The organism is Mucilaginibacter flavus (assembly GCF_030409315.1).
In the GTDB taxonomy this organism is placed as follows: Bacteria; Bacteroidota; Bacteroidia; order Sphingobacteriales; family Sphingobacteriaceae; genus Mucilaginibacter; species Mucilaginibacter flavus.
The window spans coordinates 1-57,671 of the sequence record NZ_JAUFPS010000093.1; the positions used below are offsets into that span (position 1 = coordinate 1).

Annotated in this window: 48 protein-coding genes; 30 read left to right on the forward strand and 18 right to left on the reverse strand. The window is 40.0% G+C overall.

Annotated features, from left to right (window positions below; translation table 11 throughout):
* Positions 1-95: 95 nt before the first annotated feature.
* Positions 96-563 carry a VOC family protein gene (locus tag QWZ17_RS26535; protein WP_290308365.1) on the reverse strand — a complete coding sequence of 156 codons (468 nt, stop codon included), beginning with the start codon at positions 561-563 and terminating at the stop codon, positions 96-98.
* 319 nt (positions 564-882) lie between these two features.
* On the opposite strand from QWZ17_RS26535, the gene QWZ17_RS26540 reads away from it, so the two are divergent.
* The 4 genes from QWZ17_RS26540 to QWZ17_RS26555 all read left to right on the forward strand — a co-directional run bounded on the left by QWZ17_RS26540 (position 883) and on the right by QWZ17_RS26555 (position 7,944).
* The gene (locus QWZ17_RS26540) at positions 883-4,230 is read left to right on the forward strand and encodes a SusC/RagA family TonB-linked outer membrane protein (protein ID WP_290308366.1); all 3,348 of its coding nucleotides are present in this window, start codon (positions 883-885) and stop codon (positions 4,228-4,230) included.
* 26 nt (positions 4,231-4,256) lie between these two features.
* Positions 4,257-5,891: a SusD/RagB family nutrient-binding outer membrane lipoprotein gene (locus QWZ17_RS26545; protein WP_290308367.1), complete on the forward strand. Its 1,635-nt coding sequence runs from the start codon at positions 4,257-4,259 to the stop codon at positions 5,889-5,891.
* Positions 5,892-5,962: 71 nt separating this feature from the next.
* Positions 5,963-6,781, forward strand: a complete 819-nt coding sequence (locus QWZ17_RS26550; RefSeq protein WP_290308368.1) for a tyrosine-protein phosphatase — start codon at positions 5,963-5,965, stop codon at positions 6,779-6,781.
* A 107-nt stretch (positions 6,782-6,888) separates the two neighbouring features.
* Positions 6,889-7,944, forward strand: coding sequence for a proline iminopeptidase-family hydrolase (locus QWZ17_RS26555; RefSeq protein WP_290308369.1), 1,056 nt, complete (start codon positions 6,889-6,891; stop codon positions 7,942-7,944).
* 73 nt (positions 7,945-8,017) lie between these two features.
* On the opposite strand, the gene QWZ17_RS26560 is transcribed toward QWZ17_RS26555, so the two are convergent.
* Positions 8,018-10,579 (reverse strand): hypothetical protein, encoded by a 2,562-nt coding sequence (locus tag QWZ17_RS26560; protein ID WP_290308370.1) that lies wholly within the window; start codon positions 10,577-10,579, stop codon positions 8,018-8,020.
* A 918-nt stretch (positions 10,580-11,497) separates the two neighbouring features.
* Between QWZ17_RS26560 and QWZ17_RS26565 the strand changes: the two genes are divergently transcribed.
* The 10 genes from QWZ17_RS26565 to QWZ17_RS29750 all read left to right on the forward strand — a co-directional run bounded on the left by QWZ17_RS26565 (position 11,498) and on the right by QWZ17_RS29750 (position 22,427).
* The gene (locus tag QWZ17_RS26565) at positions 11,498-13,891 is read left to right on the forward strand and encodes a GumC family protein (RefSeq protein WP_290308371.1); all 2,394 of its coding nucleotides are present in this window, start codon (positions 11,498-11,500) and stop codon (positions 13,889-13,891) included.
* Between the two features lie 10 nt (positions 13,892-13,901).
* Complete coding sequence (locus QWZ17_RS26570; RefSeq protein WP_290308372.1) at positions 13,902-15,263, forward strand: lipopolysaccharide biosynthesis protein; 1,362 nt, start codon at positions 13,902-13,904, stop codon at positions 15,261-15,263.
* Between the two features lie 25 nt (positions 15,264-15,288).
* A complete protein-coding gene (locus QWZ17_RS29745) occupies positions 15,289-15,984 on the forward strand; it encodes a CatB-related O-acetyltransferase (protein WP_435404589.1) in 696 nt (231 codons plus the stop codon).
* Between the two features lies 1 nt (position 15,985).
* Positions 15,986-16,627, forward strand: a complete 642-nt coding sequence (locus tag QWZ17_RS26580; protein ID WP_290308373.1) for an acyltransferase — start codon at positions 15,986-15,988, stop codon at positions 16,625-16,627.
* A 5-nt stretch (positions 16,628-16,632) separates the two neighbouring features.
* Positions 16,633-17,904, forward strand: coding sequence for an O-antigen ligase family protein (locus QWZ17_RS26585; protein ID WP_290308374.1), 1,272 nt, complete (start codon positions 16,633-16,635; stop codon positions 17,902-17,904).
* A gap of 9 nt (positions 17,905-17,913) precedes the next feature.
* Complete coding sequence (locus tag QWZ17_RS26590) at positions 17,914-18,681, forward strand: glycosyltransferase family 2 protein (protein WP_290308375.1); 768 nt, start codon at positions 17,914-17,916, stop codon at positions 18,679-18,681.
* Between the two features lie 5 nt (positions 18,682-18,686).
* A complete protein-coding gene (locus QWZ17_RS26595; RefSeq protein ID WP_290308376.1) occupies positions 18,687-19,991 on the forward strand; it encodes a glycosyltransferase family 4 protein in 1,305 nt (434 codons plus the stop codon).
* A 2-nt stretch (positions 19,992-19,993) separates the two neighbouring features.
* Positions 19,994-21,133 (forward strand): glycosyltransferase family 4 protein, encoded by a 1,140-nt coding sequence (locus QWZ17_RS26600; RefSeq protein WP_290308377.1) that lies wholly within the window; start codon positions 19,994-19,996, stop codon positions 21,131-21,133.
* Positions 21,117-21,866, forward strand: coding sequence for an acyltransferase (locus QWZ17_RS26605; RefSeq protein WP_290308378.1), 750 nt, complete (start codon positions 21,117-21,119; stop codon positions 21,864-21,866). The genes QWZ17_RS26600 and QWZ17_RS26605 overlap by 17 nt, the downstream gene beginning before the upstream one ends.
* A 288-nt stretch (positions 21,867-22,154) precedes the next feature.
* Positions 22,155-22,427: a DapH/DapD/GlmU-related protein gene (locus QWZ17_RS29750; RefSeq protein WP_435404590.1), complete on the forward strand. Its 273-nt coding sequence runs from the start codon at positions 22,155-22,157 to the stop codon at positions 22,425-22,427.
* Positions 22,428-22,459: 32 nt separating this feature from the next.
* Here QWZ17_RS29750 and QWZ17_RS26615 read toward each other — a convergent pair whose 3' ends face one another.
* Positions 22,460-23,035 carry an acyltransferase gene (locus QWZ17_RS26615; RefSeq protein WP_290308380.1) on the reverse strand — a complete coding sequence of 192 codons (576 nt, stop codon included), beginning with the start codon at positions 23,033-23,035 and terminating at the stop codon, positions 22,460-22,462.
* A 339-nt stretch (positions 23,036-23,374) separates the two neighbouring features.
* Here QWZ17_RS26615 and QWZ17_RS26620 point away from each other — a divergent pair, with 339 nt between their 5' ends.
* The 3 genes from QWZ17_RS26620 (at position 23,375) to QWZ17_RS26630 (ending at position 27,847) form a co-directional block, all read left to right on the forward strand.
* The gene (locus tag QWZ17_RS26620) at positions 23,375-24,532 is read left to right on the forward strand and encodes a DUF1972 domain-containing protein (RefSeq protein WP_290308382.1); all 1,158 of its coding nucleotides are present in this window, start codon (positions 23,375-23,377) and stop codon (positions 24,530-24,532) included.
* 1 nt (position 24,533) lies between these two features.
* Entirely contained in the window at positions 24,534-25,328 is a 795-nt protein-coding gene (locus QWZ17_RS26625) for a polysaccharide biosynthesis/export family protein (protein WP_290308383.1), read from the forward strand.
* Between the two features lie 242 nt (positions 25,329-25,570).
* On the forward strand, positions 25,571-27,847 hold the full coding sequence (locus QWZ17_RS26630; RefSeq protein ID WP_290308384.1) for a GH92 family glycosyl hydrolase: 2,277 nt from the start codon (positions 25,571-25,573) through the stop codon (positions 27,845-27,847).
* 65 nt (positions 27,848-27,912) lie between these two features.
* On the opposite strand, the gene QWZ17_RS26635 is transcribed toward QWZ17_RS26630, so the two are convergent.
* Positions 27,913-28,923, reverse strand: a complete 1,011-nt coding sequence (locus QWZ17_RS26635; RefSeq protein ID WP_290308385.1) for a fatty acid desaturase — start codon at positions 28,921-28,923, stop codon at positions 27,913-27,915.
* A gap of 320 nt (positions 28,924-29,243) precedes the next feature.
* Between QWZ17_RS26635 and QWZ17_RS26640 the strand changes: the two genes are divergently transcribed.
* The 8 genes from QWZ17_RS26640 (at position 29,244) to QWZ17_RS26675 (ending at position 39,497) form a co-directional block, all read left to right on the forward strand.
* A complete protein-coding gene (locus QWZ17_RS26640; RefSeq protein ID WP_290308386.1) occupies positions 29,244-29,774 on the forward strand; it encodes an OmpA family protein in 531 nt (176 codons plus the stop codon).
* Between the two features lie 249 nt (positions 29,775-30,023).
* A complete protein-coding gene (locus tag QWZ17_RS26645) occupies positions 30,024-31,700 on the forward strand; it encodes an ATP-binding cassette domain-containing protein (RefSeq protein WP_290308387.1) in 1,677 nt (558 codons plus the stop codon).
* Positions 31,693-32,748, forward strand: a complete 1,056-nt coding sequence (locus tag QWZ17_RS26650; protein ID WP_290308388.1) for a glycosyltransferase — start codon at positions 31,693-31,695, stop codon at positions 32,746-32,748. Before QWZ17_RS26645 ends, QWZ17_RS26650 begins: the two co-directional genes overlap by 8 nt.
* Positions 32,749-32,822: 74 nt before the next feature.
* Positions 32,823-34,574, forward strand: coding sequence for a sensor histidine kinase (locus tag QWZ17_RS26655; protein ID WP_290308389.1), 1,752 nt, complete (start codon positions 32,823-32,825; stop codon positions 34,572-34,574).
* 102 nt (positions 34,575-34,676) lie between these two features.
* Entirely contained in the window at positions 34,677-35,744 is a 1,068-nt protein-coding gene (locus tag QWZ17_RS26660) for a sensor histidine kinase (RefSeq protein ID WP_290308390.1), read from the forward strand.
* The gene (locus QWZ17_RS26665) at positions 35,741-36,439 is read left to right on the forward strand and encodes a LytR/AlgR family response regulator transcription factor (protein WP_290308391.1); all 699 of its coding nucleotides are present in this window, start codon (positions 35,741-35,743) and stop codon (positions 36,437-36,439) included. The genes QWZ17_RS26660 and QWZ17_RS26665 overlap by 4 nt, the downstream gene beginning before the upstream one ends.
* 28 nt (positions 36,440-36,467) lie before the next feature.
* Positions 36,468-38,195, forward strand: a complete 1,728-nt coding sequence (locus QWZ17_RS26670; RefSeq protein WP_290308392.1) for a CocE/NonD family hydrolase — start codon at positions 36,468-36,470, stop codon at positions 38,193-38,195.
* A gap of 258 nt (positions 38,196-38,453) precedes the next feature.
* Positions 38,454-39,497: a class I fructose-bisphosphate aldolase gene (locus QWZ17_RS26675; RefSeq protein WP_290308393.1), complete on the forward strand. Its 1,044-nt coding sequence runs from the start codon at positions 38,454-38,456 to the stop codon at positions 39,495-39,497.
* 51 nt (positions 39,498-39,548) lie between these two features.
* On the opposite strand, the gene QWZ17_RS26680 is transcribed toward QWZ17_RS26675, so the two are convergent.
* Positions 39,549-39,956, reverse strand: coding sequence for a DUF6855 family protein (locus QWZ17_RS26680; protein WP_290308394.1), 408 nt, complete (start codon positions 39,954-39,956; stop codon positions 39,549-39,551).
* Between the two features lie 350 nt (positions 39,957-40,306).
* Here QWZ17_RS26680 and QWZ17_RS26685 point away from each other — a divergent pair, with 350 nt between their 5' ends.
* A complete protein-coding gene (locus QWZ17_RS26685) occupies positions 40,307-41,209 on the forward strand; it encodes an AraC family transcriptional regulator (RefSeq protein ID WP_290308395.1) in 903 nt (300 codons plus the stop codon).
* Between the two features lie 62 nt (positions 41,210-41,271).
* A complete protein-coding gene (locus QWZ17_RS26690; RefSeq protein ID WP_290308396.1) occupies positions 41,272-41,781 on the forward strand; it encodes a GNAT family N-acetyltransferase in 510 nt (169 codons plus the stop codon).
* A gap of 18 nt (positions 41,782-41,799) precedes the next feature.
* Here QWZ17_RS26690 and QWZ17_RS26695 read toward each other — a convergent pair whose 3' ends face one another.
* The 13 genes from QWZ17_RS26695 to QWZ17_RS26755 all read right to left on the reverse strand — a co-directional run bounded on the left by QWZ17_RS26695 (position 41,800) and on the right by QWZ17_RS26755 (position 56,158).
* Positions 41,800-42,489 (reverse strand): HAD family hydrolase, encoded by a 690-nt coding sequence (locus tag QWZ17_RS26695; protein WP_290308397.1) that lies wholly within the window; start codon positions 42,487-42,489, stop codon positions 41,800-41,802.
* A 107-nt stretch (positions 42,490-42,596) separates the two neighbouring features.
* Positions 42,597-43,562, reverse strand: coding sequence for a hypothetical protein (locus QWZ17_RS26700; protein WP_290308398.1), 966 nt, complete (start codon positions 43,560-43,562; stop codon positions 42,597-42,599).
* 5 nt (positions 43,563-43,567) lie between these two features.
* Positions 43,568-44,884: an O-antigen ligase family protein gene (locus tag QWZ17_RS26705; protein ID WP_290308399.1), complete on the reverse strand. Its 1,317-nt coding sequence runs from the start codon at positions 44,882-44,884 to the stop codon at positions 43,568-43,570.
* Positions 44,856-45,989 (reverse strand): DUF1972 domain-containing protein, encoded by a 1,134-nt coding sequence (locus QWZ17_RS26710; protein ID WP_290308400.1) that lies wholly within the window; start codon positions 45,987-45,989, stop codon positions 44,856-44,858. The genes QWZ17_RS26705 and QWZ17_RS26710 overlap by 29 nt, the downstream gene beginning before the upstream one ends.
* Before the next feature lies 1 nt (position 45,990).
* Positions 45,991-47,064 (reverse strand): glycosyltransferase family 4 protein, encoded by a 1,074-nt coding sequence (locus QWZ17_RS26715; protein WP_290308401.1) that lies wholly within the window; start codon positions 47,062-47,064, stop codon positions 45,991-45,993.
* Positions 47,057-48,028: a glycosyltransferase family 2 protein gene (locus QWZ17_RS26720; RefSeq protein ID WP_290308402.1), complete on the reverse strand. Its 972-nt coding sequence runs from the start codon at positions 48,026-48,028 to the stop codon at positions 47,057-47,059. Before QWZ17_RS26720 ends, QWZ17_RS26715 begins: the two co-directional genes overlap by 8 nt.
* A complete protein-coding gene (locus tag QWZ17_RS26725; protein ID WP_290308403.1) occupies positions 48,018-49,475 on the reverse strand; it encodes a hypothetical protein in 1,458 nt (485 codons plus the stop codon). Before QWZ17_RS26725 ends, QWZ17_RS26720 begins: the two co-directional genes overlap by 11 nt.
* Positions 49,476-49,754: 279 nt before the next feature.
* The gene (locus tag QWZ17_RS26730; RefSeq protein WP_290308404.1) at positions 49,755-51,170 is read right to left on the reverse strand and encodes an oligosaccharide flippase family protein; all 1,416 of its coding nucleotides are present in this window, start codon (positions 51,168-51,170) and stop codon (positions 49,755-49,757) included.
* Positions 51,171-51,185: 15 nt separating this feature from the next.
* Positions 51,186-52,013, reverse strand: coding sequence for a glycosyltransferase family 2 protein (locus QWZ17_RS26735; protein WP_290308405.1), 828 nt, complete (start codon positions 52,011-52,013; stop codon positions 51,186-51,188).
* A gap of 169 nt (positions 52,014-52,182) precedes the next feature.
* The gene (locus tag QWZ17_RS26740; protein WP_290308406.1) at positions 52,183-53,523 is read right to left on the reverse strand and encodes a hypothetical protein; all 1,341 of its coding nucleotides are present in this window, start codon (positions 53,521-53,523) and stop codon (positions 52,183-52,185) included.
* A complete protein-coding gene (locus tag QWZ17_RS26745) occupies positions 53,520-54,152 on the reverse strand; it encodes an RNA polymerase sigma factor (RefSeq protein ID WP_290308407.1) in 633 nt (210 codons plus the stop codon). Before QWZ17_RS26745 ends, QWZ17_RS26740 begins: the two co-directional genes overlap by 4 nt.
* Before the next feature lie 165 nt (positions 54,153-54,317).
* Positions 54,318-54,764: a hypothetical protein gene (locus QWZ17_RS26750; protein WP_290308408.1), complete on the reverse strand. Its 447-nt coding sequence runs from the start codon at positions 54,762-54,764 to the stop codon at positions 54,318-54,320.
* A 155-nt stretch (positions 54,765-54,919) separates the two neighbouring features.
* Positions 54,920-56,158 (reverse strand): nucleoside recognition domain-containing protein, encoded by a 1,239-nt coding sequence (locus tag QWZ17_RS26755; protein ID WP_290308409.1) that lies wholly within the window; start codon positions 56,156-56,158, stop codon positions 54,920-54,922.
* An 82-nt stretch (positions 56,159-56,240) separates the two neighbouring features.
* Between QWZ17_RS26755 and QWZ17_RS26760 the strand changes: the two genes are divergently transcribed.
* From QWZ17_RS26760 to QWZ17_RS26770, 3 genes are all read left to right on the forward strand, one after another.
* Positions 56,241-56,678, forward strand: a complete 438-nt coding sequence (locus tag QWZ17_RS26760) for a DinB family protein (protein ID WP_290308410.1) — start codon at positions 56,241-56,243, stop codon at positions 56,676-56,678.
* 1 nt (position 56,679) lies between these two features.
* Entirely contained in the window at positions 56,680-57,096 is a 417-nt protein-coding gene (locus QWZ17_RS26765; RefSeq protein ID WP_290308411.1) for a DUF3052 domain-containing protein, read from the forward strand.
* Between the two features lie 96 nt (positions 57,097-57,192).
* Complete coding sequence (locus QWZ17_RS26770; protein WP_290308412.1) at positions 57,193-57,627, forward strand: OsmC family protein; 435 nt, start codon at positions 57,193-57,195, stop codon at positions 57,625-57,627.
* Positions 57,628-57,671 lie beyond the last annotated feature (44 nt).

Consider the following 57,671-nt stretch of genomic DNA (forward strand, 5'->3'; position numbering starts at 1 on the left):
TTTGGGATTAATCTATATTTGTAAACAACTAACAGGATTAAAGAAAAAAAACGTAAACTTTTTTCAGGACGAGACAATCAACCTAATCAACCTAATCAAACCCCATCATAGGCATCCTGTAAATCTTTAACAATGAGTTTATCCATTTTCATCATGGCTTGCATCGCTCTTGCCGAGCCGGCTTTATCGGAACCATATAACACTTTGCCCAGGGTTTGTGGTACAATTTGCCATGATAGGCCAAATTTATCTTTAAGCCATCCGCAGCGAGATTTTTCGCCTCCTTCTGATAGTTTTTCCCAATAGTAGTCAACCTCCGCCTGATCCTGGCAGTCAACAAACAGCGATATAGCTTCGGTAAATTTAAACATAGGGCCACCGTTTAAAGCCATAAACTCCTGGCCGGCCAGGGTAAAAGTGCCTGTCATTACCGGGCCGTTTTCTCCAATGCGGGATATATTACCAATAGTGGATTCTTTAAATACAGATGTGTAAAAGGTTATTGCTTCCTCTGCCTGGTTATCAAACCACAAAAAGGGGGTAATTTTTTGTTTAATTTTCATAATAGCGGTTTTATTGATTTAAACAAATATACCGGTAACCATAGTATTTAATGAGGGTGGGATGAGACATTTTAAGGGGCTGTTTGCGAACGAAATACATACGTTAACATGCTCAAAAAAGATTGCCCCGTTTTTTTGCAGGTATTTAATCGCTGCGATATTTTTTCTTTAGGGTTATGATTTTAACGCAATTTAACACAGGGAACATATTGGTGGTTTTTAAAGTTTGTTCTTAATAATTCCATAACCGTTTGGTGTTGATAGGCGCATAGTGTCTTAACAACGTGAGGGTAGTTTTGTAGGAAAAATTAACTTAACGATGGAAAAAAGATTACTCAAAGTTTCTCGATGGTTGCTTATTGTGATCACTTCGGTGTTTGCATTCAGTAACTTATACGCCCAGAATCTGACGATCAGGGGTATAGTTTTGGATGATGCTAACCAACCATTACCTGGTGTTAGTATCATGATCAAAGGCTCAACTGTTGGTACTGCAACAGGAGTAGCCGGCAGGTTCACTATCTCTGCCGAAAAAGGTCAAACCCTTACTTTCAGGGTTATTGGTTTTGCAACCCAGGAAGTGGTTGTTGGAACCGATGTTAACCTTTCTATCTCACTAAAACCGGATACCCGCGCGTTATCAGAAGTGGTTGTTACTGCGTTAGGTGTTAAAAAGGAATTTCAAAAATTAGGTTACTCTCAATCACAGATCAGGGGCGATGAGTTAACAACAGCACGTGATGCAAACCCGCTTAACTCGGTAGTTGGTAAAATTGCAGGTTTAAGTATTGGTGCCAGCTCTGAATTTGCCGGTGCACCAACTGTAGTTTTACGTGGTAGCAAAGATATTTTGTACGTTGTTGACGGCGAGCCGGTAGCATCTGATACTTATGACTTTAATGCCGATGACGTTGAAACTTACACCGTATTGAAAGGCCCCAACGCGGCTGCCCTTTACGGTTTCCGTGGTATTAATGGTGCTATTATCATCACTACTAAAAGAGGATCAAAAGATAAAAAAGGCTGGCAAATTGATTTCAATAGCACCACTGAGGCTGAGAAAGGCTTTATTGTAATGCCCGAAAGTCAAACAGAGTACGGTCGTGGTACAAACTTCGGCTATAGCTATGGTAACGTTTTGTATGATAACAAGCAACGTTTGCCAGAGTGGGGGCCACGTTTTGATGGCGTTTTTCAAACACAACAATATGATAGCCCTTATGATCCAACTACCGGTATCAGGCAAAAAACGCCGTGGTTGGCCCGTGGTGCAAATAACTTTAACAACTTTGTGCAAACCGGTATTACAACTACCAATAGTTTAGCGGTTGCAGCCAGCGGATCAAACTATGATATTCACATGTCATATGGTCATACTTACCAAAAAGGTGATTTCCCTAATACAGGGTTAAACATCGATAACTTTAAAATTGCCGCAGGTTATGATATTACATCTAAATTACGCATCGAAGGTGACTTAAACCTTAACGAGCAATATTCTCCAAACATCCCCGATGTTGATTATAGCCCGCAAAGCTATGTGTACATGTTTAAAGTATACGGTTCTGCCGATTATGATGTACGTGATTTGAAAAATGTATATCAAGGTCCTCAGGGTGTACCGGGTTTGCAGCAATATGCGCAGGAATACGGACGTTTAAATAACCCTTATTTTGTTGCCGATAAATGGCTTAAAGGTCGTACAAAACAAACAGTTTACGGTTCATTAAAGCTTAGCTATAAATTTAATAAGGATTTGAGCATTGCTTTACGTTCTGCATTAAATACCTACAATGAGCAGAATACCGAGAAAGTGCCTGCAGGTGCTAACCTTAACCAATACCTTTCATGGTATACTTTTGGCTGGTATGGCGATTACAGGCAAGACGATCGGAACCTGTTAGAAAACAATACTGATTTAACATTAACCTACAACCACAAATTTGGTGATTGGAATGTATCGGCATTAGCAGGTAGCAACGAAAGGTCATTTACCTATAACTCTGATTGGGGAACTACCCAGGTATTGGCTTTGCCAGGTGTTTACAACTTAAACAACTCTGCCGGTAAACCATACATCTACAATTTTGACTCTAAAATGCAGGTGTATAGCGGTTACTACTCTTTTGACTTAGGTTACAAAAATTACTTCAACGTAAACACAACCGGTCGTGTAGATAACCTGTCTACCTTACCTTCAGGTGCTAATACTTTCTTTTACCCATCGGTTGCTTTAAGCAGCGTGGTAACAGACTATGTTAAATTGCCTGAGTTTATTTCATTCTTAAAACTACGTGGTTCATTTGCCGATGTTAAAGGCGGTTTAACGGCTACTACAATTGGTTCATCTTATAACGCTTTACAGTCAACAGCATTAGGTACCGGTTGGAATTCAAAACCAGTTAGCGGTTTATTAGGTTATGGCTCTGAGTTATACACACCTTACAACGGTCCGGCTTATACCAACGCGTCGCCTATTGCAACAGGTACTTTTTACAATGGTACTCCTTCGGTAACTTTATCAAACACTATTGCCAACTCAAAAATCAAACCTTTCGACGTTCAGTCGTACGAGGCAGGTTTTGACGCCAAGTTTTTAGGTAACAGGTTAGGTTTAAACGGCACTTATTTTACTACCACCAACGGACCAAACATTTTCCAATTAGGTGTACCAACCTCAACCGGCGATGCCAATCAACTGGTTAACGGCGTAACTACCAGCAAACATGGTATTGAAATTGAGCTAATGGGTTCGATATTGAAAAACCCTAACGGTTTAAACTGGGATGTTAACGCTAACTACTCAACCTACAGGGAAACAATTAAATCAATTTACGCAGGTCAAAATACCTTACAGCAAAACAATCACAACTATGTAGTTGGCGATAGACCAGATGCAATATATGGTACTAAGTTTATACGCGATGGCAGTGGTAATATTGTAAATACTGCCGGTGGTTTACCATTAACTTCACCAGGTGGTTTGTCAAACCAGGGTTTGTTAGGTTATGCTAATCCCGATTTCTCTTTTGGTATCACCAATACATTCACCTATAAAGGTTTCACTTTAAGCTTCCAGTTTGATGGTCGTGTAGGTGGTAAAATTTACGACAGAACATACTACCAATCAATGAATGGTGGTACCAACCTTGAAACTGCTACAGGCGCTTTTGGAGCAGCCCGTTTAGCAGAATGGAACAGTACTAAAGAAGGTACAGTAGGCGCAACACCATCATACGTTGGGTCTGGTGTTCATATTGTGAGCGGTACACCAACTTATGTTGGCGGTCAGATCAGTAACTTAAGTCAGTTAACTTTTGCTCCTAACACAACTGCCGTAACAGTACAGAGTTATGTATCAAGCGGTATTGCCGGTAACTTTGATGAGTACTACATGATAAGCCGTACTTATGCTAAGTTACGTGAGGCAACTTTAAGCTATTCATTACCACAAAGCTTATTGAAAGGAACTTTCATCAGAAGAGCGTCATTTGGTATCGTTGGTCGTAACTTATTATACTTCGCTGCCCGTAAGGATATCGATATTGATCAGTTTGCTTCTGGTTACAATGCATCAGACCGTAGTTTGGTAGGTACCAACGGTGGCAGCGATCTGGAAAGCCCAACCGCGCGTCGTTATGGATTCAACATCCACTTAACATTCTAATTATCTAATTGATTTAAAGAAAATTTATGAAAATAAAATCATTAATTCCATACGCCTTGTTGTTAACAATGGGTGTGGCATCATTAACCGGTTGTCAGAAAGGGGATTTGATCAATAACCCTAACGTTGCCGGCGAAAACTCAATCGTTCCACTTTCTTTGTTACTTAACCACATCACTGCAACACAAATTCGCAGCGATGAGCAGCCATGGGGCTATTCGCAGGTGGCTAACCAATATGTTATTGCTAACTACTCTTATTACAGGGGTAATAATACTTATAACTTTGGCAACACATCTGATAGCTATGACATATTAAAATATACGCTTAAGCTTGAACAGCAGGCAACTGCCCAATTAGGCAATCAAACTAATAAATATTATGCCTTAGGTGAGTTTTTTAAAGCATATGCTGGCATTTGGCTTAGCCAAAGAGTAGGGGATATTCCATTTTCACAAGCCGGTAACCCATCGGTGCTTACCCCCAAATATGATACCCAGCATGATGTTTACAAAGCTGCGCTTACCGAGCTTGACAATGCTAACACACTTTTAGGCAATATCATTACTGCTAACCCTACATTGGGCAGCACTATATTAGATGCAAGTGGCGATATTTATGGCTTAACTTATACGCAATGGCAAAAAGTGATTAACACTTATCGTTTACGTGTATTGATCAGCCTAAGCAAACGTGCAACCGATAATGCCGACCTGCAAATTCCGCAAACCTTTGCAGCTATAGTTGGTAACCCTACTAAATACCCCGTTATGACCGGTAACGGCGATAATCTGGTATATAAATTCAACGCCGTAAACAGGTATCCAACATTTGCATTGGGTTTAAACCCTTATAATAACTTTGCCAATCCGGGTAGTACGTATGTGAATATTTCTGTAGCTACACAAGATCCACGTTTGTTCGTGACCTCAACTCCCGCACCTATACAGGTAAGCGGTGGTAAAGCTATCGGTGATTTTTCGGCTTACGTAGGGTCAGACATTAATCAATCACAGGCCGCTTTGTTAACTAACTCTAATAACGGTATGTATTCATTTAACAGCTTTACCCGTTATTATAATGACGCAACAGGTGCAACAGCAGAGCCATTTGTATTTATCGGTTATTCTGAAATGTGCTTTAATATAGCCGAAGCTATTAACAGAGGTTGGGTAAGTGGCGCAAGTGCTGCTACCTGGTATACCAATGGTATCAACGCTTCGTTAGCATTGTACGGAATCACCAATGGCCAAACATTAACAGTTACTTTCCCTATCTCGTCAACAGAAGCTTCTATTAATCCTAAGGGGCTTAAACAAGGTGACGCCTGGGGAACTGCAACTGCTAATACTACCCAGTTTTTGGCTAATGTTGCTTACGCTGGCGATAATGCTACCGGCTTATCACAAATTTTAACTCAAAAGTACATCTCATTGTTCAACAACTCTGGTTGGGAGGCATTTTATAACTTCCGCCGTACTGGTTTACCTGCCCTTGTGCAAGGCGGTAGTGGCATTGGTACGCCAACTAACTTAATTCCTCGTCGTTGGCAGTATCCGGCTTCAGAGTCGGCTTACAACACGGCCAACTACAACGCGGCATTAAGTTCACAATTTGGTGGTACAGATGATCTTACTAAGGATACCTGGCTTACTAAATAAACCAAACTTAAACTAATATTTACCAGAACAGGAACTTAGCAATAGGTTCCTGTTTTATAATTTAAACGGATATGAAATTTTTAAGTGTTTTATTGTTGACGGTTTGTGTTGCGGGTAGTACCCGGGCTCAGATTGCAGATAGTGCCAAACGTAAAGTTGATTTAAAAGGAGCTGTAAACTTTCGCGATTTGGGTGGTTATACAACTACCGATGGGCACCATGTAAAATGGGGAAAAGTTTACCGCAGCGCAGACATGAGCAAACTTACCGATGATGATCTGGCCGAATTACAAAAAAGGAACATAGCCTATGATGTAGATTTGCGCGGTACACAGGAAGCCAAGCAAGCACCCGATAGGATGAATGCGAATACAGATTACATCCTATGCCCGGCTGGCAGCGAAAATGTGGGCAATATGATGAGTGGCTTTAAAAATGTTAAAGGAAACGGCGATTCTATCCTCATTAATTATTACAGCAATATAACCCCGCTTGCAGATAGGTATAAGCCAATGTTTGGGAAGCTATTGAACTTACCGGCAGATAAAAGCCTGGTTTTTCATTGCACTGCCGGTAAAGACCGCACCGGTATTGGCGCAGCGTTATTGCTATACAGTTTGGGTGTGCCCTACGATACCATTATGAGCGATTACGAAGCAACAAACTATTACCGCGCTACCGAAAATGAAAAAACAGAAAAGCTTATGGTAAGGGCTATGAAGATAGATGAAACGGTAGCTAAAAATGTAATGGCTGCTAAAAAAGACTACCTTGATGCTACCTTTAATGAAATCATTAAAAAGTATGGCTCAATTGACAATTATCTTAAAATACAAATTGGTTTAAGCGATAAGGATATCAAAACACTAAAAAAGAAATACCTGGATTAATAATCAAATAGGAAATTCTGTAAAAGGTCGCCCAAAAGGTGGCCTTTTCTTTTTTTAGTGATGTTTTTAATTGTTAGTTTTAGTGAAGTTTAAACTAACCTCACATCATGAAGAATTTTTTAAAGCTGATTGCCCTGGTGGCTATCACTTGTTTTTACGCATGTAAACAACCAACTACGGTTCAACAAAGCAGTATTAGCCTGGGCGACTATTTTAAAGATACCACAGCCGGAGTAAAAGACGGTGGAGTGCAAATGATTACCATTAATACCCCCAAAGGTAAATTTCATGTATGGACGAAGAAATTAGGTAACAACCCTAAAATAAAGCTCCTGTTGCTAAATGGTGGTCCGGGTGCTACTCATGAGTACTTTGAGTGCATGGAAAGCTTTTTACCTGCCGAAGGGATAGAATTGGTGTACTACGATCAGTTAGGCTGTGGTAATTCTGATAATCCTAAAGATACCTCTATGTGGAGTTTGCCACGTTATGTTGAAGAGGTAGAGCAGGTACGTCAGGCTTTAAAGTTAGATAGCAGCAACTTTTACCTGTTAGGGCATTCATGGGGTGGTATATTGGCTATGGAGTATGCTCAAAAATATCAGAAAAACTTAAAGGGCTTAATTATATCAAACATGATGATGAGCGTGCCCGATTATGGTAAATACGCCAATGATGTTTTAGCTAAACAATTTGATCCTAAAGTATTAGCTAAGATCCGAGCTATTGAAGCAAAAGGCGATTTCAAGAACCCAGAATACATGCAGTTGCTGCTACCTAATTTTTATGCCAAACACATTTGCCGTATTCCGTTTGATCAATGGCCCGAGCCGTTAAACCGTTCACTTGGTAAATTGAACGAGTCATTATATGTAACAATGCAAGGCCCAAGTGAATTTGGAGTAGCTGGTAAATTAGTTAAATGGGATAGAATGGCTGATTTACCTAAAATTGCCGTGCCTACGTTAAGCATTGCCGGTCAGTACGATACAATGGACCCTAAGCATATGGAAAAGGTAGCACAGCTGGTTCAAAACGGCAGCTATTTGTATTGCCCCAATGGCAGCCATATGAGTATGTATGATGATCAGCAAACCTACATGGCGGGGCTAATTAAATTTATCAAAGGTGTAGATGCCGGAGAAAAGAAGATTAAGATGTAAAATCATCATTAAAAATAAAACGTCCGTTACTTCACCATAAATAACGGACGTTTTATTTTTAATGCCAGCCTGCTTAGTTTTTGACGGCCAGTACTTCCACTGGTTTTAAAAATGTTTCTTTAGATAAACCGGCCTGTCTTAATATCTTCGTATAATCGTAATAAACCTGTTTGTATAGGTGGGGCTCTATTGCTTCAAAGTTAGAGCTCTTTAATAGTGTTTCTGCTATGAAGGTAGCAGAAAGCTTATGCCCATACTCGTCACAAATTTGTATAACAAAACGCCAGTAGCTGCCTAATTTTGTATAGTCGTTGCTCAGCAACGCTTTTTTTATCTTTAAGCTGTAAACCAACGATTTCATATATGATGTAAATGTGTTTCCATCATTATCATACAAATCATTAATAGGCATATAAATACGGGTGAGTTCTTTTAAATTACCAAGTTTATGATATGCCTCTGCTTGTAGCGTATTTAAAAAGAAATTATATATCGGCGTATCTCTACCATCGTTGTGATTGACACGTTTGATAACGTTGATAAACCGCAGTATTTTTTCGGGATGTTGGCAAATTATTAAAGAATACCCTGCAATTAAATAAATGAGATCGTTTGCCGGATTCTTGGCAACGCTGGCTGCCTTTGGAGGATTAAAAATAAAATGCGTTAAATCGCTAAAAAACGATTTCTTAATAATTCCGTATTTGAAAAACTGGTAAATAGCATCAACACAATTTAATGGGTTTATGATAAACTGTTGCATTTCCTCGGTTGGGAAACTTTTTAATTTATGAATATATCCCTCAAGCTGGTTAAACTCAAACTGTTGAATGGCTATTATTGCCAGACCAGTGTAAGTGATTATCCTTTTTGTGGCCGACAATTCAAATTTAAGAAGTGTTTGCAAGGTTTTTTTATAGCTGATGTTGATAAATTCCAGGCCAAAGAAGTAATAAAACAATTCATCGGTACATGTTTGTTTAAAGAAACCCGACATGGATTCGCTATGCGTAACAGTGGCACTCATTTTTTCGAGCAAGCTTCCTAAAAAGATGACTACCTCTGATTTTTCGTGCGGTGTTAATTCTGTTAATGATAATAGCTCAAAACACTCTTTTTGATTGTTTTTGATAGCATGTATTATGCACCATTTTAATACGGCAATTTTACGTTCATTGTTTTTAAATAATTGGTTTATGGTAGTTGTTAACTTGTTATCAAAACATTGGTTACTATCATTTAAAAATTTGGTTGCAATAGTGAACTCTAAAAAATTGTTATTTCCAAATTGCACCCTGGTGTTAAATTGCGATTCAATGCTGGTATTAATTTCTTTTAAAAAGCCAATACTTAGCAACTCGTTATAAGCGTGACTATATTGCCTTAGCAGATCGTTAACTTTAAGCTTGTTAAGATCATACTCCCGGTTTTCAAAGTCCATATTTTCAACAAGCCCGTTTAAAAGGAGTATTTTTTCGGTTGCGTAATGGCCCAGGTAAACCTTATTTAATATAAAGGTTGATATAAGATCATAAATGCTAAAATGATCAATATGGTTAAGTGTAAAGTTTTCCTTATGTTGCTTGTAATAAAATTGGAAATATAACGGGTTAGTAAAATCGTTGGCAATATCTGTTGTTATATTGCTTTGATTGGCGGGGTTTATTTTATTGCTGAGTTCCTTTATCTCCTGGATACTTAAAAGAGGTACATTATCGCCAGATTGATCATCTGTCATAAAGCCATGATACCATTTATCCTGGTTATTGGCCAATGTGTGCTTGTTATTAGTCCAGTTTGATGAACGCATGGTAAGTACCAGCTTAAACCAGTTTTGTGCCTGGTAAAAAGAAAAGACGTCCATAAGCTGATAAAGCATTAATTCAAACTGATCGTTCTTGAACATATGTTCATCAAAGCCATCAATAACAAGATAAAAATTTCCCTCCTTACGGTTATTTACATCGAGTAATGACATAACATCTTCTTCTGGCGTGTAGCCAAGCAACGTTAATAGCCAGTCATTAAGGTCGCGGCCACTTAAAAAAATACTCATTAGTGCGCTGCTGCTAAAAAATAGCACAATATCGTTGGTTCGGGCGTTTATGTTATCTGCCAATTTCTCATCTATCCAATGGCATAAGGCTATTGTTTTACCATAGCCAGACGGGGCGGTGAATACTGTAGCCGCGTAATCTCCTCTCAAAAATTCGGCAAAATGATCGTCGATAAAACCTCTTTTTATAGTTTGATTGTATGGAATACCTGATTTGTTTTTTAAGGCCTGTAACGTAAAATTGGTAATTTTTAAGGCCTTGCTGTTTAATGTTTCCCAATTAACATTCGTAGCATTTGATTTCGCGGTTTTATTATCATGTTTTTCGCAAAAATCATCCCATCCGTTATATCCACAATATTTAGCCATTACATCAATGGTAAATATGGAGGGATTAAACTTACTGTATGCAAAACCATAGATACGTTTTAAGGTGGTTTCACTCACAATAAATTTGGTTTTGTTGAAAATAAGCGCCGAGATCACTTTGCAGTCGCTGGGGGTGACACTTTTAAGATTAGATACATTTAAGACACACGATTTTAACAATTCAAATGAATGAGAAGAGGTGGCTGTCATATATTTAGGATTTAAGTTATAGTCAAATATTGCTACGGAACGATTGCTTTTATTATTCCAGGTTGGTAAGGGGTTTCAACTTGAGGGGGAGAATAATAATTTATGAATGTAACGATTGTTAATAGCTAAAAGGTGCTACCAAAATACAAATGAATGGAATGAATGTGGTTTCATTTAATGAATAAGAGTTATACCGGTTTTAACAATAGAATTAATAGGGTTTGCTTAGTTATTACTTATATTATATTTTATTCATATATAAATATAGTTATTGTTTTGTAATAAATAAAAAAATCGCATCGGGATTCATCTTAATCAATAAAAAATCTAAAGCAATCAACAACACATTATATCAATATGTGGCTGCATATAAAATTATGCGATATAGTTAAAAAAGGAGCGTTATAAGCGGTATTTAGGTTAAGTTTTTTAACTGAGTATGGCATTTTATATCCATTAACCTGCCGGTAATGGCAAGTTGAGGGTAGCAAACAATAAATTTACAGCAACTTATGATTTAATCGATTGCATAAATATAACTATAAGGCATATGTATGTCAAGTTAATTACGGTATAAATCATGATTATAATCAGGTATACTACCGGGCTGGACGGCAATCATCGGTAATGGTTGTCAAAGTCTCCTGTTGCGTAGGGGCACGGCTTGTTTAAAATTGTTTTATAGATGGATAAGCCGAGCCATCATATTATCTTTTCCATTCACTGGTGTGAGTTCTATTCACTTTATTCAAAGCAACTGAAGCTCATTTATATTGCCTTTTCTGCCTTAACTTTCCACTTATTAAGCCCGTATTAAAAAAAGACGATTACATAATAATATCAGGATTGAAAATACAAACAATTGCAAATTATACATCTAACACCAAGTGCATTAAGCAAATCTTATAAACTAACACTATGAACAACACCGATATTTTGGCAGAAAAACTCGATTTTTCTTATAAGAAAGAAGTTAGACAAGGTGATTTGATGAGTTTAATAGCCATATGTATTAATTACTGGTATTTGTTTGTGATAAGCCTTATCGCCTGCTCCATTTTCGCATTCTGCTATATTAACTATTTACCCACTCAATGGAATGTGGCGGGTAAAATCATAGTTGAAGACGATAAAAACTCAACTTCAAAATCGCTAACAAACGGCGTGAACGCCGATCTGGCGTCGTTATTTGACATAAAAAGTAATGCCGATAATGAAGTGAAGGTTTTAAAATCAAAAGGCCTTTTAAAACAAGTGGTATCTAAACTCAATTTAAATCTGCATGTACTTGATAACAATGGATTACGCAAGTTTGAATTGTATGAGGATGCTCCATTTGTAGTAACAGCCATCTATAAACAGGATTTTTCAAAACTCTCTAAATTCGATATCCAGGTAATTGACGACTATCACTTTAAATTAAGTGATGATAAAGAAAACATTGCTTTAGCCGGAGAATTTGGTAAGCCTTTGGAACTCAATAAATACTCACTTATTTTAAATAAAACCTCAAATTTTAAACCCAAAGGCGATTATGTTGTAAAGGTGCAATCTGTAAAACAGGCAGAAGCAGAGCTTTCGGGAAATTTTAACGTGGGTTTGGATGATAAGCAAGCTACGGTGATTAATCTTCAACTCACTACCGGTAATCCTGTTAAGGGAGAGCGGATATTACAAACATTGATGAAGGTGTATATGCAAAATAACCTTTCAAATAAGATAAGGATTGCCGATAGCACCATGAAATTCATTGACACCCGCCTTGTTGTGGTTGGGGCAGAGTTGAACAAAGTGGAAAAAAGCCTGGAGCAATATAAGGTTCAAAATAAAATATCGGATATCAACGCGCAATCAAAGGCTTTGGTTGAAGGTGCAAATCAGTATCAGGATAAGCTAAACGAAAACGAGGTACAGCTGGCGGTAGCCAATGATCTGTATAAGTATGTAAGTAAAGAAAATAGCAACCAGGTTGTGCCCAGTTCATTGATTACCAAAGATATGGCATTTGGCACTGCTATTAACGCTTACAATGAGATGCTTTTAAAAAAGGAAGAGCTTAAACTTACCTTAACCGAAAACAGTTCCTATATCGAGAATCTCGATCAGCAAATATCACTGGCACGCAAGGCGCTTTTAACAAGTTTAGGTAATTATCGTAATAGTTTACAAGTTTCCCAATCAGCGTTTCGCAAACAAAATTCTACTATCGAAAACCAGATATCTACCGCCCCGGTAAAGGAAAGGATTTATTTGGACTACGCCCGGCAGCAGAGTTTAAAGCAAGACCTTTATTTGTTTTTGCTTCAAAAGCGCGAGGAAACAGCCATATCACAAACGGCAACCCTTTCAAGCTGCCGCATTTTGGATGATGCCGAAAGCGACGAGGCCCCATTTGCCCCCAAAAAGTCGCTGATATACACATTGAGCGTGTTCGCGGGTTTGTTTTTACCTGTAGCCGGACTCAGTATAAAGGAAATGTTGAATATCCGCATCAATTCAAAATCGGATATAGACAAACATACAAGTGTACCACTATTGGGTGAAATAAGCAGGAACCCTAACAAAAACCGGAATTTGATTTATAACGACGCGCGCTCTATTATATCCGAAGAGATAAGGGCCCTGCGTACCAACTTAAAGTATGTAACGGAAAAAGGCAAATCGAACGTAATTCTGTTTACATCAAGCATGAGCGGCGAAGGAAAATCGTTTATTTCCCTTAACCTGGGCAACTCTATAGCCATATCGGGCAAAAAGGTAGTTTTACTGGAGCTCGATTTGCGCAAGCCACGTTTGTTGAAAAATATGGGGGTCGATAATGATTATGGTTTTACAAATTATGTGATATCGGGCGGAGAAATCGGTGTTGATGAAATTATTAAACCATCAACCTTTAACGAAAACTTTTATTTTATTTCATCTGGTCCTGTACCTCCAAATCCGGCCGAGATTCTGATGAGCGATCATCTTAAAACCCTGATAGACGATTTAAAAACAAAATTTGACTACGTAATTATAGATAGCGCTCCTGTGGGCCTGGTATCAGATGCCCTGATTATAGAGGAGTTTGCAGATATGACCTGTTATGTAGTAAGACAAAATTATACTTACAAATCGCAATTAGGTATAGTGAATGATTTGTACAAAACAAAAAAAGCAAAGCGGTTATACCTCATTGTAAATGATATTGATCTGCATAAAAATAATATAACCGGCTACGGTCACGGCTATGGAAGTTACGGGTACGATGTTATAGAAGAGAGTACTCAAAACGGGGTATCAAACCTGATAAAAAAACTGCACATTTTTTAATAACCAACAGATGATTCAGGCAGTACAAGCTAATGTGTTTAAGTTAATTAACAGGGGGCATGAACGCTCTGTTAAGGCTAAAAAGAATATCCTTAAATCGGTGTTTCTTAAGGGCGGCAGCCTGGTTATTTCGTTTTTGTTAATGCCGCTTACCATTAGCTATGTAAACCCAACACAATATGGTATTTGGCTAACACTAAGCTCGTTTATTATATGGGCAGGTTTCTTTGATCTGGGTATGGGTAATGGTCTGAAAAATAAACTTGCTGAAGCCATTACCCTTGGCGATTTTTCAAAAGCACGCAGTTATGTAAGTACGGCCTACCTGATGTTGATTGTTATTGCCATTTTAATGTTTACAGCTTTCTGCATCGTAAACCCTTTTATTAATTGGCAGGGCGTATTTAATGTTAACTCATCCGTATATAACAACCTGGGGCAATTGGTATTTTTTACCATTTGTTTCTTTTGCATCCAATTTGTTGTACAGCTCATAAACACCATTTTAACAGCCAATCATGAGCCTGCTAAAAGCGCTGTAATAAATCTGGTAGGCCAGGTGCTAACCCTGGTATCAATAATTGTTTTAATGAAGCTTAAAGCAGGTACATTAACAGACCTGGTTATCATTATGGCCGGCTTGCCGGTACTGGCCCTCATTGCCGGCAGTATCTGGTTTTACAATGGCAGTTACAATTATATAGCGCCACGCGTGGGTTCATTGAATTTTAAATATGCCAAAAGTTTGCTGTTTACAGGCAGCGCGTTCTTTATTATTCAGATAGGGGCCTTGGTGCTGTATGAAACTGATAATATTGTTATAACCCAGCTGCTTGGCCCTGCAGAGGTAACAACTTTTAACGCCGCGTATAAACTATTCTCGGTGATACTCATGTTTTTCCTTATTGTGATTACCCCGTTTTGGAGTGCCTTTACAGAAGCCTACACCAAAGGCGATCATCAATGGATAAAAAGCACTTTAACAAGTATCAAAAAGGTATGGCTGGTATTGAGTTTATGCACTGTGCTGTTATTACTGGCATCGCCATGGCTTTACGCGTTGTGGCTGGGCAAAAGTGTTGCCGTTCCGTTTAGCCTTTCGGTAAGTATGTGCCTTTACACTATAGTTTCTATATGGCAAACTATACACGTTTATCTTTTAAATGGCACGGGTAAAATTAAACTTCAATTATACCTGGTTACGGCAAGCGCCGTAGTAAATATCCCATTGGCTATACTACTGGGCAGGTGGTTTGGCCTGGCGGGTGTAACAGCGGCCAACACCGTTTTATTTATAATAATGAGCGCTGTTTTTTATATACAAACCAATAAAATAATTAACAAAACGGCTACCGGAGTTTTTAACGAATGATTTAAAACATTAAACCTAAATACTTATGAAAGCCTATATAGATAGTTCATTTATAACAAACCCACTGGGCGAGTACTTAAAATGGCTAAAATGCAAAACCGTTTATCAGCTAAGATATTGGGGCAATCACTTGCGTATAGGGTATTTGAGTAAAGTGAGTAATTCCAATTTTGGAAGGTACAATACACTGGGGGCTCAATGTATTGTTAGCAACTGCACCCTTGGCGATTTTTCATACATCAACAGTTTCAGCTTTGTGTTAAATGCAAAAATCGGGCGGTATTGCTCAGTAGGCCCCAATGTAAAAATAGCTCCGGGTAAGCACCCTACCTCTGTTTTTGTTAGCACACACCCGGTAACTTTCAATAATCAGCCAAACCTGGTCAAAAACTATTGTACGGAACCTAAGTTCAAAAACCATCAGCCGGTTACCATTGGTAACGATGTTTGGATAGGGGCAAATGCAATTATTATTGATGGCATACATATTAGTAACGGCGCTATTATAGCGGCCAATTCATTGGTGATACGTGATGTTGGGCCATATGAAATAGTGGGCGGTAATCCTGCTAAATTCATCAAAAAACGTTTTGACGACGAGCAGATAAAATACTTGTTGGATACCGAGTGGTGGAACAGAAGCGAAGAATGGATTGAGGCTAATATTGCCAGGTTTTGGGATATAGAAAATTTTGTTGAACCAACTTTAGCAACAGTGTAGTATGATATATCTGATCAGAAAATTTTACAGGGCGTTGCGTGTTTTGTACTACAAAATGGCGCGGGGATATTCATGGATCATCAGTTGTTTTAAATTCTATTTAAATGGCGTGCAGTTTTCAGGTGATTTTATAGGGTTTGGGATTCCCATTCTTGATATAAACATGAGGGGGCGGTTTACCATTGGCAGGCGTTTTAGGTTTAACAGTGGTAAATACCATGCCATGGGCGGCCGGCAGCAGCAATGCTATTTTGTAGTGGCCGAGGGAGCCGAATTATCCATAGGTGAAAATGTTGGCGTTACATCTGTAGCTATTATTTGCCACGATAAGATAAGTATTGGTAATAATGTAAAAATTGGCATCAATACAGTCATTTACGACACCGATTTTCATTCGCTGGATGCGAGGTACAGGAACAGCTATCCCGAACGGCTGGATGGCGTAAAATCAAGGCCTGTGGTTATTAAGGACGGTGCATTTATTGGCGGGCACAGCACTATTTTAAAAGGTGTAACCATAGGTAAAAACTCAATTGTAGGGGCCGGCTCTGTAGTATTTCAGGATATTCCGGATGAACAAATCTGGATAGGTAATCCTGCCAAGTTTGTGAAAGAAAATCAATATGCGGGAGTTTTAATATAAGTAGCATGAATCAGCAAAAGTTAACATCGTTTTTATTGTTAATACTTATCCTGGCTTCATTTTTTCACATCCAGGCTATAGCGTTAGGAATTGCTTTGGTAATTATTCTGTTGCCAATGGATCAGCAAGCTACTGCTATAAAAATGGCCCGTTTATTTCTCTTTTTAATGTTACCTGTAGTATTGGGTTTGCTGGTTGGGTTTGAAAATGATACTTATCTCATTTTCAAAGACTTCTATTACTTCACCATTCCATTGTTGTTTATAACAGCCGGCATAGTTATGGCCTGCCGCCTTACTATTGATCAGTTTTTAAAAACATTGATTTACGCGGGTGTTATTACCTCTATCGTAGTAACCTGTATTTCTATCTCTTATATAGGGTTTGGGGCACTAACAGATCCATACTCGGCCCATTATGCCATGGGTATTGTTGGTACTCCCGGCCCGCCGGTGGCATTGGCTTGTTTGCTGCTTACCCGTAAGTTTAATATCCGGTTATTTAGGCCGCTTTGGTTTAACGTGTTTACCGCCATCAATGTAATGGGCATTTACATGTTTGCTTCGCGCACGTACCTTATTATTACACTTTGCTTTTTGCTGTTGCTTATAGCAGATCGGGTAAAACGGCTTTGGATTCCGCCGGTAATACTTTTATTGGTTATTGCGTTTACACTTATTCCGTTTGATGCCTTAAAAGTTAACTCCGATGGCACCTTTATGGGCAAAATATTGGGCTCATTCTCGGAAGTGAGTATAGGACAGTACACCAGCGAACAGGATATTAATATGCAGTATCGTGGCTACGAGTCGTTTATGGCGTTAAAGGGCTACACTGAAGGGGATACCAAAAACTGGATTTTCGGTGGCTTAGGTAAATTAATTGATCTTAAAACTTTTGTGCGGCTTGGCGAGGATACCGATTTTCAGTTTATACCGGTGCTGCACAATGGCTGGCTTTACATACTTGTAAAAACCGGCATTATTGGCATAATTGTTTATGCTGCTGTTTTTTTAAGTCTTATTATCATCAATTGGCGCAAATATGCCGATAGTAGCAGTCCCCCTATAATCAGGCTTTTCTCCGCTTTGGCCGTTGGATGCATTATTAGCCTGTTACTTACCAACTACATAGTAACCGCCTTTTTCAATGTGGAAATGAGCATTTTGATGATTACACTGGGATATAGCTATCTGAATTTTAATTCATTGGTATTTAAACAAAAAGAACGTGAAGAGGCCTTGCAAATAGAATTTGAAAGCCCATCATTTATTTAAATAAGCAATATGGAAAAGCAACTGTACTTATCGCCAAAAGTTACCATTATTACTATTGCCTATAATGCCGCCGCAACTATCGAACTTACTATATTGAGTGTACTGGGGCAAACTTATGAAAACCTGGAATATATTATTATCGACGGCGGATCAACCGATGGCACACAAAAAATTATTGAGAAGTATAAGGGAAAGATAGCCCAATACATCAGCGAGCCAGATAATGGTATTGCAGATGGCTTTAATAAAGGGATAGCCATGGCCACGGGCCGTTGGATAGGGATGATCAATGCTGATGACTGGTACACCCCCAACGCCGTAGAGGTGATGATGCACGGCATATCTAAACATGATGATGTATGCTGTGGCAATATTATGCTGGTTGGCTCCAATGATTTTGAACGTCAGAAAAAAAGTAAAGTAGGCTGGCTCAACTTCGGCATGTATATTATGCACCCTACGTGTTTTATAAAAAAAGAGGTTTATCGCGAAGTAGGCAGTTACGATACCGGCTTAAAAATAGCGATGGATTTTGATATGTTTTTGCGCATTAAGCGTAAAGGTTTTAAAATAAGGCATATTGATAAAGTGGTGGCCTACATGCGGCTTGATGGGGTGAGCAATGATACCGTGAAAATGCACCGCGAGGAGCTTAACGTTATGCGCAGACACTTAAACGGGGTAAGTTACTACTGCTCATACCTGTTTAATTATTTAAACAGGCTACGCTGGCGGTATTTTTATAAAGATCCTTTAAGAAACCTTGCCAATTCTTAAATAACATGAAAAAGCGAATCCTGATATCTGCCTACGCGATATCCCCGGTTAAGGGATCGGAATATGGCGCGGCCTGGAACACGGTGATAAACCTGGCAACTCAACATGAGTTATGGGTGCTATACGGCATGAGCGATAGTTACATGGGCGATACCCAAACCATGCGGGCGTTTGTTGACGCTACGCCTTTAAAATCTGTTCACTTTGTGGAGGTAAAACCTGGTTGGCTGGCTAAAGGCATTACGCTGCTTGATAAGGCAGGCCTGGGTTGGTTCTTTTACTTCGCATACTATTTATGGCAAAAAAATGCCTTGAAAGCAGCCCGGGAGATTTGCAAAACTGTTGATATAGATGTAGTGCACCAGTTAGGTCCGATAGGCTTTAGGGAGCCGGGATTTTTAGCTCAGCTTCAAAAGCCCTTAGTGTGGGGACCTATTGGTGGGATGAATAAAATTGACAAACGCCTGCTGATAAATAAGCCATGGCTAACCCGGTTTAAATTCATGCTAAAAAATTATATCAATCATTTGCAGCTGAACTATTCAGGTAGGATAGCACGGGCTTTTGAACAGGCCGACGTATGTATTGCGGCTACATCTTCCGGGCAGCAAACCATTTCGGAAAAATTTGGCGTCGAAAGTTATTACCTGTCAGAACAAGGGGTAATAACTGTCCCTTTTCTCGACGAATTAAAATTCAAATACATTAAGCAATGTGTACAGCTTGTTTGGTGTGGCAATCTCATCGAGCGTAAAAATTTGGATATGTGCCTGGATGTGCTATCAGGCCTGCAACAAGCAAACTGGAAACTTCACATATTGGGCAGTGGGCCAAATGAGCAAAAACTGAAGCAAAAAGCAGCTAATCTGAATTTGCAAGATAAAATAACATGGCATGGACACATTCCTCGCGCCGAGGCTATTGGCATCATATCGGCATCACATTTACACATTATTACCAGTATAGCCGAAGATAATCCCGCTGTAATATTTGAAGCGCTTACTTACGGCGTACCAACATTAACAATTGACCATTGCGGGATGGGCGATGTAATTTCTGATAAAAGTGGCATTAAAATAAAGAATGACGGCTATACGGTGATGGTTGATAAAATGAGGGCAGCATTAGTCGCCGTTTTAAATAACCCCTCTGTTTTAAATGGGTTAGCTCAAACAACCGTGCAAGAGGCAAGTAAACATAACTGGAATGCCCGGCTCACTACGCTTAATAGCATGTACAATAAAGCCATTGGCATTCATACGGCACGGACTACAGGTTTGCCGTTAATCTATTCGTCATTAACTTCTTGATTATGAAAAACCAGAGTAATAATAAGATGAAATTGGGAATAGATGCCAAATGGTATTTTAAAGGCCCGCCGAGTGGTAACATGGTGGTAAAAAACCTGGTTGACGAAATGGTGGCCGGTAGCCATCCGGATATAGAACTTTATTTATTTATAACAAAAGATTTTAAACAGCAGGCCATTGAGCAGTTCCCGGGTGCGCTTAAGCTTATTTTTTTACCTGCAATACCCAATTTACTGAATAATGTGTTGCTTATACCTATGTACGCCCAAAGGTATAAACTGGACGCTATGTTATTTCAGAATTTTAATAGCATATGGCCAAAGAAGTTGTTCAAAGTAGTTTATATACATGATGTTTTATTCCTCGATCATCCGCAATATTATTCAAAAACCGAGCTTTTCTATTTCAGGCAAATGAAAGGCCTTGCAGCGAAATCAGACCTGATTATCACTATTTCCAATACCGAAAGAGATCGGTTAATACAAAATAATGTGGCGCAGGGAAACAAGGTTTCGGTTATATACCATGGTGTTAATACCAATTTTAAGGTATTAGCCAATTATTCGGTATCGAGGATTAAATCGGTAGCTTTCAAATACCATTTGCCTCCCAAATACCTGCTTTATGTAGGGAGGGTTAACATCCGGAAAAATATATCCAGCCTGGTAAGCGCGATAAAGTTACTTGATGATAAAAGTATAAAATTGGTAATAGTAGGCGAACAAGGTAGCACAGCCGATGCTTTAAAAGAACAAATAAATACAGAAAGTTTAAACAACAGGGTAATTTTTACAGGACACGTGCCAGAAGAAGATCTGTATGTTATTTACGCCAACGCCACCGTGTTTTGCTTCCCCTCGTATGCAGAAGGCTTTGGTTTGCCGCCGTTGGAAGCTATGCAGTGCGGGGTTCCGGTCATCGTATCAAACAGAACCGCTATGCCCGAAATATGCGGCAGCGCAGCTACTTACATAAATCCCGACGATACCGGCGATATAGCACACAAGGTTAACGATTTATTGAATGACATTGACTTATATAAGCAGAAAGTAATAGCAGGAGTTAAACGCGCAAGTGAATTTACCTGGCTCAAATCAGCAAACGGAATACTTAAATTAATTAGCGATGCACATAGTAATTGAAAGCGTAATACGCAAGCTTAAAAATAAGCCCGATTATAAGTTTGAAAGCAATTATAATTTCAGAGAATTGTTTGCAATTCTGTTTAACAGAATAAAACAGGTTTTGAGAGGCGCAATAAGGCGGCTTTTTTTAAAAAAAACACACGGGCTTTTGTTTATTGGCACCCACGTGGTTATTGATCATGCCTATCAATTTACCGCTGGGTGTAACCTAATTATTGAAGACAATACCTATATAAACGCGCTATCGGTAAATGGCATTACGGTAAAAGACAATGTATCCATCGCCCGTAATTGTACTTTGATTTGTACTGGAGTGATATCGCAGAAAGGTGATGGAATTGTTATTGGTAATAATACAGGGATCAACGCGGGGACATATTTAGGCGGACAAGGGGGGATAGAAATTGGCGATAACGTTATAATAGGCCCGGGAGTTAAAGTGTTTTCTGAAAATCATAAGTTTTCGGATTTGAGTGTAAATATTAAAGATCAGGGTGTTGTTCGCAATGGCGTATGTATTAAAAACAATTGTTGGATAGGAGCTGGCGCAACCGTATTGGCAGGTGTAACCATTGGCGAAGGCAGTGTGATTGCAGCCGGCAGCATTGTTACAAAAACAGTAGCGCCAAACTCAATTGTGGCAGGTATACCGGGCAAGGTGATGAAAACGCGCAACGATTTTCCATTGCCAGAAGACCAGGCCTATAAAATAAACCTTAAAGTTGTTTAAATAAAGCAATTAGCTATGAGTCATAAAAGTATTGATAAATTTAAAGGATCGTGCCTGTTTATAGCTTGCGGAATTATTAGTTGGTTACCGTTTCACTCCTTAAGAATATTTTTATTACGGAGTTTAAAAGCAAAAATTAGTTATAAAACAGGGCTTTACCGCGGCTTTGAAGTAAGAAGCCCCTGGAAATTGAAAATAGGGCATGGTACCATCATTGGCCATAATGCTTTGCTGGATGCAAGGATGGGATTAATTATTGGCAGTAATGTAAATATTAGTAATGAAGTAATGATTTGGTCCCTGCATCATGATTACAATGCGGGTGATTTTGCGCAAACCGGGCAGGCAGTTATAATTGAAGATTATGTTTGGTTGTGCTCCCGCTCGGTTATTTTACCCGGGGTTACAGTTGGTAAAGGCGCGGTTGTTGCAGCCGGGGCTGTAGTAACCAGAAACGTATTGCCGTACACGGTTGTTGGAGGAGTGCCTGCTAAGCAAATAGCCAACAGAAACAAAAACCTTAATTATGATTTGAGCGGCGCGGTATTGCCTATAATATAGATGATCTCTCCTTGGATAATCTATTTACCGAATTAAAACCACCAGGTAATATTGCTTTTCAATATCCGGGTAGGGTTCCCCCCAAAAATGTTGTTTTCGCCAGATAGTTTTTTAGTTATTAAAGATCCAGACCCCACCACGCAACCATCTGGTATTAAAGAACCCTTTAAAATATTGCAACGGCAGCCAATCCAAACTTTATTGCCGATGATAATTTCCGTTGGTTCATTAATTACGACACCATTTTCATCTGCTATGTAGTGAAAATCGGTATCCATTATCTGAGTTTGCCAGGATATGCCTGTGCCGTTGCCAATTACAATCCGTTTTTCTGCTATAATTGTAACCTCGGCACTCGCGGAAAAATCGTCACCGAAAATTAGTTCTGCATTTTTACTGACAATAATTTTACTGCCGTGCATAATAAATGCGCGCCCTTTAAATACTATATCGCCATAAACTTCCAAAATACCCCTGGTACGTTCAAAGTCTGAAACCCCTATGCGTGCGTAACCAATTTGAATCATGCCTGTTTTTACAGGCGCGTCAATGGTAATCGCGCCCTTCATTTTATACAAGAAAAAGTTTCGCGATATCAATATCGGCATTTTAAGAGCCGTTTTAAAAGAGAGGTACCTGAAGTTGAAAATGATACTTCGCAAATTAACCCTCTTAATAAACTTTATTGCTTTACTCATTTTTCGGGGGTATTATTATCTGTTATAAAGTATAATTATAATGCATTTTAATCAAACTAATATACCTGTTTTTATTTATTCTGTTCATTCTGTTTTTTCCTATACGATATGTTCAAATAAGGCTAATTATGCCCAATATACTTTGTTTATGCATACTTTTAAATATGCGATATCGCCAATCCGAATACGTGTTTGGAAATGTTGTTAAATATTAATTTGTAAGTATTTAAAGTATTAAAACATAATAATATGAAAATAGCTATCATCGGAACCAGGGGAATTCCAAACCATTATGGCGGCTTTGAGCAATGTGCCGAGTATTTAGCAGTAGGTTTAGTTAAAAAAGGATATGAGGTTGTAGTATACAATTCACACAACCATCCCTACCAACAAAAATATTGGAACGGGGTAGAGATTTGTCATTGTTATGATCCCGAATTTAAAATGGGAACTGCAGGTCAGTTTTTATATGATCTTAATTGTATTCGTGATGTACGCAAGCGCAAAGTAGATGTAATTCTGCAATTGGGGTATACCAGTAGTTCGGTATGGGGGTGGTTGTTGCCCGGCACTGCTATTGTTACCACAAATATGGATGGTCTTGAATGGAAGAGAGCCAAATATAGTAAGCCTGTTCAGGCCTTTTTACGATATGCCGAAAAACTTGCTGTGAGATACAGCGATCATTTGGTTTCAGACTCGGTTGAAATACAACGATATCTTAAGGGAAAATACAATGAGGATTCTTGTTACATCCCCTATGGCGCGGTGGCTTTTAACAATCCGGATGTATCTGTTTTGGGAGACTATAACCTCGAAAATGAGCAATACGATATGCTTATTGCAAGAATGGAACCCGATAACAGCATTGAGGTTATTTTGGATGGCGTTATAAAAGCTGGTTTAGACAGAAAGTTTTTAGTTGTAGGTAGCACCGATAATGATTATGGCGAATATATACGCGCAAAATTTCAGTTTCACAAAAACATAATTTTTGCAGGAGCAATTTATGATATGGGTAAATTAAACAATTTAAGATGTCATTCAAATTTATATTTCCATGGTCATATGGTGGGCGGTACCAACCCGTCTTTGCTGGAAGCAATGGCTTCAAACAGTTTAATATGCGCAAATGACAACAGATTTAACAGGGCTATACTGGGCACCGATGCCTTTTACTTTAATACAGCCGCGGATGTTGCGCTGCAATTGGCGGTAACTGTAAAAAGCGCCACATGTTACAAACAATTATTAACAAATAACATGGATAAAATAAATACCATTTACACCTACGATAATATAATAAACTCGTATTCAAATCATTTTGAATCAATAGTTTACGAAAGAGTAAAAGCAACTCCTCAAAAGGTATTAACTCCACAAATCACTTTTTCATTAGATCATTAATATGAAAACTATCCCCCATTATAATTATACACTACTTGTTTGTTTGTTTTGTGGATTAATTGGCTTTAGCGGCTGTTCAAGTAAGCCCTATCAAACCATGTTTGAGGCGAAGACCAATACGGCCGACGGAGCTGCCAGGCCTTTTACTATAGCAGGTGTTTACAAAATAAAGCCCGAAGATGTTTTGCAGGTGCGCAATCTGCAAAACATTAAATTTATCATGGACGATGTAAATACATCATCGTCATCAAGCCCTACAACAGCAGGAAGTAATGCAACGGCGCAAACTTACCCCGTTGAACAGGATGGAACGGTTGCGTTGCCCGTAATTGGTAGTGTATCTGTAGCAGGTTTAACACGACAGGAGGCTGCCAAAGCTATCGCCGATATTTATCGCAAAAAGTTGATCAAAGACCCCATTATTGAAGTGAAAATCATCAATTTAAAAGTTTCTGTTTTTGGAGAGGTGAGGACACCCGGTAATTACGCCTTGGTAAAAGATAAAACCACGCTGGTAGATGTATTAGGCCAGGCAGGGGGCATTACCGATAAAGGAAATGAAAAGCGCGTGAAAATTATTCGCGGCGGTACAGAAAACCCCCAGGTTACCGAAATTAACTTGAGCGAGCTGGAATCACTTACCAACCCTGCGGTTATTATGCAAAATGATGATATTGTGTATGTAGGCCAAAACAAAAGGGCTGTACGTAATGATAAAATTCAAAATGTATCAACCATTGTACAACCAACCTTGTTGCTGTTAAATACGGTGCTATTGCTGTTTACGTTGAAATAGACTTGTACCTCTATAAATAGCTAAATTTTAGCGTTCTATATCTACAGAGATTGACATTAATTAGGGAAGGGTGAAACCGGACCGGTGTGCTTTGGCATGCTGGTTCCGGTTTTTTTGTTTTGCGCAAAATCTCAAAATCTTATTTTAAAAAAGAATGTTTGTGATGATTATGAAATAAAATTAGAGATTTGCTTTAACCAGACACGCCTAAACATTTTGTTAAAATAACATCTACCATCTGCATGAAATTGAAACTTAATATTCATTTTTTAATAATGCCGTTATTGTTTTGCGGAGCAGTAAACGCGCAGCAAGGCCCATCAAAAGTACACAAAGATGAGGTCGATTTTGTTAACCCGTTAATAGGAACAGCCATAACCGGCTTTGCCAAAGGGCTTGACGGTGGCGGTACCATGCCTTGCGTTAACGCGCCCTTTGCCATGACAAACTTTGTTGCCCAAACAGGCGAAAGCAAAATGGGGCGCATGTGTTATCAATATGAAGACAAAGCGGTTATTGGATTGTTGGCAACTCACCAGCCAACGGTTTGGATGGGCGACTATGGTTATGTATCCATTATGCCGCAAACAGGCAATTTGCGCGTTTTACCCAATGAACGGCGGTTAAGCTATGATCACAAAGATGAAATTGCTAAACCATACTATTACTCGGTAAAATTAAAAGCCGACGCAAAAACAAGTATCAAGGCCGAAATTGCCGGGGCGAATACCTGTGGTATGTTCCGGTTTACTTTTCCGGCCGCCGAAAAGGCCCACCTTATTATTCAGGGTATTAACCTGAACCCCGAACTTACCGATTGGGCTAACGATTACAAATCGAGGTTAAAAAAGCTAAAAGGGTATGTTCATATTGATACAGTCAATAATGAAATTACCGGCTATAACCCCGATAGGCAATCAGCACAGCTTGGTCCTGAGCTTAAAAATTTTAAGGGGTATTTTATCATTAAGTTTGATAAGCAGATTCGCAAGTACGGTACCTGGGATAATAAAACCATAAAAAAAGGCAGCAAGGAGCAGTTTGGTACCAGGATGGGCGCGTTCATCTCATTTAAAACGCTTGCAAATACCCAAATTAAGGCCGTGGTCGCTACCTCTTTTATTAGTATTGATCAGGCACGCAACAATCTGAAAAAAGAAATACCGGGATGGGATTTTGAAAAAATTGTTAAAGATACCCGAGATAACTGGCAGCAACAGCTTAAAGTGGCACAGGTTAACGGCATTACTAACGAGCAAAAAACAATTTTTTATACCGCGTTATTTCATACCCTGCTGTTTCCGCGGCAATTTTCTGAATATGGGAGATATTACAGCGCCTTTGACGATAAGGTTCACAATGGCGAATCGTACAACGATTATTCTTTATGGGATACTTTCAGAGCGTTACACCCGTTGCTGATACTAACCCAGCCAGAGCGAATTAATGGTATGGTGAAATCATTGCTGCAAATGTACCAGGAAGGTGGATGGATGCCGATGTGGCCAAATCCAACCTATACCAATATCATGATAAGTACCCATGCTGATGCCGTGGTAGCAGATGCTTATGTTAAAGGTTTCCGGGGTTATAGCACCAAACTGGCTTATGATGCGATGCACAAAGACGCTTTTGAGGCCCCGGATGGCGATATGCAAAAGAAATGGGGAGATAGGGACCTATGGACAAGCTATGAGGCCAGGGGAGGACTTACCTATTACCATAAACTGGGTTTTGTTCCGGTAGATAAGGTGAGGGAATCCGTTTCACGTACTATTGAGTATGGTATTGATGATTATTGTGTGGCGCAGGTAGCCAAAAGCCTGGGCAAAACAGAGGATTATAAAGAGCTGATGAACTGGAGCACTAATTATAAGAATGTCTATAATCCTGCAACGGGCTTTATGGCCCCTAAAAATGCTAACGGTCAATGGTCGGCTAAGCCGGATAGTGGTTTTACCGAGGGCACCAAGTGGACGTATACCTTTGGCGCCATGCAGGATATTCCCGGTATGATAAGCCTGATGGGCGGCGAAAAAGCGTTTGCTGATAAGCTGCTGCATAACTTTAATGACGGGCATTACCGCGCTGATAATGAGCCCGGTCATCATTATATTTACCTGTTTAATTATTGCGGCATGCCCTGGAAAACGCAGGAACTGGCTCGCCAGCACACTGGCTGGCAAAATTTCAGGAACGCGCCTATTGGTATAAATGGTAATGACGATTGCGGGCAAACTTCGGCCTGGTATATATTCAGTACCATGGGCTTTTATCCTCTAACTCCCGCATCCGGGCTGTATAGTATTGGCGCGCCACAGTTTCCTTATATTGCTTTGAATTTGCAAAACGGTAATAAACTGGTTATTAAAGCCACAGACTTATCGGCGCAAAATAAATACGTTAAAGAAGTAAGGTTTGATGGTCAGCTAATCAAAAATCATATCATCTCCCATGAGCAAATCAGTCACGGCGGCACTTTAGAGTTTAAAATGACCAGTGTACCGCAGAAGGATTAGCTGATAAACACCATTGCAGGTGTTGGATAATACAAAATCCAACACCTGCAATACTAAGATTTAGCTTAAACTAATTCTTTCTCCTTTTTCATAGCCTCGGCCATTTTGATCCCCTGTTTTCTTATCTGCTCGGTACGTACATAACGTTTATCTGCCCCAAGATTAGGTTTGGTTATAAAATCATAAAACATACGCGTCCACGAGTGGGTAGAATCAAGGTGTTGGTAAAACTCCTTGGTAATGCGGTAATATTTAGGTAAAAAACGACCGGGGATATTCATGATATCATGATGTTCGTTATGATAACCCACATTAAAGCAAACCCAGTTAAGCCATCCGTAATAGGAGTTAGTTTCCTGGCCCTCTTCAAAAATAAAATGTTCGTGGATAAAATGCCCTGCGGCAGGGTGCAAACTAAAGCCCCATAAAGTTGAAAGCAGCAGGTAAATGATGGCTATTTTCCCCAGGAAAATAAAGATTAATGCATCTGTAATGATCAGGGTGATGATATTGGCCCATTCCCATTTGGTTGGCCTTGTATCAAAACCACGTACCAGGAACAGGAAAAAGATGTAAAAAAATAACCATATAAACTTGCGAATGCCCGATTTACCTACCATTCTAACTTCCCAATGGCTGGGGAAATCGTTATCAACCTGTTCAATACCCAAATGGGAGTGGTGTTTCATATGATGCGTACGGAAAGCGATGGCACCCGGCACCAACACCGGGATATTGGCAAAAATGGCCAGCGCTTTATTTTGCGCCGGTGTTTTAAGCATCAGGTTATGGGCCATTTCATGCACCGCCATGGCCGACCAATGGTTCATGGTACCGCCAACCACGTATGATAGCAAAATAATTTGCCACCAATAAGCGCCAAAAGATGGGAACCAAACGCTTACGCCCCAGGCAAAGGTGATTTGCCCGGCTACTATGAAAAAGGTAAGCACAGCTGCCCAGGGATCATAGCCCATTAATTCTCTTACTTCGGGATGTTTTTTTAAAACGTCTATCCGGCGCAAAAAATGAATGTCGGGGGTTTGGATGGGTTCAAAAGGTGTCTCGGCTTTCATGGTGTGTTGTTTAGATAGTCTAAATAACACAAATAATTACAAAATATTCCCAGTAGTTGTACGTGTTTTTGCGCGTATAAACACCTAATTTGCAGTGTTGTATGGTGTTTTAATAAAGCTTTTGGAGTGTTTTGTGCTAAGCAACAATAAAGTAAGCTAATACTTAGGCTTGTAAATTGTCGTTTTAACTGGCGATGTTGGAGCGGAGCCGCAAAACTCAAACAAATTGTCATTTTATCCCTTTATTTATAATTAGGTTGTTTTGGTTGAGGCCTAAATAGCCAATATTTTTTATGTTTACCCAAAAAACAAACTCAGCAATGAAAATTCTAAAAACATCTTCTTTTGTATTATTAGTAGCATCTGCAGCATTAGCTTTACCTGCTTGTAAAGCCAAAAAATTAGCCGAAAAACCAGCGCCTGTTGAAACAGAGAAAATGTATGCGCCTACTCCAAAACCAACTCCGCCTCCCGCAGCCGCCCCAGCTCAAACGCCGCCGCCTGCGCCGGTAAAACCAAACTATAATTTCAGCAATATTCAGTTTGAATTTAATTCGGCTGTATTAAAAACCGGATCATACCAGGCTTTAGACGCGGCAGTTATCGAAATGAAAAAAGATGCTACCGTAAAATTTGTATTAAACGGAAACTCATCTGCCGAGGGTACCGACCAGCGCAATATGGAATTATCTGTTGAACGTGCCAACTCGGTGAAAACATACCTGGTTAACAGCGGTATCAGCGCTGCCAATTTAAGTATTAAAGGCTACGGCGAAAGCAAGCCAATTGCTGATAACGCGACCGAAGAAGGACGTGTTTTGAACCGCAGGGTGGAAATAAAACTTAATTGATTTTAGATGATAGTTCATGGTTGATGGTTCATAGATCATAGCCGGAGAATTTATTTATAAGGCAGATGGTTCGAAAGCCGGGGTCCGCAACGGGCTGGCGGTTTTCGAACCATTTTTTTTGAACACAATTAACCTAACTATAATCTATGAACCATCAACCATGATCCATGAACTATTATAGATATCAAGCAACCATTTTACCATTCAGGGCGTAATGTTTAAAGTAATAAATACACTTTAACAGGCGCTTTGAAGCACATTATTAAAGGGATTTTAACCCTGCTTAATATTAACGAAAAACGAAGGTTGTACAGGCTCATCCTGTCCGATCTGTTGATTAGCGTGCTTGATATCGCCTTTTTAGGATTGCTGCTCCTCATCATCGGTATTTATACCAATAACGCCTCCGTAAGCCATCATACTTTACTTCCAATAGCCTGGATTAATAACACTACGCTTTTACCTATTGGTATTTTCCTGGTATTGTTTTGCCTCAAAAATTTACTTGGTTACATGATTACGCGTTTTCAGCATCATTTTTTTTATGATGTCGCAGCGCGCTTATCCAATAGGAATATAATTCATTATTTAAGAGGTGATTATGGTGATTTTGTTAATGTGGATTCTTCCATCCATATCAGGCAAATCAGCCAGCAACCTATCGAGTTCAGTCACTATATCCTCAATAATGTACAGCAAATAATTTCGCAGGGAATTTTAATCGCTTTTACCATAGGGGCAATCTTGATTTACCAACCCTTATTGTTTTTGCTGCTGTTAGTGTTGTTGGTTCCCCCGGTTATTGTACTGGCTTACTTTATCCGGAAAAGATCAAAACAGATCCGTGAGCAAACCAAAGTAACCAGCGAAAAAAGCATTCAACATTTGCAGGAGTCATTAGCGGGTTTTGTTGAAAGCAATATTTATGATAAAACCAGTTTCCTGGCCAGCAGGTACAGCGGTTATCAGCAGCAATTGAATAATAATATAGCCGGTCAGCAAACCTTATTGAGCTTGCCCTCACGTTTGGTTGAGGTGTTCGCTATTTTAGGTTTTTTTATTTTGGTGCTGATTAACCGGTGGTCGGCACACGGACCAGTTGTTGACCTGTTTACCATTGGGGTTTTTATGGCGGCGGCGTATAAGATCATCCCCGGAATAATCAAAATATTGAACAGCAGCGGGCAGATAAAAACCTATGAATTTACTTTGGATGATCTGCTCAAAATTAAGGAAGATGATTGTCTGCAAAAAAACGAGCTAATCAATATTTCTCAACCAATTAGTTCTATCAGGTTTCATAACGTACGGTTTAGTTATAAAGATAGGGAGTTGCTCAATGGGGTAACGTTTGAAGTTAACCCCGGCGATTTTGTGGGCCTCTCTTCGGCATCTGGCAAAGGAAAAACCACGCTCATTAATTTACTGTTAGGCTTTTTAAATCCCGATGCAGGCTATATCTACATTAATGATCGAATTGCTGATATCGAAAAGAGAAAACAGCAATGGAAAAATATCGCCTACATAAAACAGCAAACCTACCTTATTCATGATACTATCCTCAAAAATATCACCCTGAGCGATGACGGGTATAATCCTGATAAACTGGACGAAGCTGTAGCTTTTTCCGGCCTCGATCAACTGTTAACTAATTACCCCGAAGGGTTAAGTACCATCATTCGCGAAAACGGCAAAAATATCAGCGGCGGCCAGCGGCAACGCGTTATGATGGCAAGGGCGCTTTATCATGATTTTGACCTGCTGATACTGGATGAGGCCTTCGGCGAATTAGATCAGCAATCAGAGGAAACCATCCTGATTCAATTAAAGGAGCTGGCCTTATCCCAGGGTAAAATGATCATTTTTATTACACACAATGTAGCAAGCCTGGCTTACTGCAACAAAATAATACCGCTTAATGATTAAGCCCAAAGCGTTGGTTATATTAAGTCCGGGTTTCCCCGCCGATGGCGATGATACCGCCTGCCTGCCTTTGCAACAGATTTTTGTACGTACACTTCAACAGGATAATCCCGAACTGAAAATTATCGTTATCAGTTTTCAATACCCGTTCAAGGCGTCCCGCTACTTTTGGTACGGTGCCGAGATAATAGCCCTGGCAGGTAAGGGGCGGGGGAGAATGTATCGCCTGCTTACCTGGCAGCGCGCGCTTAATGCGTTAAAAAAGATTCGGCGGCAGTATGATATAGCCGGCCTGCTAAGTTTTTGGATGGGCGAATGCGCGCTGGTAGCTAATAAGTTTGCCAAAAGAAACAACCTGCTGCATTATTGCTGGCTCCTTGGTCAGGATGCCAAAGCAGGAAATCACTATGTAGACCAGGTGCAGCCAATGCCGGGGGCGCTTATTGCCCTATCAGATTTTTTGGCGAAAGAGTTTTACCTCAATTACAACATTAAACCCAGGTACGTAATTCCCGTAGGCATTGATACTGCTATTTTTGATGGAAATACAGGCTTACGGAATATTGATGTATTGGGAGTAGGCTCACTGATCCCTCTCAAACAATACAGTCTCTTCATCAATGTTATTAAAAGTTTAACAGCCGATTTTCCGGATATCAAAGCCGTTATTTGCGGCAAAGGTCCCGAAATGCAAAACCTGCAAAATCAAATAAACCGGCTGGGCCTTGAAAATAACATTCAACTAAAAGGCGAGCTGCCACACGGGCAGGTATTATCATTAATGCAACAGGCTAAAGTGTTTTTACATACCTCCAGTTATGAAGGTTATGGTTCGGTATTGAGCGAAGCGCTGTATGCCGGCGCGCACGTGGTGAGCCTGGTAAAACCTATGGACGTAAGGCCGGCCCAACATCATATCCCCGATAATGCCGAAGATTTACCAACTATGATAGCCGCTTTGCTTCATGATAAAAATCTTAAACATCAGCCTGTATTAATTAACTCTATACAGGATATTGCCCGGCAAATTGCTTCATTATTTGTCAATTAGCCCATAAATTAAACAAAATTTAAACCCTTTAGGAATAAATCCGTATAAAGGGCAGAAAAACCGCTGCCTTCATTATGCACTTACCCGATAATATTTTTGCTTTAACGCTGCTTATCACAGGGCTTATAAGCTTTGGTGTAGGTGTAGCCGTTTTTCAAAAACTGGGCGGTACGGTTCGCTGGTTTGGCAGCATCATTCTGGCTACCGCTGTTTGGGCTATTACCTATGCCTTTGAACTAAGCAGCAATGATTTGCAAACCATGGTACTGTTTACGCATTTAGAATACATTGGCGTAGCCACGCTGCCAAGCTTATGGATAGTTTTTGTAATGCGTTTTACCGGCCGGGAGGCATGGTTAAATAAATGGGGAATAGCGCTCATTTTTCTGGAACCCCTGCTAACACTCATTTTTAAATGGACCGGTGCCTGGGGTTTGCAGTACCAGGCTGTTAAGGTAGCCAATAGCGGGCCGTTCCCTTTGCTTGATATTACGCCTGGCTGGTGGTATCGTGTACATACTATTTTCTTTTATGCCATGCTGGCCTGGGGCATATGGATGATTGTAGCTAAGTTTAAAAAAGCCGAGGGCATCCTAAGGCGGCAAAACCGTATTATACTATTTGGCGCTATGTTTCCCTGGGTAGTAAATCTCATTTACCTGTTGCACATTCGCCCGTTTCGTCATATCGATCTTACACCTTTTGCTTTCATCGCAACATCGTTGGTTATAGGCATTGGGTTATTGCGGTTCCGTTTGTTTGATATTGTGCCCATTGCCCGCGAAAAAATTATCGAAGCTTTACAGGAAGGCATACTGGTGACCGACTTAAATGGCATCATCATTGATTTGAACCCAAGGATGAAAAAAACGCTGCAAGAGCAGCGGGCATCTTACATAGGCAGCCATATAGATGAACTTTTTAGCGGGATGGACCTATTTAAACAAGCAGAAAACTGGCCCAAAGATCACCAACTGGAAATAAACAGGAAGGAGCAGGAGCAAACCCGTTTTTACGCCGTAACAGTTACGCCCTTGTTTGAAAAACGAACAGTGTATAGCGGCAACGTATTTTTATTCAGAGATATCACCCAGCTTAAACATAACGAGCAAAAACTGGAAGAACTCAATCAGCTAAAAGACAGGTTATTTTCCATTATAGCGCATGATTTACGTACCCCGATGATTAACCTGGGCGATATGATTCAACTGATAGAAAGCGGCGACTTAAATCAGTCCGAATTTGTATCGATGCTGCCCGAATTATCACGTAACATCACTTATACATCCGGGTTGGTAGATAACCTGCTATTTTGGGCAAAAAGCCAGTTAAGTGGTGCTACTGTAAACCCGGTAAACTTTGATCTTTTCCTGGCTGCCGAGCATTTACTTGGGTTGTTTCAGCGTAGTGCCGATGATAAGGGAATTATTATCAATAACCAGGTTGCCGAACAAACATTTGTTTATGCCGATGCTGATATGATCCAGGCTGTATTGCGTAACCTGGTTAACAACGCCATTAAATTTTGCCGTACCGGCGATCGAGTTTATATCGACGCCGAGGTAATAAAAGATGAGCTGATGATTAGCGTAAAAGATACCGGTGTAGGGATTAGCGAGGAAAACCTGTCGCGCATATTTGCCTTGGGTAATTTTACCACCCGTGGCACAGTAAATGAGCAAGGTACCGGCCTTGGCCTGATGCTTTGTCAGGAGTTTGTAGAAAAAAACAAAGGCCATATAGGTGTGGAAAGTGCCCCAGGTAAAGGGAGTCGTTTTTATTTTACGTTACCCATCGGCATAACCGCAAGCCCTATTTTGGCATAAAAACCGGCGTTTATCCCCCAATTGCCGCGCTGCTGTATTTTCTCTTTTTAATACCGATTAGATTTTGTTGGTTTGTTTTGTTAAGCAGGTAAATCGATCAAATTGAAACCCAAAAACAACATATCGTATTATTGGAAGTGTCAGCTGATTGGTTGGTCGGGAGCGGCAACGTATTGGGCGTTTTTGGCCTGGGTGCAGGGGCCACAGCATTTTAATATTTTACTGGCAGCGATTCACTTTTTGCTGGATATCGCTATCGGCATTGGTGTTACACATGCCTACCACGCTTTTGCTTACAGGTTTGGTTGGATAAACCTTCGGATTCAAAATATGCCGGCCCGTTTAATTCCCGCGGTTATTATTATGGGTTTGCTTTACATGATGCTGGTTATTCTGAAGTTATACGCTGTACGGCTTTATTTTGGTTACTCGTTCGATGAAACGCTCACCTGGTTTTTTATAGAGAATTATCCAATTATTTCGGCTACGGGAATCAGGCTTATGGCCATCTGGCTGTTGGCTTTTCACTTGTATCATTACGCCGTTATGGAAATTGGTACCGCTAAAGATAACGCGCGTTTGCAGGCCATAGCTCATGAAGCGCAGTTGCAACAGTTGTCAACACAGTTGAACCCTCATTTCTTTTTCAATTCGCTCAACAGTGTCAAGGCACTGGTTAGTATCAACCCTTTAAAAGCGCGCAGAGCAATTGATTTACTATCCGATCTGTTAAGAAATTCATTATATGGCAACAACACTGGCCTTGTGCCGTTGGCTGACGAAATAAGCCTGGTGAACTATTATCTTGAACTTGAAAAAATCCGTTATGAAGACCGCCTGCAGATATCCATAACATTAGATGAACATCTTAACGATTTAAAGATCCCCGCTTTAAGCATCCAAACCCTGGTTGAAAATGCCATTAAGCACGGCATCGCGCAGCAAAAAGATGGCGGCTGTGTAAGTATTACCGTAGCGGCAGACCATGAATATTTTGTTATAAGGGTTGAAAATCCAGGTCGGCTGATCTACGCCAATGCTACTAATGGCTTAGGCCTAAAAAACCTGAAAGAGCGATTGAATTTGCAATATCAAGGTAAGGCAAAGTTTACCATGATTGAATTACCAGGCGAAAAGGTTTTATCAACCATTAAAATACCTTTACTATGAAAAAGTTGCGCGTATTGATTGTGGATGACGAACGCCTGGCGCGGGATGAGATGAAGCGCGCCTTAGCTAATTTCCCCGATTTTGAAATTGTGGGCGAGGCGGCTAATGCCGATGAAGCCCGGCGATTGATAGGCCTGAACAGGCCCGACCTGCTTTTGTTAGATGTGCAGATGCCCCGCGAATCCGGCTTCGATTTATTGGAGACGATTGCGCATGTACCCGAAGTAATTTTCATTACCGCGTATGATCAATACGCGGTAAAAGCTTTTGAAGCAAATGCGCTTGATTACCTGGTAAAACCCGTTCGCGAAGAGCGCTTTGCCAAGACGATTGCCAAGGTGAGGTACAAGTTAAACATTGGCGCAGCCGATAAGCAGCTTTTTGTAAAAGATGGCGATAAGTGCCAATTTATAAAGCTGAGCGAACTGTACCTCATCGAATCGATGGATAACTACGCCCGGTTGTATTTTAATAACCAAAAAACTTACCTGAAACGCTCCCTAAATCAACTGGAAGAAAAGCTGGACGCGGCTATGTTTTTCAGGATAAACAGGGCGCAGATCATCAACACCAATTTTATTAAACAAATTAGTCCATTGCCTGGCGGTAAACTAAGCATCAGCCTTAAAACAGGAGAGTTGCTGGAGGTATCTGAAAGGCAATCGGTAAAATTTAAAACCCTGAACGGACTTTAAAACGCCGTTTTAAACAAAACCAATCATCATGAAAAAAATATTGCTTTTACTGGCTATGATAAGCCGGTGCGTAACGCTTTGTGCCCAAAATTTGCCTCAGCCGGATAAGGAGACTTACATTATTAATGATAGCGTATTTATTAAAACGCCACAGGGCCATACGCTATCAGCGGTAGTGGTACGCAGGCGGGATATGACCGGCCCGCAGCCAACTGCCCTGTTCGTGTTTATTTACTCCGATACAAAGCGGAGTTTGGCCGAGGCGAAATACTCTGCAGATCATGGCTATGTAGGCGTAGTTGCCGATGTGCGCGGCAAACGGCTTAGTCCGGATGAGGTTGCGCCTTATGAAAATGATGCAACAGATATTTATGAAGTTATAGATTGGATAAGCAAACAAGCCTGGAGCAACGGTAAAGTGGGGATGTATGGCGGCAGCTACTCGGGCTTTGCGCAATGGGCAGCACTTAAATACAAAGTTCATCCGGCGCTTAAAACTATTGTTCCCTACGTTTCGGCCATACCGGGTATGGGTTTACCTATGGAAAACAATGTGTTCCTGAATGCCAATTACGGCTGGGCGTTTTACGTAACCAACAATAAATATCTGGATACCGTTACCTACAATAACCGGCAACGCTGGCAAAACCTGCAAGACAACTGGTATCAGAGTGGCGCGGCCTATAACAAAATTGACAGCGTTGACCATACGCCAAATCCCTGGCTGCAGCGTTGGTTAAAACATCCCGGCTTTGATAGCTACTGGCAGTCCACAATTCCATATGGCAGGGAGTATGCTAAAATCAATATCCCCGTACTGGCATTTGATGGCTATTATGATGATGGGCAAACATCTGGCTTATATTACATACGCCAGTTAGCCAAATACAATCCCAAAGCAGATTATTACCTGGTATTGGGACCATATGATCATTTTGGGGCGCAAAAAGGCGGCGTTGCCAACTTGCGCGATTACATGGTTGACTCGGTGGCACTCATCAATACCAAAAAGATCACTTTTGAATGGTTTGATTATATCATGAAAAACGGTAAAAAGCCCTCTATTTTGAAGGACAGGGTCAATTACGAAGTGATGGGTGCCAATCGTTGGGATCATGCACCATCCTTAGATAAAATGCACCAAAGCATGCTTAAACTTTACCTCAGTAATGTTAAAGGAGATAGTCAGTTTAAGTTGTCGTCAAAAAAGCCTGCCAAACTTGCCTGCCTGGAACAAGAGGTTGATTTTGCCGATCGTAAAACCATGAATACGTTTGCCTATCCGTTTCCCATTATTCAAAAAGACATTAGCAGTAACGGGTTTACTTTTGTAAGTGATAGTTTAAAAGAACCGGTGATTGTAAACGGAGCTTTTATAGGCAAGCTAACCGCGGCTATCAACAAAAGGGATTTTGACTATAACGTAGTGCTATATGAAATGATGCCCAATGGCGAATACTTTGAACTTACTTACTTTGTTGGGCGGGCAAGCTATTCATGGGATATCGCTCATCGCAAACTATTACCGCCGGGCAAAATAATCGGGTTGCCGTTTAGCAATACTAAAATAGTAAGCAGGCAATTGCAAAAGGGAAGCAGGTTGGTGGTGGTGATCAATGTAAACAAAAATCGCTTTTGTCAAATTAACTACGGTACCGGTAAAGATGTAAGTACCGAAAGCATTGCAGATGCTAAAACACCCCTTAGCGTAAAGTGGTATAATAGCAGTTTTATTGAGGTGCCGGTTTCATTTTAATTATCCACGCTGTTTCGTTTTTTGTTTCGCTTTTGTAGCGATTTGCAAAGTATGACAATTCGTAAATTATTGATATTTAATTGAATGTGGTTTTTTATTTGTTTCTCCTGTTGCGAACGCAACACTTTTTATGAAAATTTAAAAAGTATAAATAATGTTTATAAGTCCATTTTTGTCAACCCCGGGCCATGAATTTATAACGCGTAAAACAAGTGGCAATTAGCAGCGTTGTTGCTGTAAGTTTTAACCATTGTATTTATGAGCACCACCACTACATTAAAGGAAATTGCGGCACAGCTAATGCGCGATAACAAAGGCTTGCTGGCCATGGACGAAAGTACAAACACCTGTAACAAACGTTTTGAAGAGGTGGGCATTCCTCAAACGGAGGAATACCGCCGCAAGTACCGCGATCTGATTGTAAACACGCCTGGCTTGGGCAGGTACATAAGCGGGGCCATCCTTTTTGATGAAACCATTAAACAAAACGCGGATGATGGTACGCCATTTGTAAATATTTTACAGCGAAACGGCATTATCCCCGGTATAAAGGTTGATGAAGGCGCCATACCGATGGTTGGTTTCCCGGGCGAAAAAATAACGGAAGGTTTGGATGGTTTGGGCGAACGGCTTAAAGGATATTACAACATGGGCGCCCGCTTTGCCAAGTGGAGGGCGGTAATCACCATCGGTGCCGAAATTCCTTCGGCAACATGCATCAAGGCAAACGCTTACACACTGGCCCGTTACGCCATGTTTTGCCAGGAAGCCGGTTTGGTACCCATTGTTGAGCCCGAAGTTGTAATGGATGGTAGTCACTCGCTTGAAAAGTGTACCGAAGTAACAACCGAAGTGCTGCATGCGGTATTCAATGCCTTATACCAGCACCGTGTTGATCTGGAAGGCATGATCCTGAAACCGAATATGGTATTACCCGGCGAGGATAGCGCTGAAAAACCTTCGGCAAGCCAGGTTGCGGAGGCTACTATAAAATGCTTTTTAAGAACGGTGCCTGCAACCGTGCCGGGAATCGCTTTTCTATCGGGCGGTCAGCCGGCCGAATTAGCTTCGGAAAGGTTAAACCAGATGCACGTGCAATTTGGTGATGTAATGCCATGGGCGCTTACTTTTTCGTACTCAAGAGCCGTGCAGCAACCCGCTTTAGAAATATGGAAAGGTAAAGACGAAAACATTGTTGAGGCTCAGCAGGCCTTGCTACACAGAGCAGCATGTAATAGCGCCGCTAAATTAGGCAAATACACGGCCGAAATGGAAAGTGCCGGTTACAAATTCCAGGACTAATTTATACTTAATGCCGAAACTGGGATGCAGTTTCGGCATTAAGTTCAATAGCTAAATTGCCCTCATTTTATTTCCTTTTGGCTCGTGGGTAACCTCTGCCAATCCCAATGCTTCCATCAAAGGGGGAATATACATGCCAAAGCGCCCGCGCAAGCCTTTCTTAAGACCATACCAACCGCCAACCGGATTGGTTTCTGCCCGTCCCCAGGCTTCAACGGTGCCGTCCTTTGCCGGCTTTTGTTCATCAGCACTACCAAGGTCCATCCAGCCGCCATGGGTTTTTAACATGGCATGCAAATCTGCAAGGCAGCGGTAATCATAATGCAGTACCGTTTTGCCAACTGTACAAACTAAAATTTCTTTACCATCCTTCACATCGGCATGCATGGTATAGTCTGATGATAGGGGTGGTGTTTTTAACGCCAAGGGGCTCTCTTTTGTGCCAATCTGTGCTTTCATTTGATGGTTAGGTACTGTTATGCTGAAAATAAATAATTGGTTTTAATTAGTGATAATTAAATATACGCGCTTTTCAATTACGCCATCATTAATTGTTGTTTTTTAGGGCTTCAATTGAGTTGTTTTAAATAGGGTAATTAAATACCATAATAGGTTAATATTTGCAAATGATGGATTATACTGCTGTACTTTATTTTAAAGATATGTGATTTTGGCATAATGATATGTACCATGTGCAATAGCCCGTAATTAATTGTTTTTAAGCCTTTCTTTATCTAACATAGCATTACATATATGAGGCAAAATGTTTGTTTTGTGTTTATGCACTTGTAAAACCAATTATAATTTTCATGAGTAACAGCTTTAAAAAACGAGATGGCTTTATTGGCGAAAAATTAATAACCGTTCCGCTAAAAGTGCTGGAGGATGTAAAAAAGAATGAGCCGGCATTGTTTTCTGTTTACATCACCCAGATAGGATATTTTCCAAAAGCGGGTTTTCACTACCGCGAACGCCGCAAGGGGTGTTCGGATAATATCCTTATTTATTGTTTACAGGGCAAGGGACATTATATATTGGATGATAAACGTTACGAGGTGAACAGCAACCAATATATCATTATACCAGCTACAGATAAGTATATGCGTTATTGGGCCGATAAGGATGATCCGTGGACTATTTATTGGGTTCATTACACAGGTAGTGGTATTAGTGGCTTTAACCAGGCGCTTAACCTGGGCATTACCAACGGCCCGGTGCTTATTCCCTTTAATGAAAAAGCATTGGAGATATGGCAGTTTATTTACCAAACACTTGAAAAGGGCTACAGTATAGAAAACATGTGCAATGCCAGTTTTTGCCTGTATCATTTAATTGCTACGTTTTTGTTTCCGCAAAAAAATATTCAAAGCGGTCGGGCAGATGATGGCGATATTATAGCTAAAACCATCAATAATATGCGCGATAACATCAATAAAAAACTAACTGTTGAAGCAATGGCTTCAAGTCATAATCTATCGGTGTCACATTTCTCAACCTTGTTTCGCAAGGCTACTGGCATGCCACCTATTGATTATTTCATCCATATAAAAATGCAAAAGGCCTGCCAGCTATTATACGGCAATATCAGTAAAATAAGGGATGTAGCCACCGATTTGGGTTATGATGACCCTTATTATTTTTCGCGCATTTTTAAAAAGTATATCGGTTCATCGCCAGAGCAATACAGGTTAAATATTAAAGCATCTGCTTAGTATAATCTTTTTATTTTAACGTGCTAAAACATTAAGTTTGCCCTCCCAAAAACTTAATGTATATGCCAATAACTAAAGCTACCCTTGCCGATGTACCCGAGCTTAATATTTTAATTAACAGCGCTTACCGCGGCGAAGGTTCAAAAAAAGGCTGGACAACAGAAAGCGACCTGATAGACGGCATTCGCATTGATGAGCCTATGCTTATGGAGTATCTGAATAACGATGCCATAACCATACTGAAATATGTTAATGATGAAGGGAAAATAATTGGCACAGTTTACCTGGAAGTGAAGGGAGATCGCTTATACCTTGGCATGTTTAGCGTTTCGCCAACGTTACAAAACGGGGGAGTAGGCCGGGCGTTAATTGAGGAGGCCGAAGTGGTGGCCAAACAATTGGGGCTACACATCATCAGCATGACGGTTATTCGTAGCCGTACAGAATTAATAAGTTGGTATGAACGTCGCGGATATACTTTCACCGGCGAGATTCAGCCATTTCATGACCATGGCCGGTTTGGTGAGCCTAAAGCGTTAATAGAGCTTATTGTTATGGAGAAATCAATTTAAATCGGGTCTGAATTTTTTTCATTCCAAAATGGATGGTAAAATATCAGTGAGCTTGTCGGCCTGTTTAAAATTTTGATGAGTAAGACTGGTTTCTACATGCTCATGTGCCCATGTAGTATGAAATGGTACGTGAATAGCATGACCGCCAATATTTAAAACCGGCATCACATCCGATTTAAGGGAATTACCCACCATCATAAACTCTTCGGGCTTAATATCAAGGTGTTTGATCAGTTTAATATAATCATCTTCCTTTTTATCGCTCATAATTTCGATGTGATGGAAATAATGCGACAGGCCCGATTTTTTTAGCTTGCGTTCCTGGTCAAGCAAATCACCCTTAGTGGCAACCACCAATCTGAAATTGTTTTTAAGGGTTGACAGTACATGTTCAACCCCATCCAAAAGCTCAATGGGTTCATTCAGCATTTCCCGGCCATATTGTAGTATGATATCAATGGTATCAATGCCAATCTTTTTATCAGAGATGGTGATAGCGGCCTCTATCATGCTCAGGATATAACCCTTTATGCCATAGCCATAAAGCGCCAGGTTATCAACTTCTACTTTAAAAAGCTCTTTGGAAATATCATGCTTGGGCAAAAAATCTTCCAGCAGGCTACAAAATTTTTTTTCGGTATTCTGAAAATAGGGCTCATTTACCCAAAGGGTATCATCGGCATCAAAAGCGATAACTTTTAAATTCATGGTTTATAATAGCGTATTGCAATAATAACAAATACCCCTTTAAATATCCCATTTAAAAAGCCGAAGCTGTTTTTAAGTGTTGCAAAAGATTACTGATATTACAGCGTTCAGTTAGCCACACTGTGTTCGTTTTCTTCTAAAAGCTGGGCAACCTTATGCTCAAACCTGTTGATAAGGTTAAGTTGAAAGTTTTTGGGATCGGGCTTGGCGTGGTGCTTGGCGGCAGTAAGTGCTAATACAAAACCGTGGTCATTCAACTTTTTTGATCTTGTTTTTTCATCCCACCTGGCCGCCGTTATTTTCATAAACATATTATCCAAATAATTACCCAATCTATTATTTAGCAAATATTCCATCGCGTTTTTGAAAAGCCCATTTTGTAACGATTTAGCAGACGATACCCGCATAACATGGTTGGGCAAAAAGCTACGGGTCCAGGCATTGGCAGTAAAAAAATCTGTAAAGGTGGTATCGCCTTGTATGGGTATCAGTGTTACCACCTCGGTAGCGGTGTAAATATTTTTTTCGGCAATTTCAAGCTGCTGTTCGTCGATGTAGTAATTCATGCAAAAGCAGTGTTGCTTGTTGAGCAGAAAGGTTAGCTTCTTTAGGCCGTGCATAAACGTACGCGCTATCCAGAGGCGATCTGCGGCCGTAATAATAAACAGGTCGATATCTGAGTTATCATCCGCATAATGTTTTGACAGGGAGCCAGAAATGGCTATACCACGTACATAAGGGAACTTAATAAGCAAATTACCAACCTTGCGCGCCGTTTTGATCATTTCAAACGCTTTTTGGTTGCCCTTGACACGGCGTTGTACCAGATATTGGTCGTTTTTTAAGCTGTAAAACTTATCAAAACGAAATATTAGTCTGTCGCGTGTTAAGCAGGCCATCGCTTCATCAAAACAAAGGCGGTCGTATTTTGCGGTTAAAAACAGGCAAACCTCTTCGCGGGTTAATGGGTAATTAAACGCATCAAAATAGGCCAGGGTAGCTAATATATTTTTTTTAATTTCTGCCACTTTATTGATGGTTAAATGTTGAATAAAAACAGACCTGATCTGCATGTTTATTAGTATGACGTAACTACTAAACTGTTGGTTGCCACCTTACTTAAATATTCGGATTCTTTGTTTGCTTCTATTGGTTTCTTTATTTCGGTATTATTTGTTAGCAGAAAAAAAGAAAAGAACAGGCTGTAAAACATAACACCTTTGTCGGCATCGAGCATGTTTTCTGATAGAGATACTATCACTACCAACATCATAAAACTAATAAATACAAGGTCCTTTGTTTTGAGCGATATCTTTAATCCATAGCCAAGCGTTAGCAGATAGATAAGTAATCCCCATATGCCGGATTTAACTAAAAAACTGAGGTACTGATTGTGTGAGTTTAAGCCCACAAGAAAAGAATGGTACATATGGGCATTATAAAACCCATCCTGTAAGAGCGGGATTTCGGAACCGGAGCCATGACCAACCAACGGTTTTTGCTTTATTAAATCGGCAACAACATGCCAGCGCGCCCAGCGCGAGTCTGTGCTTTCGCCCGGGGTAGCTTTAGATAGATCGTCTTTTAAACTTGTTAAATAGCGTTCTTTAAAAGACGAAACATTTAATATCACTGTAAACGCGATGCATGATAAAAGTAACGCCACTAAAGCGAACCTTATTTTGTTTTTGCCAAGCAATAAACAATATGGAACAACAATGTTAACCAGCAGAAACAATACAATCAATATAGATTTAGAACTCAGTTGAACAAGCCCTAAAAGTAATATGCAGATACAAAAACTATAAAAAGCTTTTGTGGCGTATGTTAAAGGCTTAAACAAAAGCGTAAGTAAATATGATAGCGCGATTACCAGTTGAAGCGAAAAGAACGTGGCATGCATATCAATCGGCGCCGAGAAATTATGATTAGTAAACGCCGGCGAAAAAAGCGTTTTGAACGGCAGATGATAATATCGGATAGCAATTGCAGCGTTTGCATACAAGTAAACGATAGTAGCTGTACATACAAATGAAAAAGTTAGTAACAGTTTTGGCCTGTACTTTTTTAAATCGAGATCATTAAATAAAAACACCAAAGGAAACAACAATACCGGCACCCGCAAACCCAGCTCGCCAAACGCACCCGGCCGGTATGTTGTATATAAAGTGGCTATTACCGAAACAAAAAACACGCTCTGTATAACAAGCGTTTTGATATTAAACATCAGCCTGAGTTTTTCCTTCCTGATATTGATGAGCGTATGCAGAATAAAGCTAATCAGTATGATATGACTATAAAACCTATCAAAAGGCATGCTTGCCATAAGCAGCATGATGTGGAAATAACTAATCTTATTGATGTTATTATCGTTGATCTGCAATAATTGTTTCATAATTTTTATGCTTGTAGCTTTCAACAATAAACTCCTCATACTGATCAATTACCCGCTCCCAGTTAAACTGGTATTGTATTTTATGAAGGTTGTTTAATACCATGTTTTTTTCGGGGTCTTTCCTTTGCACGTTTTCAACCAATTGCGTTACCTCCGCGGCATTTGAAAAATAAAAAGCGTCGGTATTTAACACCGATTTATTGAAAGGATTATTATGAGCGGCAATGAGTGCTTCGCTGGCCATAGCCTCTAACAATGATGGATTGGTACCGCCCACACTATGACCATGAAAATATAGGTAAGAGTTATTTTGCAGTGAGCGAACTTTAGGCGTATCAAAAATAGCCCCCTTAAACTGGATGCGTCCATCGTTGGCAAATTTATTGGTGATAAACTTGCCGAATCGGTTGCTGGTATCACCCAAAACTTTGAAATTTTTGTTTGAATTACTTTGGTTAAATCCTTCTAAAATAGCCTCGATGTTATTCTCGGGTTCCATGCGCGCCATCAGCAAAAAATAATCTTCTTTGAGGGCTTGCTCCGGATCAAATTGTTCGCGTTCTAAGTCGGTAAAGATATCTGCTCCATAAGGAATATACGCGCTGTTTATCTTATACTTATCCTTCAGATAGGTTTTAATCACCTTTGAGTCGGATACGTAATAATGGCTGTATTGAACCGCGAGTTTTTCGGCATATTTTAAAAATTTCTGTACCGGCCTGGAGTATTTGGATCTTTTCCACTCCATACCATCCATATTGGTTATTATGGTGCTGTTTTTAGGGTAAAGCTGGCCCCAAACCGAACTGCTGGTATAACCCATAATTAAAACCACGTCATAATTGCGTTTACGGGCGTCTAAAAGGCAATTCATATCATAAACAAACTGACCTGCAGTGCCTATCATGTATTCGGGATCATAACAATGCCTTATTTCTACACCGTTCCAGCTATCCTGTTGGTAGGGATGATTGTGCGAGTTATAAACGGTTACCGAATGTCCGCGTTTTACCAGGCCGGCAGATACATATTCGGATATATGCTCAAACCCTCCGTAGTAGTTGGGAATACCCCTTATTCCTAATATCGCTATGCGTAATTTCATATTATAGTACGGATTGATATGCTTTTAAGGTTTCTGTAGCAGCCTGTTTCCAGGTATACTTTTGTAAAATCCGGCTTTGTAATTGCTCGTTAACAGGTGCCCGGCTCGCTTTTTCAATTGCGGAAAAAATACTTTGTGCCGATGAAGGGTGGCAGTAAAAAGCATCATCGCCAAAATATTCGCGCACATCGCCTTTATCGCTTATCACAATGTTGCAACCCATCAGGGCAGCTTCTATTGAGCTAAGGCCGGTGGTTTCAAACCAACTTGGCAATACATGAACTTTTGCGCGGGCATAGTATTTTACCAATTCTTGCTGGGGCATTTGATCAATAAAAATGATATTACTTGCAGCTATCCGTCGGCATTCCTGGTAGTAAGCAAGTTGATTAGGAGCGTATGTACCAATCAACAATAATCGGTAGCCAGTGTTATTTAAAGCCCGTATTAAGTTGAGCTGATTTTTTATCCCTTCTATTCGTGCCGCGCAAATCACCAGTTTATCGTCCTTGATAACCTGCTTATCATAAACAAAAAGATGCTGATCTGTGCCATTAGGTACAACCATGTGCTTTACCTCGCCAGGATAGTTATTAAGCACCCGTTGGTATTCTGATTGTGAATTTGGCAGGATCATAGCCGCACGACTTAAAATATCAAGGATACTTTTGCGCTGCCCGGTCCATGTATAGGCTAAACTGGCCAGGCTGTCGCGCCCAAGCAGGTATCTGGCCATTGTTTTAACATATTCAACGCCGTCGTTTGGTAAATACTTCAATAGCCTGCCTAAACCCTGGCGGTGTTGTTGGTCGTACTCACTGTAATTACACAGAATGGTTGATACAACAAAAGGTTTGTCGGCTTTATAGCTATGGTACAAGATATCAGCAGGACGGCTCAGGTTAAAAAAATGGAGCAGATCGTAGTTTTTATAGTTGATATTTTCGTTAGCCAGTTTTATTTCAACCCTGATACCCATAAAAGTAAGATGGCGGGCTGTTTGCACAGCCTGTACAGTATCGCCGCCTGGAACGGTGTATAAGGTAGACCGGGTAATGAATGCTACATTAATCATGGCCTGATCCTCCCGATATTGTTTTATGTAACCAATTGATAAACCGTTGAGGGAAAAAACTTACGGTATAAAGCAAATAATTATCAAGCCTAAAAGGGGAGATGCCAATGGCTTTAGATACGTGCATTCGTGCTTTTTGCGGCTGAAAGTTGTTAAGCAACAGTTTTTTACCGCACAATGCATAATAGGAGCCTTTTTTAATTTTATCAGAATATTGTTTTTCACCAATTTCTACCAAAAGATCGCTCTCTGTTTGACTGATAGTTTTGCTTTTAAGTGTGGCATACTTAATATCCCTAAACTTGCGTGGTCGCCATTTTTCATCAATGGTAATTGACTCAGGGTTAAGCCTGACCTTTATAAGGGGGAGCGATAAGTTGCAGGCCTTTTGGTCCTTCAGGATATTAACCCACAAAAAGTGATCTTCGTAGGTATAGGCATGTTCATTGTAACCTCCTCTATCAATAATTACGTTTCGTTTATAAAACACCGATGAATGTATAAACGGGCAAACGGTGTACTTAAGTAACTGAATCTCGTTATTGGTAAAAGCTGGTGGTTTATGGGTAAATAAAAAATGCCCGTTCATATCAACGTAATCTGCCGCCGAACCAATAATGCTATACTCCGGATTAGCAAGCATAAATTCATACTGCAATTCAAGTCGCTCGGCGTGGCAAATATCGTCGGCATCAAAACGAGCTATGTAGCGTGCCCGTGCGTATAGTAAGCCCTTATTAAGTGTTGCTGCTACCCCTTTATTAGTTTGGTATAGCAGTACAATCCGAGGGTCGTTGAAGGATCTGATTACGTCAACGGTATCATCCATAGATCCATCATTTACAATCAGTAACTCAAAATCTGTAAATGTTTGGTTTAATACCGACCTGATCGCGTCGCCTATATATTTACCCGCGTTATAAGCGGGCATCAAAACCGTTATTTGTGGAATTTTAAAATTCATTTGACAACGGTTTTAATGTTTGGTGTTCTTTGATATCAAGCAGCAGCAGCAATTCAAAAAATATCATTACCGATAATTGCTCAAACCAGTATTCTATAAAAAAAGCGGCCAGCATCAACAGCAAAATTGGAAGCCCATAGGTTAATACTTTATGGTGCCGGGTAAAAAAGCCCAGGTAATAAATTGCAAATACCAATAGACCAATAATCCCATATTCGGCAAGGAGCTGATCATAAACAGAAAACGGGCTATTGGTAAGGGAGTGAAAACCGGATCTTTTGCTGAAAAAATTGAGGTACAGGTCAAGATGGTTCACTAAAAAAGAATGATTTATATAAACCAGTTTGTGCGGATAGCCGCCTGCGAATCCAAGCCCAGTGGCACGAAAGGCCAATTTGGACGAAAAGTTACCCATGCCTGCGCCCGTTGCCAGTTTACCTAAGTGCTGTTTTAAAAAAGTAGCTGTTTGCATAAAGCCCATAAGTTTACCCGGTATTTCTGGTACATCATTAGATGTACCAGAAATTGGTAGCTCCTGTTTATGAAGGCTGATAAAACTTATCAGCGGCTTTTGTTCAGCAGGTGTTTCTGTGCTGCTTTGGAACGGCGCGGAGTTAATATCATCGCCTTTTATCTCTATATGTCCCGACTCTGTTTTATAAATATCAGTAGCCTTGTTTATGATCAGGTTTTTAGGATGATTAACTACGTAAATGCTATCAATAAAAATCTGCGCTTTCTTTTGTCTACGTTCCTCGGGGTTTAGAATGCTATCTGGTCGGTAAGTTAAGGGCAGAAGATTTGTTGCCGGGAGTGGTTTATTAGGGTAAAGCTCTTTATGAAACAGGTGAGCTATAGTCTCGCTTGTATACTTATTGTTTTGTGGAGATATTTTAGCCATAAAAACGGCAAGGAAAACAAGGCAAATTACAACCAGGCTTTTTTGATATTTGTTGGTTTTAAAAGCAAACAGCAACAGTAATATAGATACCACTACAAGGTTTAAGAAATTGCTACCGGTGAGCAGGAGCGTTGCCATACACACAAACAGCATCGGTGCATTTTTGCGGGTAAGAAAATAGATAACCCCAAAACCATTTAGCAGGGCATTAGTTGTCGATATATCAAAGGTGATACCTCGTACATAATCGCCCGTGCCGATGAAGTATTTCTGTAACTGTCCCTGGTACGTATATGGGTTTATAGCATGTGTTTCTAAAAAAATCAGGAACAGATTACCGAATGAGAAAACGGCATTTATAACAAAAAAAGCAAGGATTGTTTGGTGTATAACCGCAGGTTCATTTCTGTCAACAGCGAGTTTTACCTGGTGCACAGCCAATATGCATAATCCCCAAAAAGCGAGGCCTGCCAATACAAGTAAAGAATAATTGATATTCGCATAATTACTGCTAATAAGCCAGTTAAAAGCCGCTATAACAATCATTAACGGATAAAAAAGAGGTAGCCGTGAGTTTTTTAAGCTAAACCCAAATTTGAAATTGAATTGAACAAGCGTAAAAAGAACAATAACAGGAATCTTTATTTCCAGCTTTACATTTAAAAACAAAATCAAAAAAGTGAGGAGCTTTAAATCTACCTTGTTTTTGATCTTGTTATAATAAAAAACGGCCTTAGTGGTCAACATTATCCGGGGTTTTCTTTATAATCATTACGACCTGAAAAACGGATTGGTTGCCTGTGTAATAGCTAAAGCAATGCTATTTTACCAATTAAGAAGGTTAAGCAGCCCTTTACGATCGCCGAGTTTTATTTGGGCGGTGATCAGTAAAAAAACAAAGTAGAAAATTACGGCGCAGAGGACAGATAAATATATATTATGAATAAGAAGTCTTGTTAAAAAGCCGCTTGTTACCGCACCAGCTATACAGGTAGCTACAGTTAAAGTAATGTTGTTTAATTCTTTATGTTTATTTTTTGAAGCGTAAAAAAATGCCTGCACAAAGCAAGCCAGTAAAAAGGCAATTGCAGCTCCTTCGTTTTTAAAAAACGGTATAAGTACAATATCACCAATTACATTTATTGTAAAAGTGAGCACAAAGGAACGGAATATCATTTTTAGCTGATTTTGCACAAAAAAAATCGTCCAGTAAAAATTGTTCAAATACATAAAAGGCAGGCAGAACGACAATATTAATATCACATTGCTGTTAACAGCACCATATTTGCCATGGGTAAGTAAATCAATAATTGGATTCCAGCATACGTTTAACAATAAACCGGTTAGTGCTGCAATAATAATCTCAAATCTTAGTAATAACTTGAGGTCAACCTGTTTATAATCGTCGCCTTTAAACAGGCGGGTAAAACGGGGAATAAGGATGGGAGCAATAGCAAGTAAGGGCAATGTTGAAATTTCAAAAATCTTATACGCAAAGCTATATTCGGCCAGTTTTATTGCTGATACCATAAAACCGATAAACAACCAATCAAACCGGGCTAAGGCGGATGTTATAAGTACAACGCCAACCTGCGGTAAGGATTGTTTGAGCAATTGAAAGTACGCCGGTTTATTCCATCGCGGTATTATGGCCACGCCAACATAGCGCTTAAAAAGAATAATACAGGTAAGCAATTCTAAAGTATCGCCAGCTATAAAAATCCAGGTGATATTTTGAATAGTCAAAACATGAAACAGAGCCAGTAAGGCCAAACAAACCCCGCGTACTATGTTAGATACTATCAACATGTAAGAGAGTAGCTTGAATCTTTCCAGTCCGCTGGTAACCTGTTTTAAAGGTGTCGAAAAAAAAATCATTAGCTTACCGATACCGATCAACAAAACTAACCGCGAGAGTTGATTTACATCAGATAGCGCCAATCGGGCAAATAACAGTACCAAAAAAAATAGTAGGCCTGTTAAAATTACATGGAAGGCATAAAGAGATAAGATGTTTTTAATATCGCAGCCTTCGGCTACTTTTTTTATTACAACCTGATCAATCCCAAAGGAAAGGATGTTAAATGCAGCAAGGGGTACAGCCAGGGCCAGGTTTAATTCCCCAAATGTGTTTTTATCTAAACCTACCGAAAGAACGTAAAAAATAAGCACGCCAAACAAATGGTTAATTACCAGTTGAATTGTGTTTGCCGATAGGTTATGGGCAAGTTTTTTTTTCATAAACAAGATACTGGTTTATTCAACCTGCGCATCAGCGTTAAATTTATATACCATAACCGGTAAATCATGCTGATATACTTGTTTATTTTTAACAGATTGAGTGGCCTTACTAAGATAATGATATTTTAACCACGTATTTTTAAAAGCCATTTTAGCAATTATAAAGCCCGCCCGGCCATCTAAAAAGCCTAACAAAAAAATATAAGATTTTATGAAGTGAAAAACCGGAGCCAGCTTCATTTTTATAAAATTGGCATTTTTGCCATTTTCCAGATATTTTACCGCGCTAAGCTTAGCATAGTGAATTATTTTGGTTTCAAGCTCCTGCTTATTCCGTGCCGAATAGTGATGCAGGTACCCGGCTATTTTTTTTACTGTAACCTGTTGGGGTAATATCAGCGTTTCGTGTACTGGTGTTTCCGTCCAGCGTACAAGTGCGCGGTTAAATAAACGGATATGATGATCGCGTCCCCAATTACCAAAGCGGATAAGTTTATCGCCTAAATAAGGTTTAAAAGCAATGTCATAAACTTGGTTATCGTCTTTGTTGTCAAATAATTGAAGTGATTTTATTAAAGTTAAATCGGGTACTTCGTCGCCGTCAACACTTAATATCCAGTCATACCTGGCCAGTTGAATGCCTTTGTTTTTGTTGGCACCGTAACCGCTCCAGTTTTTTTGATACACCCTGCACCCGTAGGCTTTGGCAATGGCAATTGTTTCATCTGTACTATCGTTATCAATAATGATGATATCATCGCTAATTTGTTTTAGCAAGGGTATGCTTTGCGAAAGTATCGCTGCTTCATTTTTGGTAATTAAAACAACGGATATGGGTATCATACTACTAAATATTTAAGAGTACCGGGTGTTGTTATAAGGGGTACCTATCAATATATCGTTTGGTTGGGGTAAAGGGTTGCCCCCGGTTATTAAAAAGTACGCCCGGCCCTATAAATAAAAAAGGTGCCTGTTACAGCACCTCATCTTTATAAATAGTAAACCCCAATAATTATTTTGCTCCGAAAGCTGATCCAATATTCCAGTTTACGCCCAAAGCTATACCGGTTGATTTCAGGTCAACCTTACCATTACCAATACCTGTAAGCGGCAGTTTAAGGTAAGGTTGTACTACAATACTGAATCTTGAATCAATTTTGCGCTGATAGTTGGCATTAACGTTAAGCACACCAAACAGGTGCTTGTTTTGGTTTCTGATTTCGATATATTTTGGATCTAAACCGCTTTCTGCTGAATAGTCATACCGGTAATTCTCCTTCAACATAAAATAAGATGAAAGGCCAGACCCTAATGACAGGGCATTATTGCCTTTTGAATAAACCTGGTAGCTTAGGTTCAAGGGAATATCAAGTACTTTACAGTTAGCCTGAATATTGGTAGTAAATGAAGGAGGCGCATAAGCCGGCGAATACCCGTTTAACCCGGTTGAATATGGTTTTATGGCATAAGCTGCGCCTGTGCTTACGGTAAGTTTTCTGGTAAGCTTTAAAGAAAGTTGTAACCCGTAGTTGGTACCTGTTTGGCTATGTCCAAAGTTGCTCACCGCGTTAGCATCAGAAGCCGCCAGCACAGTAATGGAAAATTGAGGCCTGTTTTTAATAGCCGATGTTTTAACCGCCAACATTTGCTTGCGCTCCTGGGTTGTAAGTTTGTCTGTTGTTGCAGTATCTGGTGGCGCGGTATTGCCAGCTATGTTATTTTGTATCTTGTTTGAGGTGTTATCAGTCCTTTTAGGCGTATGGTCGGTAATTGTATCAACATTAGCACTTAAAGGCTGTAATTTATTACCCAATGAATTATTGATAGCCAGTTTATCAGAGCCATTCACCACTGGGTTATTATTAACACCCTGCAACGGAGCGGTTGTAGTACCAGGACGATGCCCCATGCCATTTACCTGATGATGCGCTTTGGCCAGGCCATTTGTTGCCGACGATGCCTGTAACTGTTGTTGCCCATTGTTTGTCGCGTTACTCACACTGCTATCTGCCTGCACTGGTAATTGATTGTGCGACGATGGATTAGACTCGCCTGGCTGCGCGGTAATGTTAGTAGGGTGATTTTTACCGTTTTTGCTCTGTAAATTATTTTTAACCTGGTTGTTTTTATCGCCGTTGCCGAAAAAGTATAAGCCTATTGCAAGCAAAAGCAAAGCTGCAATGCCCGCAGCGTAGTACATAATGCGAAACACACCTGCTTTTCTATCGGATTTTTTATCCAGCAGTTGTTCCATTGACGCCCAATCCTCCTCCCGAAAAGCAATATGATCTTCAGCGCCGGATATCCCGTCCCTGAATAATTGATCCAACTTATTTTCGCTCTTCTCTTTCATTTCATTATTAATTCAATCAAAACCGACATGCTTATGCTGATAGCACCTATTGCTACAATAGTATGCTGCGCGTTCCCGGCGCTTGTATCCGGCAGTCGCCCGGAATTGATTACCATGTTCTTTAATTTTTCCCTCGCTTTAAACAGGTTCGATTTTGATGTACCTGTGCTGATATTTAATTTTTCTGCTATCTCCTCATGCGAAAAGCCCTCAATGGCAAACAAATTAAACACCGTGCGGTAGGCGTTGGGTAATTGTTGCACCATAGCAATAAGGTCGTCGTATTTTAATTTTTGATCCGGCAGCTCATTATGACCAATGTCTTCGGCAGCGTCAAGGTCGTCATTAAGTGAAAGCTTTAAGTTGCTGCGGTAATAATCAACAGAGGTATTCATCATAATACGGCCAACCCAGGCTATGAATGGTCTGCTGGTATCATATTTTTGCAGGTTGGTAAAAACCTTCAAAAAGCCCTGGTTCATGATCTCGGAAGCTTCATACCTATTGCCGGCGTAGCGCAAACATATACTCATAGCAAAGCCGTAAAATGCCTTGTAAAGCATTTTTTGGTCTTTTCGGCTATGATTTAAACAGCCTGCAATTAATTGCTGTAGTTCTGCTTCTCCCATATAGGCGGGTTAGTATGCCAGTTTTATTCCTTATCTGCACCTAACACGATAAACTATTGTTAAAGGTTGCCTCAGGTAATTATTTTTTTTGAAGAAATTTAAACATCGTGGGGCTTCAAATCAATAATTGCTAAAAGATACAAAAAAACGCTAAAAGTATTGATGTTAGTTATTGTCCTGATCTAAATTGATCATTGTCCAATTATCCTGTACTCCCTTTGGGCCGCCATTATATTTTAAGGTGATCTGGAAGTTTGTCCTGGTCTTTTCGCCCTTAGCATCAACCGAAGTAACGGAAGATTTGATGACAAATACCGAGTCAGCTTTTTTGGCGAATTGATAATGGTCTTCCGAGAATATCAATCTTTTTGATTTTAAGGTGGGGGATACGTACTGTTTGGCTATTTGATAAGCATCATCGCTGCCGGGGAAAGAACTAAGCGAAAATGAATCTGATTTGCCACTTGAAGTAGCAAATTTTACGATCACCATTATAAAAACAAGGCCAGCAACAACCAATATCCAAACACCCGCCATGGCTGTTTTTCTCTTGTGCTGTTTGTCGTTTAAATAGGATTGAGTTGGTTTGGTTTTGGGATAGATCTTCTCCATCTACTCTGGTTAAATAACGTATAAATATAACCGATGCAAATTAAAAACGCATAATTTTATCGTTGCCTTTAGACGAAAAACCGGGTAAAATAGTTTCAAAAAAAGAGCACTCTCTTAAGAAGCAAAAAGCATAAACTTAGGCGGAGGGTTATTAACTATCCAAAAAATAAGTAAGCTACGAAGATAGCTGCTACAATACCTGCAGCATCGGCAATTAAGCCCGCGGGTATTGCATAACGGGATTTTTTGATGCCAACGGTGCCAAAGTACAAGGCGACTATATAAAATGTGGTATCGGCCGATCCATTGAATATACTGCCCAACCGACCGGCAAAACTATCCGGCCCAAAATTTTTCATCACATCAATCATCATTGCCTTTGAACCAGAGCCACTTAATGGTTTCATATAGGCCACCGGCATAGCATCTACAAAGCGGGTATCCAGGCTTGCCTTGGTACAAACCCAACGCAACCCTTCATTCATATAATCTAAAGCGCCACAGCTACGGAAAACACTGATACCAACCAGCATGGCAACCAGGTAGGGGATAATTTTAACCGAAGTTTCAAAACCTGCTTTAGCACCTTCAACAAAAACATCAAATACATTGATTTTTTTTACCAGGCCACCGATTATAAATATTACCGGTATAGCATATAGTAAAAAGTTACTCACCACTTTTGAAACCGTACCAATTTCTGTTTTTGTTAAATGAGTAGTGAAATACCATACCACGAGTGTAATAAAAGCAGTAACACCACCCAGCCAGGAAATAATTACCCTATCAAAAAGATTAATACGCTGCTTTAAGGCAACAACAAGTAAACCTACAACGGTGGCTACGTAAGTAGCTATAACGCAGGGTAAAAATATATCGGCAGGGTCTTTGGCATTCAAAATAGCGCGTTGGGCTATAATAGTGACCGGTAGCATTTGCAGCCCCGAGGTATGCAGCACCAGGAACATAATTTGCGCGTTGGATGCATTTTCTTTATCGGGGTTAAGCTCCTGAAGGCTGCTCATCGCCTTTAAACCAAGTGGGGTAGCGGCGTTATCCAGCCCTAAAAGATTTGCAGAAAAATTCATGAGCATTTGGCCTATGGCAGGGTGTTTTTTAGGCACCTCGGGAAACAGACGGCTAAAAAACGGACCTACAATACGCGATAGAAAGTTAATTGCTCCGGCTTTTTCGCCTATATTTAAAATGCCCAGCCAAAACGCCATGGCTCCAACCAATGGCAGCGCTATATCCATCACTGATGATTTGGATGAATTAAAAATGCCATCAACCAGCAATTTAAACGCTTCAACGTCGCCAAAGAAAATGAGCTTAATAAGAGCGACTACAAAAGCGATCAAAAAAAATGCTATCCAGATGTAATTAAGGGCCATTAGCTATGTTTAAGGCTTTGAAGTTAACGGTTTTGGTTTTTAATATGAAATTCCAATCTTTAAATACTTATTTAACTTTTAAATGATGACCGCAACATCCCTGCTGCTCAATAAAGTAATTACAGATTTTTTGCAAACCGATGCCGAAAAAATTGACTGGGAATACCAATCATCGGCCGGTAAATGGTCAAACAAGCAAATTATAGGGCATTTGATTGATAGCGCGCACATTAATCTGCTGCGTTTTGTACGATGCACTTACGAAGAGAATTTTAAACTGGTATATGAGCAGGATGCTTATGTAGCGGTGCAACAATACCGGCATGTTGCCATTAAGGAGCTACTTGATCTTTGGATACTGGTAAATCGTCAAATCATTCGGGTTTGGGAAAATTACCCGGCCGATAGATTGATGGCGCGTTGCGACAACGGAAAAACCGAACCCAATTTACAAACCGTAGAATGGTTGGCTAATGATTATGTTGAACATCTGTTGCATCACCTAAAACAAATCAAGTAAAATGGCTGGATATTCGGGAACTCCACTGGCAAAAAAGCTGGGTATTAAAAATGCGTCGATAATAACATTGGTTAACGCGCCTGATTATTACCTGCAATTATTTACAGACATGCCTGCTGATGTCTATTTTGTGACCGACGACTCCGTAAAAAAGGATATCATTCATTTTTTTACAAAGCAACGCCTTGAGTTTTTAGCTACTTTACCTCATTTAATGCAGCAAATAAAAGCGAATGGCTCCATATGGGTTTCCTGGCCCAAAAAGGCTTCAAAAGTTACAACCGATATTACAGAGGATATTATCAGAAACTTCGCGCTTGAAATTGGCCTGGTTGATATTAAGGTTTGCGCCGTTGATGAAACATGGTCTGGCTTAAAATTGGTGATCCCTGTTAAAGACCGGGCCGCGAGAACCTGAAAAACTTTTTTGGTAATACCAGCGTAAACAATGGTATGCAAACTTCGGTAAGCTTAAATTTATACTTAACTTAGCATTATTATAAACTACAATACTATGTCTACGATAGAACTTAAACGTGTGAGTGGCGATTTCGGCTTTGAGGCTGTAGATGCCAATGGTCACACTGTAAAAATGGATAGCAGTCCCGAAAGTGGCGGCCAGGATTTCGGCATCCGTCCTATGCAAATGCTTTTAATGGGGTTGGCGGGTTGCTCTGCCATTGATGTGATCAGCATTTTAAAAAAGCAGCGCCAGGATGTTAAAGACTATAAAATGGTGGTAAATGGCGAACGCGAAGCCGGGAAAGAGCCTTCACTTTGGCAGGATATAGATATCGAGTTTCATTTATACGGGGATATCGATGAAGATAAAGCTGCGCGCGCGGTTGAGCTTTCGTTAAATAAATACTGTTCGGTAGCCGCAACTTTAGGTAAAGCCGGTGCCGATATCAAATCAAAAGTGTTTGTACATCCGGCTGTGAGCGTATAAGCATTTCGTAAATTAAATAAACAACAAGAGGCGATAGTTAATTC

Excerpts from the sequence above, each read along its gene's own strand:
- QWZ17_RS26720 (WP_290308402.1), bottom strand. The coding sequence starts at position 48,028 with ATGAATTTTAAAATTCCACAAATAACGGTTTTGATGCCCGCTTATAAC.
- QWZ17_RS26670 (WP_290308392.1), top strand. The coding sequence starts at position 36,468 with ATGAAAAAAATATTGCTTTTACTGGCTATGATAAGCCGGTGCGTAACG.
- QWZ17_RS26635 (WP_290308385.1), bottom strand. The coding sequence starts at position 28,923 with ATGAAAGCCGAGACACCTTTTGAACCCATCCAAACCCCCGACATTCAT.
- QWZ17_RS26740 (WP_290308406.1), bottom strand. The coding sequence starts at position 53,523 with ATGAAAGAGAAGAGCGAAAATAAGTTGGATCAATTATTCAGGGACGGG.
- QWZ17_RS26535 (WP_290308365.1), bottom strand. The coding sequence starts at position 563 with ATGAAAATTAAACAAAAAATTACCCCCTTTTTGTGGTTTGATAACCAG.
- QWZ17_RS26560 (WP_290308370.1), bottom strand. The coding sequence starts at position 10,579 with ATGACAGCCACCTCTTCTCATTCATTTGAATTGTTAAAATCGTGTGTC.
- QWZ17_RS29750 (WP_435404590.1), top strand. The coding sequence starts at position 22,155 with ATGATTTGGTCCCTGCATCATGATTACAATGCGGGTGATTTTGCGCAA.
- QWZ17_RS26705 (WP_290308399.1), bottom strand. The coding sequence starts at position 44,884 with ATGAAACAATTATTGCAGATCAACGATAATAACATCAATAAGATTAGT.
- QWZ17_RS26700 (WP_290308398.1), bottom strand. The coding sequence starts at position 43,562 with ATGCAGATCAGGTCTGTTTTTATTCAACATTTAACCATCAATAAAGTG.
- QWZ17_RS26545 (WP_290308367.1), top strand. The coding sequence starts at position 4,257 with ATGAAAATAAAATCATTAATTCCATACGCCTTGTTGTTAACAATGGGT.
- QWZ17_RS26555 (WP_290308369.1), top strand. The coding sequence starts at position 6,889 with ATGAAGAATTTTTTAAAGCTGATTGCCCTGGTGGCTATCACTTGTTTT.
- QWZ17_RS26685 (WP_290308395.1), top strand. The coding sequence starts at position 40,307 with ATGAGTAACAGCTTTAAAAAACGAGATGGCTTTATTGGCGAAAAATTA.
- QWZ17_RS26735 (WP_290308405.1), bottom strand. The coding sequence starts at position 52,013 with ATGATACCCATATCCGTTGTTTTAATTACCAAAAATGAAGCAGCGATA.
- QWZ17_RS26570 (WP_290308372.1), top strand. The coding sequence starts at position 13,902 with ATGATTCAGGCAGTACAAGCTAATGTGTTTAAGTTAATTAACAGGGGG.
- QWZ17_RS26650 (WP_290308388.1), top strand. The coding sequence starts at position 31,693 with ATGATTAAGCCCAAAGCGTTGGTTATATTAAGTCCGGGTTTCCCCGCC.
- QWZ17_RS26750 (WP_290308408.1), bottom strand. The coding sequence starts at position 54,764 with ATGGAGAAGATCTATCCCAAAACCAAACCAACTCAATCCTATTTAAAC.
- QWZ17_RS26715 (WP_290308401.1), bottom strand. The coding sequence starts at position 47,064 with ATGATTAATGTAGCATTCATTACCCGGTCTACCTTATACACCGTTCCA.
- QWZ17_RS26595 (WP_290308376.1), top strand. The coding sequence starts at position 18,687 with ATGAAAAAGCGAATCCTGATATCTGCCTACGCGATATCCCCGGTTAAG.
- QWZ17_RS26605 (WP_290308378.1), top strand. The coding sequence starts at position 21,117 with ATGCACATAGTAATTGAAAGCGTAATACGCAAGCTTAAAAATAAGCCC.
- QWZ17_RS26765 (WP_290308411.1), top strand. The coding sequence starts at position 56,680 with ATGGCTGGATATTCGGGAACTCCACTGGCAAAAAAGCTGGGTATTAAA.
- QWZ17_RS26675 (WP_290308393.1), top strand. The coding sequence starts at position 38,454 with ATGAGCACCACCACTACATTAAAGGAAATTGCGGCACAGCTAATGCGC.
- QWZ17_RS26690 (WP_290308396.1), top strand. The coding sequence starts at position 41,272 with ATGCCAATAACTAAAGCTACCCTTGCCGATGTACCCGAGCTTAATATT.
- QWZ17_RS26580 (WP_290308373.1), top strand. The coding sequence starts at position 15,986 with ATGATATATCTGATCAGAAAATTTTACAGGGCGTTGCGTGTTTTGTAC.
- QWZ17_RS26770 (WP_290308412.1), top strand. The coding sequence starts at position 57,193 with ATGTCTACGATAGAACTTAAACGTGTGAGTGGCGATTTCGGCTTTGAG.
- QWZ17_RS26620 (WP_290308382.1), top strand. The coding sequence starts at position 23,375 with ATGAAAATAGCTATCATCGGAACCAGGGGAATTCCAAACCATTATGGC.
- QWZ17_RS26600 (WP_290308377.1), top strand. The coding sequence starts at position 19,994 with ATGAAAAACCAGAGTAATAATAAGATGAAATTGGGAATAGATGCCAAA.
- QWZ17_RS26615 (WP_290308380.1), bottom strand. The coding sequence starts at position 23,035 with ATGCCGATATTGATATCGCGAAACTTTTTCTTGTATAAAATGAAGGGC.
- QWZ17_RS26755 (WP_290308409.1), bottom strand. The coding sequence starts at position 56,158 with ATGGCCCTTAATTACATCTGGATAGCATTTTTTTTGATCGCTTTTGTA.
- QWZ17_RS26550 (WP_290308368.1), top strand. The coding sequence starts at position 5,963 with ATGAAATTTTTAAGTGTTTTATTGTTGACGGTTTGTGTTGCGGGTAGT.
- QWZ17_RS26665 (WP_290308391.1), top strand. The coding sequence starts at position 35,741 with ATGAAAAAGTTGCGCGTATTGATTGTGGATGACGAACGCCTGGCGCGG.
- QWZ17_RS26590 (WP_290308375.1), top strand. The coding sequence starts at position 17,914 with ATGGAAAAGCAACTGTACTTATCGCCAAAAGTTACCATTATTACTATT.
- QWZ17_RS26630 (WP_290308384.1), top strand. The coding sequence starts at position 25,571 with ATGAAATTGAAACTTAATATTCATTTTTTAATAATGCCGTTATTGTTT.
- QWZ17_RS26585 (WP_290308374.1), top strand. The coding sequence starts at position 16,633 with ATGAATCAGCAAAAGTTAACATCGTTTTTATTGTTAATACTTATCCTG.
- QWZ17_RS26640 (WP_290308386.1), top strand. The coding sequence starts at position 29,244 with ATGAAAATTCTAAAAACATCTTCTTTTGTATTATTAGTAGCATCTGCA.
- QWZ17_RS26760 (WP_290308410.1), top strand. The coding sequence starts at position 56,241 with ATGATGACCGCAACATCCCTGCTGCTCAATAAAGTAATTACAGATTTT.
- QWZ17_RS26565 (WP_290308371.1), top strand. The coding sequence starts at position 11,498 with ATGAACAACACCGATATTTTGGCAGAAAAACTCGATTTTTCTTATAAG.
- QWZ17_RS26710 (WP_290308400.1), bottom strand. The coding sequence starts at position 45,989 with ATGAAATTACGCATAGCGATATTAGGAATAAGGGGTATTCCCAACTAC.
- QWZ17_RS26745 (WP_290308407.1), bottom strand. The coding sequence starts at position 54,152 with ATGGGAGAAGCAGAACTACAGCAATTAATTGCAGGCTGTTTAAATCAT.
- QWZ17_RS26725 (WP_290308403.1), bottom strand. The coding sequence starts at position 49,475 with ATGATTGTTATAGCGGCTTTTAACTGGCTTATTAGCAGTAATTATGCG.
- QWZ17_RS26655 (WP_290308389.1), top strand. The coding sequence starts at position 32,823 with ATGCACTTACCCGATAATATTTTTGCTTTAACGCTGCTTATCACAGGG.
- QWZ17_RS26680 (WP_290308394.1), bottom strand. The coding sequence starts at position 39,956 with ATGAAAGCACAGATTGGCACAAAAGAGAGCCCCTTGGCGTTAAAAACA.
- QWZ17_RS26540 (WP_290308366.1), top strand. The coding sequence starts at position 883 with ATGGAAAAAAGATTACTCAAAGTTTCTCGATGGTTGCTTATTGTGATC.
- QWZ17_RS29745 (WP_435404589.1), top strand. The coding sequence starts at position 15,289 with ATGAAAGCCTATATAGATAGTTCATTTATAACAAACCCACTGGGCGAG.
- QWZ17_RS26695 (WP_290308397.1), bottom strand. The coding sequence starts at position 42,489 with ATGAATTTAAAAGTTATCGCTTTTGATGCCGATGATACCCTTTGGGTA.
- QWZ17_RS26730 (WP_290308404.1), bottom strand. The coding sequence starts at position 51,170 with ATGAAAAAAAAACTTGCCCATAACCTATCGGCAAACACAATTCAACTG.
- QWZ17_RS26625 (WP_290308383.1), top strand. The coding sequence starts at position 24,534 with ATGAAAACTATCCCCCATTATAATTATACACTACTTGTTTGTTTGTTT.